We start from the raw sequence: 54,781 nt of genomic DNA, 5'->3' as shown, positions 1-54,781 counted from the left end.
TCAGGATCCGGTCGTTCTCCGTGACATTGCGGGCCGGGGATGTCAGCGTCTCGCCGTTGACGCTCACGCGTCCGGCCAGGATCATCGTCTCGGCGTCGCGCCGCGAGGCGACGCCGGCCCGTGCCATCGCCTTCGCGATGCGCTCGCCGGGCGGCGTCTCGATCAGGGCTTCGGCGTCCGCGGACGCTTCGGGACCTGGCTCCGGCTGCGGCTCTGGCAGAGGCTCCGCCTGCGGGGCGGGCTGCGGCTTGGCCTTCCGCGCCGTCTTCTTCGCGGCAGAACTGGCAGGCCGCTCGGTGTCGGCATCGGCACGGCCCGCATCGGTGGGCGGTGCCCAGCTCTCGGTGCGCGCTGACTCGGGGGCCGGACGGGCGGTCCCCTCCGGCTTATCGTCGTTCGGCAAGTCGCTCATGCCTGCCGCTTATCAGAGCCGGTTCCGACAGGCGAGACGGGTTGTGCACCGGTGCGAGTCGCCTCAACGCGAAGAGGCGGCCCGTCGGGACCGCCTCGAAGACTTGGATGGCGGGTCGAAGACCCGCATTCGTCAGAGTCTCGGCGAGCGCCCGCGCATCACGCCGAACACGGCGGAGATCAGGAACAGCGCGATCGCCACGAAGAAGACGATCTTGGCCGCCTCCATCGCCGTGCCGGCGATGCCGCCGAAACCGAGGAGCGCCGCCACGAGAGCGACGACGAGAAACGTGACAGCCCAGCCGATCATGGCATCCTCGCGTTATTCGGGTCGGTTCAGTTCTGGAACCCGCCCGAGGCGGGTTCCGTTCCGGTCGCGCTCGACGATCAGAGCTTGTCGGTGGCGGACTTCACCGCGCTCTTGGCGTCGCCGACGGTGCCCTGGGCCTTGCCCTTGAGTTCCTGGGCGGCACCTTCGGCCTTGAGCTTGTCGTTACCGGTCACGTCGCCGATGCCCTGCTTGGCCTTGCCGACGGCCTCGTTGGCGACGCCCTTGATCTTGTCGGTGGTGCTGCTCATGGCGTTGTCCTCTTGTTCGATCTGCGGCGGCGCCGCACTGGTTCCTGAAACGGTCACGGTCGGCGGAATGTTCCAGGTCTTAACATTGACTTGGGTCAGGCAAGCCCGCCGCCCCGGGCCCGTCGCGTCAGTGGGATGAGAACAGCTTGGCTGCCGATCCGATCCATCCGGCACGGGCGGAAACGTCCGGACCGCTGACCGCGCTCGATCACGCTTTCGCGGCCGCCCGCGCCGCGGCCGCTGCCGGGGAGGTCCCGGTCGGCGCCGCGGTGGTCCGGGACGGGGTCATCCTGGCGGTGGCGCATAATCGGCCGCGCGAATTGCACGACCCGACGGCGCACGCGGAGATCCTGGCGATCCGCGCGGCCTGCGCGGCCCTCGGCACCGAGCGCCTCGTTGGCTGCGATCTCTACGTCACCCTGGAGCCGTGCCCGATGTGCGCGGGCGCGATATCCTTCGCGCGCATCCGGCGGCTCTACTACGGCGCGGCCGATCCGAAGGGGGGTGGGGTCGAGCACGGGCCGCGCGTCTTCGATCAGCCGACCTGCCACCACGTGCCGGAGGTCTACGGCGGGTTCCGCGAGCGCGAGGCGGCCGATCTGCTCCGGGCGTTCTTCGCGCAGCGCCGCGACTGACGCGGGCGGGCGTACAGGTTCCCATCGGCCCTGGGCGGGTCAGCAGAGGAGGAGAGGATGATCCCGACCTATTCCAGAGCCCTGATCGTCGGGGCGGGCTCCGGCCTCAGCGCATCGCTGGCGCGCCTGCTCGCCGCCGACGGCATGACGATCGGCCTCGCCGCCCGGAACGTCGACAAGCTCGCCGCACTGGCGGCGGAGACGGGCGCGGCGGTCCATGCCTGCGACGCCAGCCAGCCCGCTGAGGTCGAGGCGCTGTTCGCCCGCCTGGAGCCGGCGCTCGGCGGTCCGCCGGACGTCGTCGTCTACAACGCGAGCGGTCGTCTCCGCGGCCCGGTCGCCGATCTCGACCCGGACGCGGTCGCCCAGGCGCTGATGGTGTCCGCGTACGGTGGTTTCCTCGTGGCGCAGGCCGCGGCGCGCCGCATGCTGCCGCATCGCCACGGCGCGATCCTGCTCACCGGCGCCTCGGCGAGCGTGAAGGGCTTCGCGGGATCGGCCCCGTTCGCGATGGGGAAGTTCGCGCTGCGGGGACTGGGTCAGAGCCTCGCCCGGGAATTGCAGCCCCAGGGGATCCACGTCGCGCACATCGTGATCGACGGCGCCATCCGCAATCCGGCCCGCGGCGGCGAGCCGCCGGAGGCCCCCGACAGCCATCTCGATCCCGACGCCATCGCCAGGGCCTATCGCGACCTCCTGCGCCAGGATCGTAGCGCCTGGACCTCCGAACTAGAACTGCGTCCCTGGACGGAGCGGTTCTGAGGCCGCCTCAGGGATTCACGCGCAGGCCGAGCAGGAAGGTGTTCTCCCGGAAGCTGGACCCGGCGACCGTGCTGTCGAACTTCTGATAGATGTACGTGCCGCGCAGGGTCAGCCAGCGGGTGAAGTGGTAGTCGAGCCGCGCGGTCGCCGAGAACCCGTTCTCGCGGATGCTGCTGCTCTGGTAGTCGTTCCGGAGATACGATCCGCCGAGGACGATCGAGAGGTTGCGCAGCAGGTCGTGCTGCACCTCGAGCGTCGCGACCTCGGTGAGCACGCCGCTGGAGCCCGGGATCGTCGTCTCGGTGACGCCGGTCGCGGCAGTGAGACGGACGGTCGTGAGCGGACTCGCCGCCCAGACCAGGGCCGCGTTGAGCAACGGCGCGTTGATGTCGCGCAGGCTCGAATCGACGTAGGTCCGATGCTGGATGCCGGCGGAGATCTCGCCCGTCACCGAGCGCGCGAGGCCGATGCTCGTCCCGAAGGCGACCGCGATGCCGTCTGAGTCGCGCCGGACGCCCGTCGCGTCGAAGCGCCGGTCGTAGACGCGCGTGTCGCCGAGCAGGTCGATGAACGGGCTGAAATCCGGGTTGATCTCGTAGGCCGTGCGCAGCTGCAGGCTGTACTGGTTTAGGTTGCGGTCGGACTGATTGACGATCGTGCCGTCCGCCAAACGCGCATTGTCGAACTCGGAGCGGTCGACGGACCCGCGCAGGGTGACCGACAGGCGGTTGAACGTCTCCGTCGCCCCGAGCGAACCGCCGTAGACGGCCAGGAGCGGCCGTGTCGTGGCGGTGGCAGCCTGGAGGTTGGCGCTCGACGTGCGCTGCGTGTCCACCAGGAACCGCCCCTCCGCGTCGATGCGCAGGTCCCGGTTGGCGTCGATGCGCAGCCGGACCACGCCGTCTGCCGCGGGGCGGCTCGCGGCCTCGTTCTGCGGGGTCTCGAGGTACGAGCCCCGGAGCGAGCCCTGCAGCGAGCTGGAGGACCAGTTGCTCCGGAAGTCGACCGTGGCGTCGGTGCGCAGCGCGACCGAGCCCTTGGCGATCTGGCGGGTGGTCTGGTCCGGGTTCGAATCGTAGCCGACGCTCTGGGCGAAGGTGGGCAGGACCGTGAAGGTGCCGACCTGATAGCCGATCGGCGCGTAGGCCGGATCGGTGGGGATCGCGCGCGCTAGGTCGGTGCCGAGGATGAAGCCCGGGGTCAGGAGGCCGAGGGCCGGCGCGATCGACTGGAACGGGAGGATCGGCCGGATCGGCGTCACGACCTGCGGGTTCGGGACCCCGACGACCGCCTGCTGGACCACCGGCGTCAGCCGCAGCGCCGGCGGCGGTATCTGCGTGACGTCCTGAGTGACCCGCCGCGTCGCCGAGCCGATCCGCCGCGGCGGAGCGGCGCGCGTGCGCAGGAGGGTCGACGGCGCGAGATTGGCCGGTGCCGTCGAGGATCCGCCGGTGCGCCGTCCCCCTGTGGTGACGCGGGTGCTGAGCTGGGACACGCCGGGCTGACCCGGGATCTGCGTCTGCGCGGGGGGCGAGAGCGGCGACCGGAGGCTGTCACCGCCGGTCTGCTCGCCGCCCGCCGCGTCGCCGCCGAGCGCCCCGCGATTCTGGTCGCGGCTCAGGCCGTCCGGGATGGTGCGCTTGAGTGTGGGCAGGCCGTTCGGGCCCGTGTCCTGGCCGATGCCGGGATTGTCGGGCTGGCCGGTAACCGGGCTGGTCGCGTCGAACCGCTGGGCTGCCGCCGGTGCCGCGAGCGTGACGCCGAGCGCCGCGGCGGCGAGCCGCATCCTCCGCCGTTCCCACCGGTCAGCCGCCGTCCGCACCTGATCCCGGTCTCCGCCAAAGTCCCCGGCACCAGAGCGCGGAGATTACAGGTCACACCACCCCGGAACAGTGCCGGTATGGTTAACGAACCTAGCGTCGACGTGGTTAATGCCCCGTCAACGGCGGTGGGGCGGAAGGTTTGCGGCCCATCGATCCCGTCTCACCTGTCGATCACGAATACGTTTGAGCTATTTCGTGCACTATGCTACATAGGTGCAGACTTCGGTCGACTCCGAGAGGAATTGATCGGCCCGAATGAATGTAACTCCTGAGGTTTGCCGTGAGTGAGAACGCAGGCAGTGAGCACAGCACGGCGATCGGGCTCGCGGTCGATATCGTCGCCGCTTACGTGTCGAACAACTCCGTTCCGGTCTCCGAACTTCCCGGATTGATCGGCGGTATCCACGCGGCGCTGAACGGTTTGACAACTCAAGGTCGCGCCGCGAACTCGAGCGTCGAGAAGCTCAGTCCGTCGCAGATCCGCAAATCGGTCACGAATGATCACATCGTCAGCTTCGAGGACGGGAAGCCGTACAAGACGCTCCGGCGTCACCTGACGCTGCGCGGCCTGACGCCCGAGGCCTACCGGGAGAAGTGGGGCCTGCCCCGGGACTATCCGATGACCGCGGCGAGCTATTCGGCGCAGCGATCGGAGCTGGCACGCGCCCTCGGGCTCGGACAGCAGCGCCGGAAGACCCGCGGAGGGGCCGCGGCCGCCATCGAGGTGCCCCCTGCGCCGACTGCGAAGGCGCGGAGGCGTAAGAAGGTACCGGCTGAGTGAGAGGTCCGAGCGGGGGCTAAGCCGCGTCGTATCCGCGACGCGGCCCTTGCGCGCCGCGCAACTGTGCGCCGCGCCTCCGACGCTATCCATCGGTGACCGCGCTGCGATGCTGCTCTGCACCATCGAGCTCAGCCCGCGCCGAAGGACGTCCCCGTGCCGCCCCTGCCGATCCTCGCCCTCGCCGTCGCCTCGTTCGGGATCGGCACGACCGAATTCGTCATCATGGGCCTGCTCCCGGAGGTGGCGCAGAGCTTCGGCGTCACCATTCCCCAGGCCGGCTACCTCGTCTCGGGCTACGCCATGGGCGTGGTCGTGGGCGCGCCGATCGTGGCCATCGCGACTGCGGGCCTGCCGCGCAAGACCGCGCTGCTGGCGCTGATGGCGGTGTTCCTGGCCGGCAATCTCGGTTGCGCGCTGGCGCCGAGCTACGCCCTGCTCATGGCCGCCCGGATCCTCACGGCCTTCGCGCACGGCGCGTTCTTCGGTATCGGCGCCGTGGTGGCGCGGGATCTCGTGCCGCGGGAGAAGCGCACGCAGGCGGTCTCGCTGATGTTCGCGGGCCTCACCCTCGCCAACGTGCTCGGTGTGCCGCTGGGCACCGCCCTCGGGCAGGAGGCGGGCTGGCGCTCGACCTTCTGGGCGGTGGTCGTGATCGGGCTCGCGGCCGGGCTCGCGATCCAGCTCTGCGTGCCGGACGGGCTTCCCGGGACCCGCGGCCGGCTCGTCAGCGAGTTTCGCGCGCTCGGGCGCTGGCCGGTGCTGCGGCCGATGCTGATCTCGACGCTGTCCTCGGTGAGCTTCTTCACGGTGTTCACCTACATCACGCCGTTCCTGACCGGCGTGACCGGCTTCACGCCGCAGGGCGTGACCGGCGTGCTGTTCGCCGCCGGCACGGGCCTGACCGTCGGCAATCTCCTCGGGGGGCATCTGGCCGACCGGGGCCCGATGGCCACCATCGTCGGCAGCTTCCTGGGCATTGTCGCGACCCTGCTGGTGCTCGCCGCGGTCGCGCACCATCCGGCGCTCACGGTGGCGGTCGTGGTGCTCTGGTCGGGCCTGGTCTTCGCCCTGGTCTCGCCCCTCCAGATCTGGGTCGTGGAGGCGGCGAGCGACGCGCCGAACCTTGCCTCCACGCTGAACCAGGGCGCGTTCAACCTCGGCAACGCCACCGGCGCCTGGATCGGGGGCACGGCGCTGACCCTCGGGGCCGGCTACGGCCAGTTGCCGCTGATCGCCGCCGCGGTGTCACTCGCCGGGCTCGGACTGGTGCTCACCGCGGTCGGCCGCGGACGCCGGAGCGTCATACCGGCATCCGCGCCCGGGGCGTGATCGGTCAGTCGGCCCGGACGAGGTCGCCGAGCAGGCTCGCCGCCACCGTCGCCTTGGAGACCGTGAGGCCGGAGGCGCTGATCGCGTCCACGGCCTCGCGGATCCGGGCGAGCGAGGTGCCGCGCGCCCGGATCCAGGCCTCCACCGCGTCCGGCCCGGCGCCGAGATCCGCCACGACCTCGGCCGTCAGCTTGCGGTGCGCTGCGGCGATGCCGGCGCCCGCGCGCTCCAATGCCACGCGGTCGAATGTGTCGGCCACCGGGACGGTCCGCGCCGCGGCGGCGAGATCGTCCAGCCGGAAGGCGTGCTCCAGGGCGAAATGCGTGGCCGCGACCTCCTCGACTGGGCGCCCACTGGCCTCGGCGACCCGGACAATGTCGGGGGCGGAGACCAACGCGCTGAGCGAGGCGAGGCGCCGCGCCTGGGCCGGGGCCATGCCGTGCCCGGTCAGCTCCGCCGCGCGGGCGCCGATCGTCGCCAGCGCCTCGTCGCCGAGCACGTTGGGGAGGGCGGCCTCCACGGCGGCGATGCCGTCCCGGTAGCGGGCGACCACCGGGGCGAGACCGCCGCCCAGGTCGAGGTTGCGGATGAACCACACGATCCGGTTCGTCAGCAGATCCTGCACCTCCGCGTAGAGGTCGAGCTGGCCCTGGCCGGGAACCCGACCGGCGAGGCCGTCGATGGCAAGGTTCAGCTCCATCAGGCCGAAGGCGTCGCGGGTCACCGCGTAGGCCTTGGCAATGGTCGCGGCGTCCGCGCCGGTGCCGTCGACGAGGCGCGTCACCAGCGACGGGCCGCCGCGATTGACGATGATGTTGGCGAGCGCCGTGGCGATGATCTCGCGGCGCAGGCGGTGTCCCTTGACGGCGTCGGGGAAGCGTTCGCGCAGGGCCTTCGGGAAGTAGCGCTGCAGCTCCCGGTCGAAGTACGGGTCGTTCGGCACGGCGCTCTCGAGGATCGCGTCGTGCAGCGACAGCTTCGCGTAGGCGAGCAGCACGGCGTATTCCGGGCGGGTCAGCCCCTCGTTCCGCCGCATGCGCTCGGCGAGCGTACCGTCGTCCGGCAGGAACTCCACCGCCCGGTCGAGCCGGCCCTCCGCCTCCAGTGCCTGCATCGTCCGCATGGCGAAGCCGGTCTCCCCCACCCCCCCGCGCTGGGCAAGGGACAGGGCGAGCGTCTGCAACTCGTTGTTGCGCAGCACGAGGCGCCCGACCTCGTCGGTCATGTCGGCGAGCAGGGTGTTGCGCGCCTCGTAGCTGAGCCTGCCGTCCCGCTCCGGCGTCATCAGTGCGATCTTGATGTTGACCTCGACGTCCGACGTGTTCACGCCGGCCGAGTTGTCGATCGCGTCGGTGTTGAGGCGGACGCCCGCGCGCGCCGCCTCGATGCGCCCGCGCTGCGTCAGGCCGAGATTGGCGCCCTCGCCGACGACCTTCGCGCGCAGCTCCGGCCCAGTGATGCGCAGGGCGTCGTTGGCGCGGTCGCCGGCATCTTCGTCGGTCTCGGTGGTGGCCCGGACATAGGTGCCGATGCCGCCGAACCAGAGCAGGTCGGCCGGCGCCTTCAGGATCGCCTGCATCAGCTCGGTGGGCGTCGCCTCGGACCGGTCGAAGCCCAGCGCGGACCGGATCGCCTCCGAGAGCGGCACGGTCTTCAGGCTGCGCGGGAACACGCCGCCGCCTTCCGAGATCAGGCTCTTGTCGTAATCCGCCCAGGAGGACCGTCCCAGATCGAACAGGCGCCGCCGCTCGGTGAAGCTCGCCGCGGCGTCCGGGTTCGGGTCGAGGAAGATGTCGCGGTGGTCGAAGGCCGCGATCAGGCGGATGCTCTCGGAGAGGAGCATGCCGTTGCCGAAGACGTCGCCCGACATATCGCCGACGCCGACCGTGGTGATCGGGTCGGTCTGCACGTCCACGTCGATCTCGCGGAAATGCCGGCGCACCGCCTCCCAGGCGCCGCGGGCGGTGATGCCCATGCCCTTGTGATCGTAGCCCTGACTGCCGCCGGACGCGAAGGCGTCGCCGAGCCAGTGGCCCTTCTCCAGCGAGAGGGCGTTAGCGATGTCCGAGAAGGTGGCGGTGCCCTTGTCGGCGGCGACCACCAGGTAGGCGTCGTCGGGATCGTGCCGCACCGTGTCGGGCGGCGGCACGATGGCGTTGTCGACGATGTTGTCGGTCAGTTCGAGCAGCGTGCGGATGAAGATCCGGTAGCTCTCGGTCCCCTCCTGCATCCAGGCGGCGCGGTCGGAGGCCGGCGGCAGCCGCTTCGGGAAGAAGCCGCCCTTGGCGCCCACCGGCACGATCACGGCGTTCTTCACCTGCTGGGCCTTCACGAGGCCGAGGATCTCGGTGCGGAAATCCTCCGGCCGGTCGGACCAGCGCAGGCCGCCGCGGGCCACGTAGCCGAAGCGGAGGTGCACGCCTTCGACGCGGGGCGAGTAGACGAAGATCTCGAAGAACGGCCGCGGCAGCGGCATCGCCGTCACCTTGGCGCAGACGAACTTGAAGCTGATCGTCTCTCGCGGCTGCCCGTCGGCGCCTGTCTGGTAGAAGTTCGTCCGAACCGCCGCCTCGACGAGGTTGACGAACCGGCGGAGGATCCGGTCGTCGTCGAGGCTCGTGACCTCGGCGAGCGCCGTCTCGATCTCGGCGCGTACCTCGGCCTCCTGCGCGGTCCGGTCACCGATGAGCGCCGGGTCGAACCGGGCGCGGAACAGTGCCACGATCGCGCGCGCGATCCCGGCGTGGCGGCTCAGCGTGCCCGCGAGGTAGTCCTGCCCGTAGCGGATACGCAGCTGGCGCAGGTAGCGGCCCAGGGCCCGGAGCAGGGCCGCCTCCCGCCAGGGGAGAGCCGCCTCAAGGACGAGCCGATTGTACCCGTCGGACTCGGCGATACCGTCCGCGATGGCGAGCATCGCGGCCTCCAGCGGGCGTTCCAGCGCCGCGAGGTCGATCGGGGCGCCGGTGGCGCGCTCGATCAGCATGTCGTGCAGCCAGACCCGCGCGGCCTCGTCCGTCCCGGACGGCGCGATCTGGTACGTGCGCTCGTTGATGACGCGGAAGCCGAGATTCTCGAGCGCCGGGACCCGGTCGGACAGCGCGATCGCCGTGCCGCGCGAGAACGCCTTCAGGCGGACCTGCGCCGCGGGGTCGCTGGGCCGCCGACCGAGATGGACGGCCCGCGGCTGAGTCTCGCCGAGGCTGTCGAGGATCGTCACGTCGGCGACGGCGACCTCAGGCTGGAAATTGTCCCGATAGGCGGCCGAGAACGCGTCGCCGTAGCGGGCGGCGAGTTGCCGCGCGCGGTCGCCCCCCTGGGATTCGGCCAGCGCCGCCCGCAGCGCGTCGCCCCAGGTCCGGACCAGGGCGACGATCCCGGCCTCCAGGGAGGCGGGATCGTGCTCGGGGCTGCCCTGATCGGGCAGGCCGATGATGTAGTGGATCCGGGCGAGCGAGCCTTCCGGGTAGTCGGGGTAGGACGCGCTGAGCCGCCCGCCGTAGGTCTCGGCGAGGTAGCTGCCGATCCGTCCGCGGATCGCGGAATCGTAGCGGTCCTTCGGGACGTAGACGAGCAGCGACACGAAGCGGCCGAACCGGTCGGGCCGGGACAGCACGCGGACCCGCGGGCGGTCGGCCAGGGCGGCGATGGCCAGGGTGAAACGGTAGAGCCGCTCGCCGTCGATCTGGAAGAGCTCGTCCCGCGGGTAGCTTTCCAGCACGGCGAGGAGGCTGCGGCCGGCATGGCTCGTCGGGTCGAGGCCGGCGCGCTGGACGACGGCCTCCACCTTCCGGCGCAGGACCGGAACCTCGCGGGCCGGGCTCGTGTAGGCGGAGGCTGTGAACAGGCCGACGATCCGCACCTCGCCCGACAGCTTGCCGAGGCCGGAGAACAGCTTGACGCCGATATAGTCCAGGTAGGCCGAGCGGTGGACCCGGGACTTCACGCTGGCCTTGGTGATGATCAGCGGCTGCGGCTCTTCCAGGAAGGCGAGGATCTCCGGCGTGTAGTCCACCGGCGTCCGGCCGCGGCGCAGGGGCGTAGCGCCGGGATCGCGGAGCACGCCGAGGCTCGACCCCTCGACCAGCGGGTGGGCGTCGCCGGCGATGCCGTGCTCCTGCATGCCGAGGATGAGGAACTGGCCGTCGGTCAGCCATTCGAGAAAGGCGCGCGCCTCCTCGGTCTCCGGTTCCGGCGTCGGGGTCGGCCCGCGCCCGAGATCGGCGGCGAGGTCGGTGAGGCGCGCCAGCATGGCGTCGTGGTCGTCGCTCGCCAGGGCGACATCCCGGTAGACCGTCGCGAGGGCGTTCAGGAGCCGCTCGCCGGTCTCGGCCGCCACGGGGTCGAGGTGGATGTGGATGAAGCTCTCGCGCGCGAGACTGCCCTGCGCGTCCGCGGTCGTCTCCCCGACCACCCGGATGAGCCCGCCGGCACCGTCCCGCTTCACCCCGAGGATCGGGTGCGCCACGAGCTGCGGGGCGAGGCCCTGCTCGGTCAGTTCGGCCAGGGTCGAGTCCAGCAGGAAAGGCCGGTTGTCGTTGATGACCTCGAGGACCGTCATCTCGCGGGCACGGCCGTCGCGGACCAGCTCGCTGTCGCTCAGCCGCATCCGCGCCGGGTCGCCGGGCCTGCGGGGCTCGGACAGGAAGGCGCGGGCGCGGGCGGCGAGATCCGCCAGGACCGAGGCGTCGTAGGGGGCGAGATCCTCCGGTGTCACGCGGCCGAACAGGTCGCGGACGAAGCCGCCCGGTCCGCCCTGCTCGGTGACGAGGTCGGCGGCCGCCTCTATCAGCCCGGTGCGGGCCGTCTTCTGCTCCGAGGAGGACAACGCCGTCGCGGTCTCGAGTGTCATCGCGCTTCTCCCGAACCGGGTCACTCGCCCAAGCGATAGCAGCGTGACCGGCCGTGTCGATGACGGCGCCGGCCCGTTTCCGGGCCAACGGGTGTCGATCGCCGCGAACCGTCAGCTTCGGCTTGCGGGGACCGCGATACGTGCATATACACCTATGCCATGAGCGCCCCGTCGCCCGAGCCGTGCACCTGCTCCGCCCTGCGCCGCGCCACGCGCGCGCTGACGGCGAGCTACGACGCCGCCCTGAAGCCGACCGGGCTCCGGGTGACGCAGTTCGCGATCCTGCGCCATCTCGACCGGCTCGGGCCTGTCCCGGTCTCGCGCCTGGCCGCTGAGGCGGCGCTGGAGCGGACCACGATGGGCCGCAACCTCGACCCGCTCAAGCGCCGCGGGCTCGTCTCGGTCACACCCGGCGCGGTGGATCCGCGCGAGCGCCGCGTGTCCCTGACCGCCTCGGGCCGCGAGGCCCTCGCGGCCGCGACGCCCTACTGGCGCGAGGCGCAGAGCCGCATCAACGCCCGGGTCGATCCCGCGACCGTCTCCGCGGTCGCGGAGGCCCTGATCTCCGCCGCCTGACCGATCCGCCCCGCTTCCGGAGCCCGTCCATGACCGCCCTGACAGAGACGCGCCCCGGCTCGCGCCTGCACTACGCCTGGATCGTCGTCGCGGTGACCTTCCTGGTCCTGCTCGTCGGGGCCGGGGTCCGGGCGACCCCGAGCGTGCTGATCGTCCCCTGGGAGCGGGAATTCGGCTGGACCGCTGCCACGATCAGCGTCGGCATCGCGCTCAACATCTTCCTGTACGGAATGATCGGTCCGTTCGCGGTGGCGATCATCGAGCGGTTCGGCCTGCGGCGCTCGGTCTGCGGCGCGCTGCTGATCCTGGCGATCGGCACCGCCGCCACGAGCCTGATGACCGCGCCCTGGCAGATGGTCCTGCTCTGGGGCCTCGTCGTCGGATCCGGATCCGGGATGGTGGCCAACGTGCTGGGCGCCACCGTGGCGGGACGCTGGTTCGCCAAGCGCCGGGGGCTGGTGCTCGGCCTGCTGACGGCGAGCAGCGCCACGGGTCAGCTCGTCTTCCTGCCGATGCTGGCCTCGCTCGCGGTCGGGCAGGGCTGGCGCTCCGTCTCCCTGGTGGTCGCCGCCGCGACCCTGGCGCTGATCCCGCTGGCCGCGCTGTTCCTGCGCGACCGGCCGGCGGATCTCGGCCTGCCGCGCTACGGCGAGGACGCGGTGACGCCGACGCCGGTTCTGACCGAGAACCCGGCCGTGCGGGCGCTCCGCGGGCTGCGCATCGGCCTGCGCTCCCGGGACTTCTGGCTGCTCGCCGGGACGTTCTTCATCTGCGGCGCCTCGACGAACGGGCTGATCGGCACCCACCTGATCCCCGCCTGCATCGATCACGGCATCGCCGAGGTCACGGCCGCCGGCCTGCTGGCGCTGATGGGGATCTGCGACCTGATCGGCACCACGGCGTCGGGCTGGCTGACCGACCGGTTCGACTCGCGCAAGCTTCTCGCCTGGTACTACGGCCTGCGCGGCCTCTCGCTGATCTTCCTGCCCTACTCGTTCGACTACAGCTTCTACGGCCTGTCGCTGTTCGCGGTGTTCTACGGCCTCGACTGGATCGCCACGGTGCCACCCACGGTCCAGCTCGCGGGCAAATCCTTCGGGGAGGAGAACGCCGCGCTGATGTTCGGGTGGATCGCGGCCGCGCACCAGATCGGCGCGGCGTCCGCGGCGTGGCTCGCCGGCATGGTCCGGACCGAGAGCGGCACCTATCTCGGCGCCTTCGTGTCGGCCGGCCTGCTCTGCCTCGTCGCAGCCCTGATGGCCGCCTTCGTGGGCCGCAAGCCCGACGCGCCGGCCCTGCGCCCGCTGCCGGCCTGAACTGCGCGGCGCGGGCAGGGTTGTCACAACTGCGCCGTGAAGGACGAGCCCTGATCGGCCCGTTCCCGCGCACCCCGAGAGCCCGCCGTGACCATCGCGATTCGGCCCGTGCCGCCGGTCCAGGACGTCCGCGCCCCGCGGCCCTGGTCGGGGCCGGGCTTCGCCGAGTTCGTCGCCATCATCGCCCTGATGATGGCGGTGACGGCGATCTCCATCGACAACCTGCTGCCCGCCTTCCCGGCCATCGAGGCGCGGTTCGCGGTGGCCGACCCCAACCGGCTGCAGCTCCTCGTCTACGTCTACATGATCGGCTTCGGCTTCGCGCAGATCGTCTACGGGCCGGTCTCCGACGCCCTCGGGCGACGGCCGGTGCTGCTGGCGAGCCTCGCCGTCTACGTGATCGGCTGCTTCCTCGCCATGGTGGCGCCGAGCTTCGGCTGGCTGCTCGCCGCCCGGATCATCCAGGGCATCGGCGCCGCCGGTGGGCGGGTGCTGTCGGTGGCGATCGTGCGCGACCGGTTCGCCGGCCGCGAGATGGCGAGCGTTATGTCGCTCACCATGATGGTGTTCCTGATTGTCCCGATGATCGCGCCGGCGATCGGCGGCATGATGCTGGCGCTGGGCTCCTGGGTCTACGTCTTCGTCTCGATGCTGGTCCTCGCCTTCTGGCTGACGATCTGGTTCTCCCTGCGGATGCCCGAGACGCTGCACCCGGACTATCGCCGACCGCTCTCGCCGGCCGCGACCTGGGAGGCGATCCGCCTGACGCTGAAGACCCGCGTCGCCGTCGGTTACGCCACCGCGCTCGGGCTGATGACCGGCTGCATCATGGGCTACGTCGGCTCGGCCCAGCAGGTCTTCGATACCGGCCTGTACCACCTCGGCCCGCTCTTCCCGCTGGCCTTCGGGCTCGTGGCGGGTGCCATGGGGGCGGCGACGCTGATCAACGCCCGCGTGGTCCGGCGGCTCGGGATGCGGGCGATGTCGCACAGCGGCGTCATCGCCTTCACGCTCGTCGGCCTCGCGCAGGTCGGCGTCGGGCTGGCCTATCACGGCCACCCGCCGCTGGCCCTGTTCCTGTCGGTCCTCGCGGTGAATCAGTTCCTGATCAGCTTCGCGATGCCGAACTTCAACGCCCTCGCGCTGGAGCCCCTCGGCGCCATCGCCGGCACGGCCTCGTCGTTCCTCGGCTTCTACACGACGATCCTGGGCGCGTTCTGCGGCTTCCTGATCGGTCAGTCCTTCGACGGCACGGTGCTCCCGGTGGCGATCGGCTACGCGAGTCTCGGCGCCCTGGCGCTCCTCGTCGTCGCCTGGACCGAGCGTGGCCGCCTGTTCCGCGGCGGCGTCGGCGGTTGAGGCGTCGGCGGTTGAGGCGGCGTCCTTAACGGGGTCTTCAGCGGAAAGTTGCAACACTGCTGTCCTGATCCACCCGACCGGACACGCCGATGCTCGCCCGCGCCCAGGACGGAACCCTCCTCGTCGCGCGCCTGCTGCTGGCCGCCGCGCTCCTGCCGACCGGGATCGCCCGGGCGCTCAACGTGTCGGGGTTCGCGCTGACGCTCGCGGGGGCCGGGATGCCGTTTCCCAACGGCGTCGCCACCGCCGCCGTGGTGGTGCAGGTGTTCGGACCGCTCGCCCTGATCCTCGGCGTCCTGCCGGGGCTCACCGGGCTGGCGCTCGCGCTCTTCGCCGCCGTGACGGCCTTCGTGCTCCACCCGTTCTGGTACTATGTGGGACCCGCCGCGGTCGCCGAGCGCACGCTGATGCTGGCCGATCTCGGCCTCGCCGGCGGGTTCCTCATGTACGCCCTGAGCGGTCCGGGCGCGCTCAGCTGGCAGGGCTGGCGCGCCGGAACTCGCGCGGCGGCGCCCAGCGCGAAGCCCGCCTCCGCGAAGGCTTCCGGCAAGGGCAGCGCGCCGCGGAACGCCGGCAAGCGCGCTGCCGGCCGGCCGCCGGCCCGCGCCGCGGCCTGATCAGCCGTGCCGCGGCCTCATCTCGGTCGTCGGGGCGGGCGGCGCGGCAGCCATCTTCCGCCCGGAGATCTCCGCGCCGGCATCCGGCGACAGGTTGCGGAAGGCCAGTGCCGAGGCCGCCGAGATCACGGCGACGGCGAAGAAGGCCGGCCCGAAATCCGAGGCCTGGATCTCCGTTCGGCCGTGAAACCCGGCATACCCCTCGAGCGCGAGGGCGCCCAGCGTGACGCCGAGGCTCAGCGACAGCTGCTGGCAGACGCTGGCGAAGCTCGTGGCCGCGCTCATCTCCCTCGACTCGAGGTCGGCGTACGCGATGGCGTTGACGCAGGTGAACTGGATCGAGCGCGAGCAGCCGCCGACGAACAGCAGGATCACCATGATCCAGTGCGAGGTCTGCGCCGTGTAGAACCCGTTGACCGCCAGGAAGGCCGAGGCCAGCAGGGCGTTCCAGACCATCAGGGCGCGGAAGCCGGTGCGGCGCAGGATCCGCGGACCCAGGGTCTTCACGAACATCGCGCCGGCCGCCGCCGCGAAGGTGATCAGGCCGGACTGCAGCGCGTCGAGCCCGAAGCCGACCTGAAGCATCAGCGGCAGCAGGAACGGGATCGCCCCGGTGCCGATCCGGAACAGGCTGCCGCCGAGCACCGCGACCCGGAAGGTCGGCCGCCGCATCAGGTCGAGCCGGACGATCGGGTAGGGCACCCGCCGGGCATGCGCCCAGTAGAGGGGCAGGAGCACCGCGCCCGCGGCGAGGCAGCCCCACGAGACAGCTGCCGGCAGCAGGTGTCGGCCGAGGGAGGCGAGGCCGAGCATCAGGGCGGCGAGGCCGGTCCCGAGCAGCACGAAGCCGAGGAGATCGAGGGGCGGGCGCTCCGGCTCGCGCACATCCTCGAAGTACAGGCTCGCGAGGACGATCCCCGCGCAGCCGATCGGCAGGTTGATGAAGAAGATCCAGCGCCAGTCGAACCACGTGGTGATCAGGCCGCCGACCGGCGGACCCATCACCGGGCCGACGAGGGCCGGGAAGGTCAGGTAGGCGAGCGCCGTGACGAGCTGCGATTTCGGCACGCTGCGCAGCACCACGAGCCGCCCGACCGGCACCATCATGGCGCCGCCCATGCCCTGGAGGAACCGCGCGGCGACGAACCACGCGAGCCCGTTCGCGGCCGCGCAGGCGAGCGAGCCCGCCATGAAGACCACGAGGGCCGCCCGGAACACGGTCCGCGACCCGTACCGGTCGGCCATCCATCCGCTCACCGGGATGAAGATCGCCAAGCTGACCAGATAGGAGGTCAGCGCGAGCTTGAGGGCGATCGGGTCCTCGTGGAGGCTCGCCGCGATGCTGGGGAGCGCCGTGGCGATCACCGTGGAATCGGTGTTCTCCATGAACAGCGCGGTGGCGACCGTCAGGGGGACGATCCAGAGCGGTCTTTGGGTGGTCGCAGGCATCACACAGCAGACGCATGTCGCGCCGCCGCGGTTGCACGGCAGCGCGGCCACCTCGCACCCTCGTGTTTCGCGAATGTATCCATCGTGCAACAGAGGTTGAGCCGCGGTGCGGAGCCACCTTTTTCGCGGGTGCTCCAATGGCTAAGTTTCCATCACGCGTCCGTGAGGCCGCTCCAGCCGGCCCGGGGCCGGCGCGCGAGGATTTCGATGCAGCCCAGCCCCAGCAAGGTCCGCTCCGTGGCGCGGATCGCCGCCGGCGTCGCCCTTCTCTCGATGGTCGCCGCCTGCGGCACCGTCCTGCTCAACGATCGCGGCTCGCTGACGCGCTACGACCGGCTGAAGTCCAGCGATCAGGTCGCCTCGGCCTCGCGGATCTACGTCGACCGGCCGGCCCTGGCGAAGGCCCGCACCGTCCGCATCATCCCGACGGCGTTCCACGCCGACGTGTCCGGCGCCGCCCCGCTGACGGCCGCCGAGCGGCGGCTCATCGCCAACGCCGCCGACCGGGCGCTGTGCTACGACCTGTCGCTGAAGTACGACATCGTCACCAGCCGTGACGCCGACCTGACCGTGCGGGCGCAGGTCACCCGCGTCGATCCGACGGACCTTCTCGGTGCCGGCGCGACCATCGCGGGCTCGGCCGGCGTGACGGTCGCCTCACAGCTCGGCCTGAGCTTCGCCGAGGGTGTCGGGCGCGTGCCGATCCCGCGCGTGCCGATCGGGCTCGGGAGCCTGACGGTCGAGGCCGAGGCTCTGGACCGGCGCCGCGAGCAGCGGGCCGCCATGGTCTGGGGCGGAGCGGCCAACTCGTTCACCAGCCAGCCGCGCTTCTCCCGCGCCAGCGACGCCTACGACCTCGCAGGCGAGTTCGGCCAGGATTTCGGCTACATGCTTGCGACCGGCGACGACCCGTTCACCGCGCCCAACACGATCCCGACTTGGGACCGGATCCGCATCACCACCCTGGGCGAGGCGCCCCTCGACCCGGACTGCGAGGCCTTCGGCCGCGCGCCGGGCATCGACGGCATGCTCGGCGACTATATCGGCCTGCCGCCCGAATACACCGACAAGGGCCCGGCCACGCCGGCGATGCGCTGAGGCGCCCGCGCCAACTCCGCGTCTGACCGCAGACGTCCGTTCATGGCACTGACGCGCCCGTCGAGCGGGCGTGGATAAGCCTCGAGCCATGCGCGTTTTCGCGCTGCGACGCATCAACCGCGCATTGGCGCCTTCGCGGAGCCCGTGATACTGGCACTTGCCAACCCGATCCCGCAGCGCGGCCTCCATGCGCGCTGCCGTCCGAGGAAAGTTGGCACATGGCCCGAGTAGAAACCGCATCGATCATCGAGGGACTCACCTTCGACGACGTGCTCCTGCGGCCCGCCGCCTCCTCGGTGATGCCGACCGAGGTCAGCGTCGCCTCGCGGCTGACCCGCACGATTCCGCTGAACCTGCCGATCCTCGCCTCGGCGATGGACACGGTCACCGAAGCGCCGATGGCCATCGCCATGGCGGCCAACGGCGGCATGGGCGTCATCCACCGCAACCTCGAGCCGCCGGAGCAGGCCGAGCAGGTCCGCCTCGTCAAGAAGTACGAGTCCGGCATGGTGATGAACCCCATCACCATCCACCCCGACGAGACGCTCGCCGACGCCTTCCAGGTGATGAAGCTCAACCGGATCTCCGGCATCCCGGTGGTCGAGCGCGGCCCCAACGGCTCGCGGGGCAAGCTCGTCGGCATCCTGACCAACCGCGACGTCCGCTTCGCGACGAACTCCAACCAGCCGGTCGCCGAGCTGATGACCCGCGACCGCCTGATCACGGTCCGCGAGGGCGTGACCCAGGACGAGGCCAAGCGGCTGCTCCACCAGTTCCGGATCGAGAAGCTGCTGGTCGTCGACGACCATTACCGCTGCATCGGCCTGATCACCGTCAAGGACATCGAGAAGCGCGTCGCCTACCCGAACGCCGTCAAGGACGAGCAGGGCCGGCTGCGCGTCGCCGCCGCCACGACGACGGGCGACAGCGGCTTCGAGCGGGCCGAGCGCCTGATCGACGCCGGCTGCGACGTGATCGTGGTCGACACCGCACACGGCCACTCGATCAAGGTGCTCGATGCCGTCGCCCGCGTGAAGCAGCTCTCGAACGCCGTTCAGGTCATCGCCGGCAACGTCGCGACGCGGGACGGCGCCAGGGCGCTGATCGATGCCGGCGCCGACGCCATCAAGGTCGGCATCGGCCCGGGCTCGATCTGCACGACCCGCATCGTGGCGGGCGTCGGCGTGCCGCAGCTCACCGCGCTGATCGAGGCCGTCGAGGCGGCCGGCGAGGCCGACATCCCGGTCATCGCCGACGGCGGCATCAAGTATTCCGGCGACCTCGCCAAGGCGATCGCGGCCGGCGCCTCCGTGGCGATGCTCGGCTCGCTGCTCGCCGGCACCGACGAGGCCCCCGGCGAGGTGTTCCTCTACCAGGGCCGCTCCTACAAATCGTACCGCGGCATGGGCTCGGTGGGCGCCATGGCCCGCGGCTCGGCCGACCGCTACTTCCAGGCCGAGGTGAACGACACCCACAAACTCGTGCCGGAGGGTATCGAGGGGCAGGTCCCCTACAAGGGCCCGGTCGGCAACGTCCTGCACCAGCTCGCCGGCGGCCTGCGCGCCGCCATGGGCTACGTCGGCGGCGCCACGATCCCCGAGTTCCAGGAGCGGGCGCAGTTCATCCGCATCACCAATGCCGGCCTGCGCGAGAGCCACGTCCACGACGTGACGATCACCCGCGAGAGCCCGAACTACCCGTCGCGGACCTGAGGCATTGATGCGCACGCTGATCGTCGGGGCCGGCGCGACCGGCGGCTATTACGGGGCGCGCCTCGCCGAGGCGGGCGCCGACGTCACCTTCCTGGTCCGGCCGGCGCGGGCGGCGAAGCTGGCGGCGGACGGCCTGAACCTCCGCTCGCCGCTCGGCGACCTGCACCTGCCCGCTCCGCCCACCGTCACGGCCGATAAGCTGGCCGGGGCCGGGCGGTTCGACCTGATCCTGCTGTCGTGCAAGGCCTACGACCTCGACAGCGCCGTCGCGGACCTCGCGCCGGCCGTGGGCCCCGACACCGCGATCCTGCCCGTGCTCAACGGCATGTCGCATCTCGACGTGCTCGACGCCCGGTTCGGTACGGACCGCGTTCTCGGCGGTTCGTGCGCGATCGCCGCGACGCTCGCGCCGGACGGCGCGATCCGCCACATGAGCGAGCTGTGCAGCATCACCTACGGCGAGCGCGACGGGTCGCGTTCGGCGCGGATCGAGGCGGTCGACGCCCTGATGCGCGGCCTCAAGTTCCAGCCGCGCCTGAGCGACGTGATCCTCCAGGAGATGTGGGAGAAGTGGGTGTTCCTGGCGACGCTCGCCGGGGCGACCACGCTGATGCGCGCCGCGGTCGGCGACATCGTGGCGGCGCCCGAGGGCACCGCGCTGATCGCCGCGCTGCACGCCGAGTGTACGAGCGTCGCCGCGGCCAGCGGCTACGAGCCGCGCGCCGTCGTGGCCGAGCGGGCGCGGGCGCAGCTGACGGCGGCCGGGTCCACCTTCACGGCCTCGATGCTGCGCGACATCGAGAACAAGGGGCGGATCGAGGCGGACCACGTGATCGGCGACCTGATCGCCCGCGGCCAGCGGCTGGCGCCGGAGGTGCCGTTCCCGCTCCTGACCGCGGTCTATGCCGCCCTCAAGGCCTACGAGGCCCGGCGGGCGCGGGAGGCGGCCTGAGCCGCACCCCGCGCGGACGTCTCAGTAGCGGCCGGGCGGCGGCGGGGGCGGGTTACCGTATTCGAGCTGCGTCTTGGCATCGACCCGCGGACGCGGAACCGGCGTCAGCTCCGGCTGGGCGGCGGGCGCGCTCGCGCAGGCGGCGAGCGAGGCGGTGACCAGGGCCGCCAGGGCGACGCGAACGGTGGACGTCATGGGCTAGGGTACTCCCGGGATGCGCCCGGCGACGGACCGGTCTGGTCCGGGGCGGGCGGATGCCATACGACACGCGGCGGCCCGCACGGCGGACCGACCGCAGCACGGTCTGCGCCGCGAAGGTGCAGGAAGCTCGGCCGTAACGTGGCGGCATCGTGGGCCAAGCGTGGCCGTTTCGCGTCATCGTTCACGGCGTCGTTCATAGCGTCGCTGAGGCATTCCGAAGGATCCGAACCCTGACCCCCGCCGCTCGCTGCTCCGCCGCCATCGAAGTCCTGACCGATATCGCCGAGCGCCGCCGGCCGGCCGCCGACGCCCTCAAGGACTGGGGTCTCGCCCACCGCTTCGCCGGCTCGGGCGACCGCGCGGGCATCGCCAGCCTCGTCTACGACGCCCTGCGGCGGCGGGCGTCGGCGGCCTGGATCATGGGCGCGGACACGCCGCGGGCCGTCTTGATCGGCACGCTGCGCCTCCAGCAGGGGCTCGCGGCGGGTTCGGTCGCGACCCTGTTCACCGGCGAGCGCTTCGCGCCGGCTCCCCTCAGCGACGACGAGCGCGCGCGCCTCGACGGCGGGACGCTGCAGGACGCGCCGCCGGAGGTGGCGGGCGACACCCCGGCCTTCGTGCTCCCGGACCTCGCGGTCACGCTCGGCGACGACCTCGTCCCGGAGCTGAAGGCGCTGGCGCGGCGCGCGCCCCTCGATATCCGGGTGAACGCCCTGCGCGGCGACCGCGACGCGATCCTGCCGGCACTCGCGGCCTACGACGCGGCGCCGACCCCGCACGCGCCGACGGGCCTGCGGGTCCCGATCGGCGCCGACGGGCGCGGTCCGGCGCTCCACGTCGAGGCGGAGTTCCTGGACGGCTGGTACGAGATCCAGGACGAGGGCTCGCAGCTCGCCGCGCTCCTCGCCGCGCCGCTCGCCGGCGAGACCATCGTCGACCTCTGTGCGGGCGGCGGCGGCAAGACCCTGGCCCTCGCGGCGGAGACTGGCAACGGCGCCCGCCTGATCGCCACCGACGGCGATCCGCGCCGGCTCGCGCCGATCCACGAGCGCCTGCGCCGGTCCGGCGCGCTGGCCGAGGTGCGGACTCCGCGCAGCGGCAAGGCGCGGGCCGACGTGCTCGAGGACCTCGACGGCAAAGTCGACCGGGTCGTGGTCGACGCGCCCTGCACCGGGTCCGGCACGTGGCGTCGGAATCCGGACGCCAAGTGGCGCCTGCGGCCGGGGAGCCTCGCGCTGCGGACCGCCGAGCAGGCGCAGGTCCTCGATCGGGCGGCGCGACTCGTCAGGCCCGGCGGCCGGATCGTCTACATCACCTGCTCGCTGCTCTCGGCAGAGAACGACGCGGCCGTCTCCGGCCTCCTGTCGGGCTGGCGCGGCCGCTTCGACGTCGTCCCCGCGGACGAGGTGCTGGCAACGGGGCCGGATTCGCTCCGGTCAGCCGTGCGAAAGACGGCCCACGGGATCCAGATGAGCCCGCTGCGGACTGGGACCGACGGCTTCTACGTCGCGGTCATCGCACGGAAGGCCTGAGGCGCGCCGCCGCGACGGAACCCGCCTCGCGTCCTTGGGCGTTGCCCCCGCGCTCCCGCGGGAGCCGGGCTCGCCGGGGGGCGGTCCCGCGCGCGGCCTCACCCGGGAGATGCCTTTGCGCCTCGACCGCCGTCTCCTGCTCGCCGGTCTCGGAAGCGTCCTCGGGCTGCGCAACGCCCGGGCGGAAGGGCTGGCGCAGACGGCACCGCAGCCCGCGCCGCACGAGTCGATCCGGGCTCTGCCGCGCTCGCTGCCCGGCGCGGATCTGCAGGTGATCGAGCTGTGGCCCGGCGCGCCGCCGGGCGGCGGCGACGGGCCGAACCCGGACGGCTACCGCTACGTCGAGGGGACATTCGGCGACGTCACCCGGGTCGCGCGGCCCTGTCTGCTGGTCATGCGTCCCGCCAACCCGAACGGCGCCGCGATGATCGTCGCGGCAGGCGGCGGCTACGAGTTCATCGCCCTCGGCAACGAGGGCGTCCCGGTCGGCCGCGTCCTGAACGCCGCCGGCATCACGGTCTTCCTCCTCGTCTACCGCCTGCCCGCGGAGGGCTGGGGCTCGGGGCCGGACGCGCCGCGGCAGGACGCGCAGCGCGCCCTCCGGTTGGTCCAGGCGCGCGGCGCTGAGTTCGGCATCGATCCCGCGCGCGTCGGCGTCCTCGGCTTCTCGGCGGGCGGCCACCTGATGGGCGAGACCGCCGTCGGGAGCGCCCGGGACCTGTACGCGGGCGTCGACACCGCCGACGCTCAGCCGATCCGGCCCGCGCTGGCCGGTCTGATCTACCCCGTCATCACCATGCGCAAGCCGTTCGACCGGACCGCGACCCGCCGCATCCTGGTCGGCGACGAGGTCACCCCCGACGAGATGAAGACCTACTCGGTGGATCTGCAGGTCGGGCCGGAGACGCCGCCGACCTTCCTGGTCCAGGCGATCGACGACCCCGTCGCCGTGGCCGACCATCCGCTGCTGATGTTCTCGGCGCTGCGCAAGGCGCGGGTGCCGGCCGAGCTGCACCTGTTCGAGCGCGGCGGCCACGGCTTCGGGCTCGGCGCGCCCGGGACACCCGTGGCGGCCTGGCCGGGCCTGTTCCTGGCCTGGATCCGCCTGCACGGCTTCCTGCGTGCCTGACCGCTCACTCGCCCCGCGTCTGCAGGCGATGCAGCTTGGCGACCTTCGGCCGGCTGGTCCGGAACTGGCCGCGCTCCACCGCGACGAAGACCACGATCGCGATGGCGACCGTCGTGAGCCACCAGACGGCAGTCAGTCCGACGCTCAGGCAGGCCACCGTGAAGGCGGCGGCGAAGCAGCCCATCGCGCCGGGAACGAGGGCCGGGCCGTCCCGGCCGGCCCGCCGGATCGAGGCGTAGAGGGCGAAGGCGGCGGCGAGGGCGCCGACGATGCCGAGCTCGTACCAGAACTCGAAGAGCGCCGTGGTTGGTGCGTTGGCCGGCAGGAGGCCGACCAGGCGTCCGCGCAGGGCCGTCTCGAACCCGTGCCCTGTGATCAGCCGCACCGGATCGGAGGTGACGACCTTCTGCCAGCTCTTCAGCGACAGCACCGCGGGGGCGACCGGCCCCAGGAGCGCGGCTCCGACCGGCCGCGCCAGGAAGGGGAGCAACGGCGCCGCCGCCAGCAGGGCGGCCGAGAGGAGAGCGGTGAGCGTTACCCCGAGCCGCGGCCGGTAGCTCGTCACCGCGAAGGCGACGGCGCCGACCGACAGGGCGGCGATCTGCGTCCCGTCCGGCTGGACCGTGAGCGCCAGGGCGACGAGCAGCGCGAGGCCCAGTGCCTCCCGGTCGCGGCGGCGGGACCGCAGCCACGCGAGGGCCGGCCAGAGCAGCAGGATGAGCAGGACGAGGCCGCGATCGAGGGCCCCGTCATCCTCGACTCCGGGCGGCGCGATGTGGGCGCCGAACAGCCCGAGCATGATCGCCACGATCGCGCCCGCCACGACGCCGAGCGGCAGGAGGTAGAGGTTGGCCGAGCGCATCCTGTCGGGGAGGGCGAGGTAGCCCAGGAGGGCGAGGCCGATGGTTGCGCCGAGATTGGCCAGCCGCTCCAGCGCCGGCCCGAGGAAGGGCGTCCAGGTCAGCGAGAGCGCCGACCACAGCACGACCAGCATGCCCGCCAGGAAGGCCGGAGCCGTCAGGAGGCGATAGGTCGCCGGACGGACCGGACGCTGGCGCCGGTCGATGACGCTGGCAATGATCAGGAGGATCACGGCGATCGGCGCGAGGATCACCGAGGCGCGTCGTGCGACCTGCGCGAGGACGGGGAGAACCACGAAGAGGCCGAAGAAGCCGATACGCCGCAGCAGCGCGGCGGCGTCGAGCGCCGGATCGATGGTGGTGGAGTTCGACGCGCGCGGCATCTTGCGCCTTCTCCCGGACCGGGACGGCCGGATCCCTGCTCGATACGCAAGGCTCGCGCAAGCTGCTGTAGACGTTGCGCCACAGTCTGGCCCGCGCGAACGGCGCTCAGGCGACGGTCGCGGTCTCCCGCGGGCGCCGGCGTGCGGCCCGCCGGCCGACATCCGAGGCGACGCGCCAGCCGCCCCACGCGACGAAGAACCCGATCAGACCCGCGGCCAAGCCGTCGGCGCTCGTGGGCACGGCCGGGCTGAAGTCGTGATAGGCGGCCTCGGCCACCAACACGTCGGGATCGCGGAGCATCGCCACCACGCGCCCGAGTGGGCTCGTCGCCGCACTCAGGGCCTGCTGCTGGGCACTGAGGCGGGCGAGACGGGCGATGTCGGCCCGCGCGGCCTCGCCGCGGCGGGCGACGAGCTGGTCCGGGTTGGCGCGCAGCCGGTCGACGGCGCCCTCGCGCGTCGTCCCGGACGCCTGCGCGTCGGATTCGAGGACCGCCATCTGCCGACGGAGCTCGTCCGCGGCCCCCCCGAGGCGCTGCGCGTATTGCTGCGCGAATTCCGGGGCCTGCGCGGCGACCACGCCTCCGAGCAGGCCGAGGGCGAGGCCGAAGGTGCGGAACACGCGAAACATGCCTGGCCTCCGGCGGGGGAATCGACCCCCGACAAAGAGCATGCGCGGGGCGGTGGTTCCAGCCGCGGGTGCGAAGAACCCTGACCCGGCGTCTCAGCCCGGCAGCGTGAGGAGGCCGGCCTTGCCGTCGGCGCAGCCGAACAGCAGGCGGCCGCCGCGCGCGTCCCAGCCGAGCGCCGTGACGCCGCTCCCCTGGACGGCCGGTCGCACCAGCAACTCGGCCGCGTCGGTGAAGCGGACGAGCAGGATGCAGCCGTCCTCGTAGCCCATGGCCAGGACCGGCGCCTTCGGGTGGAACGCCACGCGGGAGACCCGGGCCGGGCGGACGCCGCATTCCCGCGGGGCCTTGCCGGTCGGACCTTCCTTGGAATCGAAGGGCCACACGATCGCCGCCTCGGCCCCGCTGGTGGCGAGCCAGTTCCCGTCGAACGACCACGACATCGAGCGGACCTTGCCGGGATAGCCCGACATCCGCATGTGCCCGCGATCCGGCTGGAGGCGCCAGCCGTGCAGGCTGTTCTCCTGCATGGTCGACACCACGAAGCGCCCGTCCGGCGACCACGTGACGTCGATATGCGAGCCCTTCCAGGTGATCACCTCGGCCGGCGTCTCCAGATTGGGGTACCAGAGGCTCACGCCGTTGTAGTGGGCGACGCCGAGCCGGTAGCCTTTGGGCGCGAAGACGAGGCCGCGGGCGGAGGACGGCGCCTCGAAGGTCTTCTCGCGGCCCTTCGCGTCGCGGGCCACGACGGTCCGGCCGGCCGACCACGCCACCGCGCCGTCGGGATGGGCGGCGAGTGCGTCGATCCAGGCGCCGCCCTTGGCGAGGCCGAGCTGCTCCATCGCGCCGTCGGCGCGGATCTCCACCACGCGGCCGTCGTCGCCCCCGGTGAGCAGCCGGTCGACGCCGCCGGCCGCGACGAGGATCCCGCTGTCGGGATGGGCGGCGACGCGGGTGATCCCGTCCTCCCGCACCAGCGCGACCGTGCCGTCGCTGAGCGCCAGGACCGGCACGTCCTTCAGGAAATGCGCGGCGAGCACGTGCTCGCCGGGCTCCAGCGCGGCGACGTGACTGGTGAGGGACGGGTTGCTGACGGGGCTGCTCATGTCGGGGGGACATTTGCGGCCGGCGGCGCGGTGCGCAAGACCAGGAAGGCGGTAATCAACGCCAGGCCACCCGAGATCGCCGCCGGGGCGATCAGCGCGTAGAGACCGAATTGCTGGTAGGCCCGCGCGCCCAGGTAGGCGCCGAACAGCAGCGAGATCCAGACGGAGGCGTCGCCGAGCCAGCCGAGCGGATCTCCGGTGCGGGTCAGGGCCTGCGCGATCTTCTGGCCCAGGCTGAACAGCGCGCCGGTGACGAAGGTGGTGCCGGCCCGGAAGCCCTTCACCTGCGCCAGGACCGCGTTCTGGGATCCCATCGCCAAGGCGACGAAGAAGGCCGCGACGCCGAGTTCGGGCGACTGCAGTCCGAGCCCCAGACCGGCGAGGATCAGGAGCGACTCGTAGGCGAGGACCGCCGGCGTCGCCCAGCGCGGCGGCACCAGGATCGCCAGCCCGCTCCCGAGGACCGATCCCGTCAGGAACGCCAGGATCAGGATCGCCGGGAGGATCATGTGGTGCAGCTCGACCTGGGCGCCGAGAACGGCGAGCTGCGTGGTGTTGCCGCTCATGAAGGATGTGTAGAGGCCGCCGAGCCGTACGAAGCCGAGGGCGTCGACGTAGCCGGCCATACCGGTGAGGAGCAGGCCGACACCCAACTGAGCCGGGCGGTTCACGGTTCGGCCCCGCGGTCGCAGACCGGTAATGCTCTGTTAACCATTCCGACGCCTTCGTTCAGGGGTGACGGGCCGCGGTTAACGCGTCGCTCACCAAACCCGAGCAATTCGATGCAAACACGGTGAACGCCGCGTCGGAAGGGGTCGTTGCCCCAGCGATCCGGCTCGGGAACACCGTGCCCCCGCCGGGTGAGTGGGAGTTGCGTCATGGTTCCGTTCGCCGCCGCGTTCGTCTGCCCGACCCTGCCCGTCCCGGACCGGGGCGCCGCCACGATCCTGGTCGTCGAGGATGAGCCGACCGTGTGCGAGCTGGCCGCCGAGGCGCTCCTCGAAGAGGGGTACCGGGTGCTCACCGCCGCGGATGCCTGGGAAGCCGAGGCGATCCTGGCCCGGGAGAGCGTCGACCTGCTCTTCACCGATATCGATCTGGCCCGTAACACGGACGGCCTGTCGCTCGCCCGGTGCGCCCGCCGGCTCTCGCCCGACCTCCCGGTCGTCTACACCTCCGGGGGCCGGGCTTCCCTGGCGGGCTGCGAGGCCGTTCCGGGCTCGGTCTTCGTGCCGAAGCCCTACCGTCCGAGCCAACTCGTGGCGCTGACGCAGGATGTCCTGCGCGCCGCGCCCCTGCACACCCTCTGAACTGGATCTTCGAGGATCACCGCCATGTGGCGCTCTCTTCCCGCACTCGGTCTCGCACTCGCCGCCGCGCTCGCCGCATCGCCGGCCGGGGCCGCCTGCGACGTGAAGGGCGCGCAGATCGAGGAGGCGATCGCCAAGAAGAGCGAGCTGCGCGAGGACGCCAACGCCCAGCTGGTGCGCGATCTGCGGACCCTGCGCGACGCCGCGATCGTCCTCGAGAGCTACAAGTTCCCCGGCGAGTGCGAGGTCCTGCTGGGGATCGTGCGCTCCCTGCTGGCCAATCCGGGCAAGACCATCGAGCAGAGCGGCGACACCGACGAGGAGAAAGCCGAGGACCTGATCGAGGCGCGCGAGCCCAAGGCCGCGGCGGGCGAGCCCAAGAACGCGCCGGGCGAGCCGAAGGCGAAATAGCGCCTCGCCGTCCAGGCTGCCGCGCCCTCTCAGCGCTCCTCGCCGGCACTGGCCCCGATCTTGGCGCGTGCCAGGGCGCGGCTGAGCTTGGCGGCGATCTGCGCGCGCAGCATCTCCGCCATCTCGATATCCACGAGACGCCAGCTCAGGCCGCGGAGGCGCAGCCGGATCCGCGTGCGCTCGGCGCGAGACCCTTCCGGCGGGATCGGGATCACGACCGCGCGGAAGCCGCGCATCTCCAGGGCCGCGTAGTACGGCATGAGCCGCCCGAGGCCGCGGATGACCAGCCCCTCCGGCCGTGTGCCGGCCGGGCGCTCGAGGTCGAGCTTGTCGGGCCAGCCATTGGCCAACAGGTCCATCACCGTCTCCGGCGTCACCATCGTCTCGGCGAGCGCCAGGGCGAGGCCGTAGGCGGCGTCGTTGAGACGCTGGCGGTCGCGGGGCTCGAGGTCAGGATCGGTCTCGGACGCCGCGCGCATCGCGGCGGTGATCTGCCGGACGAGCGACAGGCGCAGCGTCCGGAAGTTCACGTGGCTCTCGACATAGGCGGCATCGTGCCGGCGCACCGCCTGCGCCAGGTCGTAGAGCGACCAGAGCGGGCTCATCGTGAAGGCGAGCCACGCCAGGGCGAGGGCGACCGGGACCGCGAGCCAGCGCACGGCCTCAGCGCCCCGTCCGCGCGGTCATGACCGCGCCGCCCATCGATCGAGGCCGGCGAAGGCGGCCACGACGCGCTCGTAGACCGGCCGCTTGAAGGGAACGATCAGGTCCGGAAGCTCGGAAAATCGCGCCCACCGCCAGGCGTCGAACTCCGCCTTGTGGGCGCCGCCGCCGGGCCGGAGCACGTCGATCAGATCCTCGCTGCCGACGAAGCCGTAGGCGAACCATTTCTGCGTCTGTCCGCGGTAGCGGCCCTTCCAAGCCTGCTTCATCACCGCCGGCGGCAGATCGTAGGGGAGCCAGTCCGGAATCTCGGCCAGGAGCTTCACGGCCTCGGGCGGAACGTTGGTTTCCTCGTAGAGCTCGCGGCGGGCGGCGGCCTCCGCGTCTTCGCCGGGATCGATGCCGCCCTGCGGCATCTGCCACATGTGCGGACCGTCGACGTGCTCGGGACCGGCATCCTTGCTGCGACGCCCGACGAAGACGCCGCCGGACGGCGCGATCAGGGCGATGCCCACGCAGGGGCGGTAGGGCAGGGCGATGCCCGGGTCGGAATCCGTTACCATCGCGGCGACCATAGGTCAGGGGGAGGCGAGGCGGCAACGTCGACCAAGTCTTCACCGGCCCGGAAGGCGCCGGATCTACTTGCGCTGACTTTGGACACGGACACGCTCAATCGGCAGTCGAGACCCGCTTGTCGCGGGCGCCCCGCAGCGCCACGCTCGCCGGCACGAGGCGCAGCCCACGCGAGTCGATCTCCTTCGCCCAGCGGGCGATCCGATCGATGCTCAGCGGTGTCCCGGTCGCCGAGACCAGGGCGAAGCCGTTGGCGCGGGCCCGGGCTTCGGCCTGGGCGAGCGCGGCGTCGATCGCGTCGGCGCGCGGCGTGGCGTCGAGGACGATCTCGGCACGGGCCACCGGCGTCTTGCCCTTGTTGGCGGGCGCCGCCGCGGGTTTCGGGGCCGTGCCGTCATCGAGGAACCCGAGACCGCGGGCGCCGATCTCGCGCAGGACAGGCTCGAAAGCCGCGTCGGCCATCAGCTTGGAGCCCATGAAGTTCACCGCGCCGACGTAGCCCGGGAAGCGGCTCATCGCCCAGGCGAGGCGGTCCGCGTTCTCCGGTCCCCGCAGCGCGGTCAGCAGCGTCTGCGGACCCGGATCGCTGTCGGGATAGTCGAAGGGTTCCATCGGGAGTTGCAGGAAGATCTCGTGGCCGGCGTCCCGCGCGCGCGCTGCGGCGCGCTCGGCCTCGCCCCCGTAGGGTAGGAAGGCGAGGCTCACGGCGGCGGGCAGGCGCGCGGTGGCGCCCGCGGTCGCGGCCTGACCGACGCCGAGACCGGTCACCACGATCGCGATGCGCGGCCCGCTGCCGGCCTCCTCGGTCCGGGCGTAAACGTCGAGGGCGCGGATGCGGCCTTCGCCGAGCTTCGGCATGAGACCGTGGCGGCCCGCCTCGCTGATCCGCGGGTCGGGGGCCTGGGCGAGACGGGGGGCGCTCGGCGGCGGCACGCGGATCACCACCGCCTCGCTAGGCCCGCTGCCGGCCGGGCGCACGACCGTCACCCCGGACGCGGTCTCGACCTCCTCGGCGCTGTGCTGGAGGGGCGCCGTTCCCGGCGCCGTCGTGATGACCTGGGGCTGCTGGGCGACCGGGGCCTGTGCGGCCGGACGGGCCGCGGGTTCGCGCATCGCGATCGCCACCTGCACGCGGGGCTCACCGCCCTGGGGGTCGCCCAGCGCGAGCACGAGGCCGGCCGCCACCGCGAAGCCGGCCGCGAGCGCCGCGGCCGCGACCCGGGGCCTGTGGACAGCCACGATCAGCCGTCCGATCCGGCCTGCGGGCTGCTCCGGCGCCGCCTCCGGCACCCCGAGGGGGCGCGTGAGGATATCGTCGGTGGACTCGGTCAAGCGGCTCTCGATACGGGATCGCGGTTCCTGCGCCGGTCGGCGCGGTCCCAACCCTCGCATCCATTGCGGCCGGGTATGGTTAACGTTCCGCTAACGCCCGGTCCCAGAACGGGAAATCCCGCCCGGCGGGTGGCCGGACGGGATCGGGTCAGAGCGGCGCGGGGTTACCGCGCGATCAGTTCGGCAGGCTCGGCTTCTGCTGCTGCTGCGCGGGCGTGCCGTTGGCGGCGCCCTTCTGGATGCCGTGGAGGAAGTCGACGGCCGAGATCAACTGCTTGTCCTTGGCCGGATCCGGCGGGACGTAGGCGGAGGATCCGCCGCGCTCGTCGGTGTCCTTCTGCTTCAGGTGGCCCTTCAGCCCGGCCTCACCCTTGGTCTCGTCCTTGCCCTTGAGCTCGTCCGGCACGTCCTGCGTGACCTCGACGTCCGGCTCGATGCCCTTGGCCTGGATCGAGCGGCCCGACGGCGTGTAGTAGCGCGCCGTGGTGAGCCGGAGGGCGCCGGAGCCGCCGAGCGGGATGATCGACTGGACCGAGCCCTTGCCGAAGGAGCGTGTGCCCATGATGGTCGCGCGCTTGTGATCCTGAAGGGCGCCGGCCACGATCTCGGAGGCCGAGGCGGAACCGCCGTTGACCAGCACCACGATGGGCTTGCCCTTGGTCAGGTCGCCGGCCTTGGCCGAGAACCGCTGCGTTTCGTCCGGGTTGCGGCCGCGGGTCGAGACGATCTCGCCGCGATCGAGGAAGGCGTCGGAGACCATCACGGCCTGATCGAGCAGCCCGCCCGGGTTGTTGCGCAGGTCGACGATGTAGCCCTTGATCTTGTCGGCACCGATCTCGCCCGTGAGCTTGTCGATGGCGGCGCGCATCCCGTCGAAGGTCTGCTCGTTGAACTGGGTCAGGCGGATGTAGGCGACGTCGCCGCCCTCGATCTTCGAGCGCACCGGCTTGATCTTGATCACGTCGCGGGTGAGCGTGACGTCGATCGGGTCCTTCGACTCCTTGCGGCTGATCTTGAGCTTGACGCTCGAGTTGACCGGGCCGCGCATCTTGTCGACCGCCTGGTTCAGGGTGAGGCCCTGGACCTGGTCGTCATCGATCTGCGTGATGATGTCGTTCGCGAGCAGGCCCGCCTTCGCCGCCGGGGTGTCGTCGATCGGCGTGACGACCTTGATCAGGCCGTCCTCCATCGTGACCTCGATGCCGAGCCCGCCGAACTCGCCGCGGGTGGTGGTCTGCATGTCGCGGAACGCCTTGGCGTCCATGTAGCTCGAGTGCGGGTCGAGCGACGTCAGCATGCCGTTGACGGCCGCCTCGATCATCTTCGACTCGTCCGGCTTCTCGACGTAGTCGGTGCGGACCTTCTCGAAGACGTCGCCGAACAGGCTGAGCTGGCGGTAGGTCTCGGCCGACGCGGCCACGGCCCGCGGACCCGACAGGAAGTCGGTCTGGGTCGCCACCATGGACGTTCCGGCACCGAGAAAGGCGCCGAGCATGATCAGGGAAGTCTTGCGCATCAGCCGCGAACCTTCTCGCCAAGTACCGTATTATTCGGGCTCTTCGCCCACCACGGCTCCGGATCGATGGAGCCGCCGTCCTTCTTGAACTCGACGTAGAGCGTGGGATCACCCTCGGACCCGCCGGGACCCGCACCCCTGTCGCCCATGCTGCCGACCGGTTCGCCCGCGAGCACGAACTGACCGACCTCGACGCTGATCTGGTCCATTCCCGCGAGCAGAAGATAGTAGCCGTCGCCCGCGTTGATGATCAAGAGTTGGCCATAGGACCGAAACGGCCCAGCGAACTGCACCCACCCGTCGGCCGGGGACGAGACCGACGCCTTCGGGCGGGTCGTGAACGACACGCCGCGGGACGTCCCGCCGTTGCCGTCGGGCTGGTTGAAGCCGCGTGCGACGCGTCCGCTCACCGGCCGCGGCACTTCGCCCCGCGCCTCGGCGAAATGCACCTTGGGCGCGAGCCGCGCCGGATCGCGGAAGCCGGCCGCGGCGAACCGCTCCTGCGTGATGCGCACCTCGCGCTCCGCGGCGGCCTTGGCCTCCTCGGCGGAGCGCTTCGCCGCGGCGACCTCCGCCTCTGTGCGGTCGAGCAGGTCCTTCAGGTTCTTGGCCTGCGCGCCGAGCTCGGTGGCGCGGCGCCGCTCGGCCGTGAGGCCGCTCTCCACCTCCGCCTGCCGCGCGCGCCGGGCGGCGACCAGGGCCTGCAGGCGCTGCTGCTCGCGCGCCCAACCGGCGAGGTCGTTCGAGAGGCCTTCCTTGTCCTGCGCGATCAAACCGCGCAGCCTGATCATTTCCGCGAGATCGGCCGCGAGCGTGTCCACCTCGCCGCGCAGTTCCGGCACCACGGCACCGAGCAGCATCGAGGTCCGGATCGCGGCCAGCACGTCCTCGGGGCTCACCAGCACCGCCGGCGGCGGGCGGCGGCCCATCCGCTGGAGCGCCGCCAGGATCTCGGCGACGATGCCGCGCCGACCCTGCAGCGAGTGCCGGATCGCGGCCTCGCTCTCGCTCATCGCCTTCAGGCGCTCCTCCAGGCGGCTGAGGCGGTCTTCCGTTGCCTGCGCCTGTCGATTCGCGTCGAGGAGGGCGGTGTCGAGCTTCGCGCGGTCGGACCCGATCGCCGCGATCTCGGATTCGAACTGCGCACGCTGTCCGGCGCTGGCGGCGAGGGCGTCCTGCACGCGCTTCAGGTTCTCGGCCCGGCGCTCCCGCTCCTCGTTGGCCCGCTGGATCGCCTCGGGATCCGTGGGCTTCGGGGTCTCGGCGCGCGCGGCGACAGTGATCGACAGCGCGGCCAGCAGGCCGAGTGCCGCGCGCGCGCGACGCGACCCAGGCTTCGACTCGGGCTCGGACATCCTCACAGCCGCTCAGCCCGCCTCACCGCGATGGTACGGGTGACCGGCCAGGATGGTGAGGCTGCGATAGAGTTGTTCGAGGGCGAGCACGCGAACGAGTCCGTGGGGCAGGGTGGCGGCCCCGAACGACAGGATCAGCTCCGCGCGCGTCCGAATTGAGGCGTCCAGCCCGTCCGGGCCGCCGATCACCACGACCAGGGCCGGCCGGGCCGCGTCGCGCCAGGCGGCGACGCGCTCGGCCATAGCCTCGCTGGCGAGATCGGCCCGACCGCGCTCGTCATAGGCGACGAGGACACCGCCCGCGGGCAGATGGGTCGAGAGCGCCGCCGCCTCCTCGACGCACCGGCCCGGGGCCCGACGGGCGCGGGATTCCGGGATCTCGACGCTGTCGCAGGACGGGAAGCCGAGGCCGCGTCCGAGTTGCGCGGCGCGGTCGCGATATCGTGACGCGAGTTCGCGCTCCGGCCCGGCCTTCAGCCGTCCGACCGCGGCCAGGATCAGGCGCACGGATTCGGATCCGGCCTAGCCGGCCGCGATCCCGACGGGGCGGTCGGCGCCCCACATCTTCTCGAGGTTGTAGAAGCCGCGGACCTCGGGGCGGAAGATGTGCACCAGCACGTCGCCGGCGTCGATCAGCACCCAGTCGCAGGCCGGCATGCCCTCGACCCGGGCGTTCCCGTAGCCGCGATTCTTCATCTCCTGGATGATCTTGTCGGCGATCGAGCCGACGTGACGCTGCGAGCGACCCGACGTGATGATCATCGTGTCGGCGAGCGAGGTCTTGCCGGCCAGATCGATCGCGATCGTCTCCTCGGCCTTCATGTCGTCGAGGCATTCGAGGGCGAGCGCCTTCAGGTCGTCCGAGCGCGCCTGACCGGCTTCGACCGGGGCCTGGACGGGGGTGCGGATCGTCTCCGTGTGACTGGTTTCGGGCAGAGTCCTGGTTCCTCGTTCTGCCGCACGGCGACGTCGGGCCTTGCGGGATCAGGTGAAATTGGCGGTATCGGGCCGCGATTGCAACCGCGCAGGCTTCGGCGGCGCCGTCCCCCGACCCGTGCGCGCGCGGATCTGCGTGGACGACAGGGTCGAGCGCGGCCCGTGCAGGAACATCCAGGCCGGCGGCGACCGCAGCGCGAGCGTCGACGCCGCCGCTTCGGGGACCCGGGCGCCGGCGAGGCGCCGGGCGGCCCGGGCACTGAGCGGCGTCATGGTGAAGCCGGGCCGGTCGATGACGGCGATCGGCACGAGGCGGGCGATCTCGGCGAAGCCCTTCCAGCGATGGAAGGTCCCGAGGGAATCGGCTCCCATGACCCAGACGAAGTGAACGCCCGGACACCGGCGCGTGAGGAAGCGCAGCGTCTGCACCGTGAAGCGAACGCCGAGCACGGCCTCGATCCCGGTCACGGCGATCCGCGGGTGTCGGGCGATCTGGCGCGCCTGATCGCACCGCGCCGCGACGGAGGGGAGGGCGCTCCGGCTCTTGAGCGGGTTCCCCGGGCTCACCAGCCACCAGACCCGGTCGAGCCCGAGCCGACGCAGCGCCGAGAGCGTCACGTGCCGGTGGCCCAGATGGGCGGGATTGAAGGATCCGCCGTAGAGGCCGATCCGCATGCCGGGAGCGCTCGGCGGCAGGGTCAGCCGCACGCCGAACCGTCAGTGCGCGTCACGGACGGATCTGGCCGCTGCCGTGGACCCGGTACTTGAACGTGGTCAGCTGCTCGACGCCCACCGGCCCGCGCGCGTGCATACGCCCGGTGGCGATGCCGATCTCGGCCCCGAAGCCGAACTCGCCGCCGTCGGCGAACTGCGTGGAGGCGTTGTGCGTGACGATCGCAGAGTCGACCTCGGCTAGGAAGCGCGTCGCCTCGGCGGCGTCGTCGGTGATGATCGCGTCGGTGTGATGCGAGCCGTAGGTCTCGATGTGCTCAATGGCGGCCTCGATCCCGTCGACCACCCGCACCGCGATGATCGCGTCGAGGTACTCGGTGTGCCAGTCCTCCTCGGAGGCGGCCGTCACGCGCGGATCGACCGCGCGCGTCGTGGCATCGCCCCGGACGGCGCAGCCGGCGTCGAGCAGGGCCTGGACCAGCGGCGCGAGGTGCGTCGCCGCGCAGGCGCGGTCGACCAGCAGGGTCTCGGCTGCGCCGCAGACGCTGGTGCGGCGCATCTTGCTGTTGAGCAGCACGCTGCGGGCCATGTCGAGATCCGCCGCCGCGGCGACGTAGACGTGGTTGATGCCGTCGAGATGGGCGAAGACCGGCACGCGCGCCTCGGCCTGGACGCGCTCCACGAGGCCGCGGCCGCCGCGCGGGACGATCACGTCGACGCAGCCGTCGAGGCCGGCGAGCATCAGCCCGACCGCGGCGCGGTCGCGGGTGGGCACGAGCTGGATCGCGTCCTCCGGCAGGCCCGCATCGGCGAGCCCGCGGCTCATCGCCTTCGCGATCGCCATCGCGCTGCGATGGCTGTCCGAGCCGGCCCGGAGGATCGCGGCGTTGCCGGCCTTGAGGCAGAGCGCGCCGGCATCCGCCGTCACGTTGGGGCGCGCCTCGAAGATGACGCCGACGACGCCGAGAGGCACCGCGATGCGCTCGATCAGGAGGCCGTTCGGCCGCTCGATCGCGGCGAGCTGGCGCCCGACCGGGTCGGCGAGCGATCCGACCTTCTCGACGGCGTCCGCGATGGCCGCGAGACGCCCGGGGTCGAGCGTCAGACGGTCGATCAGCGCGGCGGTCTGGCCCGCGCTCCGGGCGGCGGCCACGTCCCGGGCGTTCTCGCCCAGGATCTCGTCGCGGCTCGCGCGGATCCGCTCGGCGATCAGCTTGAGCGCGACGTCCTTCGTCCGCGCCGAGGCCAGCGCCATGCGCCGCGCTGCCGCCCGGGCGCGGCGGCCGATCGCCGCCATCTGCTCCGGAAGGGCGTCGGCCTCGGCGAAGTCCGATCTCAGGTTCAGGACGGGCACGCTGGCGTCCTCGGTTGTCGACGGCCGCGCGCGCGGCCCGGACGGGGAGAGAGCGCCGTATTTGCACATCGAACGCCGTCCCGACAAGAGTGCCGGGCCGGGAATGGTGGCGATCATTGAGACAAAAATTGTAAATAGATTAGCTTGTGTCGACGATTTCTAGAATAGTGCCAAGTCATCGCGGTGCACCATCCAGGCACGACCGGGATAATTGAGCAGTTCCGGAATGCGCGCGCTCGGATGACCGATGATCAGCGCGGCCTCGGCGCTGTCATAGGCCACGAGACCGCGGCCGAGGAGCCGGCCCTCCGGATCGCGGATCATCACGGCGTCGCCGCGGGAGAAGCTGCCCTCGATCGCCCGCACGCCCACGGGAAGCAGGCTGGCCCCGCTCCGGAGCGCCTGCTCGGCGCCCGCGTCGATCGTCAGGGTGCCGCGCGGCTCCAGCGAGCCGGCGATCCAGGTCTTCCGGGCGGCCGTGGGCGTGGACCCCGAGAGGAACCACGTGCAGCGCGCCCCGTCCCGCACGGCCTTCAGCGGGTTCTTCCCGCGCCCGTCCGCGATGACCAGGTGCGTGCCGCCCGAGGCCGCGATCTTGGCGGCCTCGACCTTGGTGCGCATGCCGCCCCGCGACAGCTCGGAGGCCGGGCCGCCGGCCATCGCCTCGATCTCGGGAGTGATCCGGTCGACCACGGCGAGGTGGCGGGCCTCCGGATCGCTCTGGGGCGGCGCCGTGTAGAGGCCGTCGATGTCCGAGAACAGCACCAGCACGTCGGCGTCGATCATGGTGGCGACCCGGGCGGCGAGCCGGTCGTTGTCGCCGTAGCGGATCTCCGAGGTCGCCACCGTGTCGTTCTCGTTCACGACCGGCACCGCGCGCATCTCCAGGAGTTTCAGCACAGTGGCGCGGGCGTTGAGGTAGCGGCGGCGCTCCTCGGTATCCTGCGGCGTCACGAGAATCTGGCCGGCGACGATGCCGTGATGGCCCAGCGCCTCGGCCCAGTGGCGCGCCAGCGTGATCTGCCCCACCGAGGCCGCGCCCTGGCTCTCCTCCAGGCGCAGGACGCCGGGCGGCAGGCCCAGCACCGTCCGGCCGAGGGCGATGCTGCCCGAGGACACGACCAGGACGTCGACGCCGCGCCCGTGCAGCTCCGCGATGTCCTCGGCCAGCGCGGCGAGCCAAGCGTGGCGCAGGCGGCCGGCACTGCGGTCGACCAGCAGGGCCGAGCCGACCTTGATGACCACGCGGCGGAATTCTTCGAGGGCAGGGATCATGATTCTTGCGGGACGGCGCGTTCGGGGGGGTGTGAACCAAGACCCGCCCTTTGAACAGTCGGTCGAGGGCTACGGCTGCCAGGCGGCCGCCGGCTTCCGCTCGGCTTCGGCGCTGGCATCGATCTCGGCCTGAAGCGCGCGCAGCGCCTCGGGAACGCCCTTGCGGCTCGCCGAGGACAGGACCAGCGGCGCGCGCCCGGCGGCGCGCTTCAGCTTGGCCACCTGGCTCTTGAGCGTGTCGGCGTCGAGCGCGTCGGCCTTCGAGAGTGCCACGACTTCGGGCTTCTCCGCGAGGCCGTTGCCGTAGGCCTCGATCTCGCCGCGAACCAGCTTGTAGGTCTTGCCCGCATGCTCGCTCGTGCCGTCCACGAGGTGCAGCAGCACCCGGCAGCGCTCGACGTGGGCGAGGAACCTGTCGCCGAGGCCGACGCCCTCGTGGGCGCCCTCGATCAGGCCCGGGATGTCGGCGAGCACGAACTCGCGCCCGTCCGAGCGGACCACGCCGAGGCCGGGATGCAGGGTCGTGAACGGGTAGTCGGCGATCTTCGGCTTCGCCGCGGTGACGCTCGCCAGGAAGGTCGACTTGCCGGCATTCGGGAGGCCGACGAGGCCGGCATCGGCGATCAGCTTGAGCCGTAGCCAGATCCACATCTCCTGGCCTTCCAGGCCGGGATTGGCGTGTTTCGGGGCCCGGTTCGTGGAGGTCGTGAAGTAGGCGTTGCCGAAGCCGCCGTTGCCGCCCTTGGCGAGGCGGATCTTCTGGCCGACCTCGGTCAGGTCGGCGAGCAGCGTCTCGCCGTCCTCGGAGAAGATCTGCGTGCCGGCCGGGACCTTCAGGACCGTGTCGGCGCCGTTGGCGCCGTGGCAGTTCGAGCCCATGCCGTGCTCGCCCTTCTTGGCCTTGAAGTGCTGCTGGTAGCGGTAGTCGATCAGGGTGTTGAGACCCTCGACGCACTCGACCCAGACGTCGCCGCCGCGGCCGCCGTCACCGCCGTTCGGTCCGCCAAACTCGATGAATTTCTCCCGCCGGAACGAGACGCAGCCGGGACCGCCATCACCGGAGCGGACATAGACCTTGGCTTCGTCGAGGAACTTCACGACCTGAATCCTTTGTCGGGTGCGGATTCGCGACCCGCACCATCACCCTGTCGGCGGCCGCCGGCCAGTCCGGCGCCGCGGGGCCGCCTCAGGCGGCCCGCGTCATCGCCGGCTCGGACGGCGGAGTCTGCCAGCGCTGCCGGTCGAGGCTGAAGAGATCGACCGGAAGGTCCGCGCCGCGCGCCGGAAAGGGCCGGATCGCGCTGCCGGCCTGCGCGAAGCCGCAGGTTTCCAGCACACGCCGGGACGCCGGATTGACCGTGCGGGCCGAGGCGGCGAGTTCCGTCCCGCCCGTATAGGCGAAGAACGCGTGGCACAGGGCCGTCACGGCCTCGGCCATCAGGCCGCTGCCCCAGTAGGGCTGCCCGAGCCAGTAGCCGAGTTCCGGCGACCCGTCGGTCCGCCCCTCGATGCTGATCACACCGACGAGGCTGCCGGGCGCCGCCCGCGGCGCGAGGGCGAGCGTGAGCGCCGAACCGGCGGCGTTTCGCGAGCGCGCCTGCAGCAGGAACGCGTCCACCTCCGGGGCCGGGAGCGGGTGCGGCACCCGCGCCAGCATCGCGGCGACCGACGGGTCGCCGGCCAGCTTCAGGATCGCGTCCCTGTCCTTGGCGGTCGGCCAGCGCAGCCACAGCCGCCGCGTCTCGATCCGGAAAACGTCATCACGGGTCAGATCGGGGAACATCGTGCCCTCGCAGGGCGGCGCTCCCGGCTCCGGGGCACCGCCTCAAGACGACGAAGGGGAGGATGGCGTCCCATCCTCCCCGGTGTTCCGTCCGACCTGGCCCGTCAGGGGCTCGGCAACGACGTCTCCGGTCCGGTGTGGGACACCGGGCGGGACGCCAGCTTCGCCACTCAGGGCGCCCGCCTCTTATTCCGCGGCCTCGGCCAGCGGGGTAACACCTACGAAGGCGCGCCCGCGGCGCGTCTCGAAGCGGACATGGCCCGGTACCAGCGCGAAGATCGTGTGGTCCTTACCCATGCCGACATTGGCGCCGGGATGCCATTTGGTGCCGCGCTGACGCACGATGATGTTGCCCGGAATGACGGCCTCCGAGCCGAACTTCTTGACGCCGAGGCGCCGGCCTTCCGAGTCGCGACCGTTGCGGGACGAGCCGCCAGCCTTCTTGTGTGCCATGGGATGAGCTCCGAATTCTGAGTGGCGTGGATGCGGTCGCGGATCGGTCCCTCAGGACCGTACGCGCCCAGCGTCTGGCGTGCGTCAGGCCGAAATGCCGGTGATGCGCACGACCGTGTGGTCCTGGCGATGGCCGCGCTTGCGGCGGGAGTTCTGCCGGCGGCGCTTCTTGAAGGCGATGACCTTCTTGTCGCGGCCGTGGCGCACGATCTCGCCCGTGACACTGATGCCCGACAGGGTCGGGGCGCCGACCTGGGTCGCGCCCGCGCCGTCGGCGAACAGGAGGACCTCGCCGAAGGTCACGGCCTCGCCGGCCTCGCCCGCCAGGGAGGCGATGGTGATGGTGTCGTTGGCGGCGACGCGGTACTGCTTACCGCCCGTCTTGATGACTGCGAACATCGTTCTCTCGTGTTCTCGAACGGCCTCCGGGGCGGCTGCCCCTGGACCGGCTTCTTGTTTGAAGTCATTGAACGGGCGTTCGGCCCGGACAACGCGAAACGCGCGGACCCCAGCTGAGGCCGCGCGCCATGCGGGCTCAGTACGGGCGCGGCGGCGCGGTGTCAATCCGCGGCGGCCTGCCGGGCGGTGTCACCGGATCGGCGCGCCGGTCGCCAGGATGCCCTTCGCGACGCTGCCCGCCGGGCCGAAGGCGGCGAGGGTCTGCGCGCACCACGTCTCCCGGCCGTCGGCGGCGAGCTGCTGGCGCACCTGCGTGGCGCGGGTGCGCAGCTTCTCCTCCAGGATCGCCTCCTGCCCGGCATTGACGCGTGCCGCGAGGCGGAGCGTCGTCAGCTGGCCGGCCCGGACCTGCACGCCCGGGCAGGCCTGCTCGGCGATGATGGTCGTGGCCGCCGCCGAGGCGTAATTGTCGAGGGCCGAGGCCGGCGCGGCCGGATTGGCCGGCGCGGCGGGCACCTGCGCGGCGGCCGTCCCCGCGAGATTCAGCGTCAGGGCTAGCGTCAGGGCAAGGGTGGGGACACCGACACGCCGCACGGCTGAGACCTCCAGGGTAAGCATCGATCGGCGCGGTGGCGCGCCCGCACCTTCGCGACGATGCCGGGCGCCGACCGGGAGACGCGCGTTCCCTTGGGCGCGCCCCTCGCCGCGACGCCGCGACGGCGGCTGACTACACGTCCGGCGACGGGGCGTCACCCGCCGCGTCGGCGCGCGGTCGGCGCGCGGTCGGCGGACGGACCGGCCGTCAGGGCGCGGCCTTGAACTCGCCCTCGATGCGCAGGCTCACCTCGTCGCCGAGCTGCGGCAGGTAGGCGTTGATGCCGAAATCCGAGCGCTTGACGACCGCGCGCCCGTCGAAGCCTACGGTGTAGCGCTGGTCCACAGGGTGGATGCCGGCCTGGTTGAAGGTGGCGTCGATCGCGAACGGCCGGACCGTCCCCCGCAGGTTGAGGTTGCCGGTGATCCGCGCGGTGGTCGGGCTGGTGGGCTCGACCTTGGTGGCGGTGAAGGTGGCGCTCGGGAACTTGGCCGTGTCGAAGAAATCCGGGGCCGCGAGGTGCTCGTTCAGCCGGGTGCTGCCGGTGATGACGCCGCCGAGCGGCACGGTCACCTCGAGGCGGCTCTTCTCGGGCGCCTTCGGGTCGAGCTGGAGCGTGCCGCTCAGGCCGGTGAACTGGCCGTAATAGGTCGAGTAGCCGAGATGCGAGACCGACCACGTGACCTTGCCGTGATCCGGATCGAGGACGTAGCTGCCGGGCCGGACCTGCGTCGGATCCGCGCTCGGCGCGACCGGCGCGGGCGGGGCCGCCGGGTTGTCCGCCGCCCGGGCCGGGCCGGCGCAGAGCAAGCCGATCAGGACAAGAAGTGGCGCGCGCATGTCATCCCCCCGTGACCGGCCAAGCTCGGCCGGCGCGGGCCCGTGATTTCATGATCTCCCTGCGCGCTCAAGCACGTCTGGCGAAGGCCGCCGCGGTTCTGTAGGCAAGCCGAGGTAGCGGCAGGCGTGGCATGATCGGCAAGCTCAAGGGCGTCGTGGACTCGTTCGGCGAGGATTTCGTGATCCTCGACGTGTCGGGGGTCGGCTACATCGTTCACTGCTCGGCGCGGACCCTGCAGCGCATGCCCAAGGTCGGCGAGCCCGCGGCGCTGTCGATCGAGACCCACGTCCGCGAGGACATGATCCGCCTCTACGGCTTCCGCTCGGACGCCGAGCGCGAGTGGTTCCGCCTGCTCCAGACCGTCCAGGGGGTCGGCGCGCGGGTGGCGCTCGGCGTTCTGTCCGTGCTGGAGCCCGAGGCGCTGGCGAGCGCCATCGCCACCGGCGACAAGGGCTCGATCAGCCGGGCCCCGGGCGTCGGGCCGCGCCTCGCCGCCCGGCTCGCCGCCGAGCTCAAGGACAAGGCCCCGGCCTTCGCGCCCGTCGATCCCGCGCTGGTCGCCCTTGCGGGGGCCGTCGAGGAGGGCGCCGCCCCGCAGCCGGTGGCGGACGCCGTCTCGGCCCTGGTCAATCTCGGCTACCCGCAGGTCCAGGCCGCCGCCGCCATCGCGGCCGCGCTCAAGGGTGCGGGGGAGGGCGCCGAGGCCAAGGTGCTCATCCGGCTCGGCCTGCGCGAACTCGCCCGCTGACGGCCCGATCTGACAGTTGGGGCGCACTTAGATCGCACGCCCTTGACCCGCGCGGGCGGCGGTGCCATGTCGACCGCGACCAATAAGGTATTGAAAAGCAAGCTACTTTTCAATTCTTCTAAACTGGCGCGGGTGCCCCGGACGGTCGTCGACGACCGCGGCGGGCACGGGGATGACGGGATTTGCGGCGCGCATGATCGTCTGTTCTTGTAACGTCTTATCGGACGGCGCCGTGCGCGGCTGCCTCGCCCCCGGACCCGGCTGCCCGCGCACGCCCGCGCAGGTCTACGCCTGCCTTGGCTGCAGCCCGAAATGCGGGCGCTGCGCCCGCACGATCCGCGCGATCATGCAGACCGCGCTGGGCGAGGCCGCGGCGGCAGAGAGCAGCCATGCTTGCACGACGGCTTGCGCGAACGCCTGTAGTTTGGTGAAATTCCAAACTGCGGATGAGGGAGTCGCGGCCTGATGCTTCTACCCCCCGCCTGAGAGCACGGTAAGGAGTACGGGGGCATGAAGGGCGACACCAAGGTCATCGAGTATCTGAATCGCGGCCTGCGCAGCGAGCTGACCGCCGTCAGCCAGTACTGGCTGCATTTCCGCATGCTCAATGACTGGGGCTACGTCGAGCTGGCGAAGTTCTGGCGCAAGGAATCGATCGAGGAGATGAACCACGCCGACCGGTTCATCGACCGGATCCTGTTCCTCGACGGGTTCCCGAACCTGCAGGAGCTCGACCCACTGCGGATCGGCCAGAACGTCCAGGAGATCCTGGAATCCGATCTCGCCGCCGAAAACGAGGCCCGCAGCCTCTACCTCGAGGCCGCGAAGTACTGCGATTCGATCAACGACCGCGTGTCGAAGCGCCTCTTCGAGGATCTGGCCGAGGACGAGGAGGGTCACATCGACTTCCTCGAGACCCAGCTCGAGCTGATCAAGCAGATCGGCCTGCCGCTCTACGCGCAGAAGCATATCGGCGGGCTCGAGCAGATCGCCCCCGAGAAGGAGTGAGAGCGCCCGGGCTCCCGCCGCCCGCGCGGCGGAGCGGAAGCCCGGACAGCGATGCGGGCAGGGGTGGGGCCGGCGCGGCCGCGTTCCTGCCCGCCTGAGACGGCAAGCTGGGGAACGGGATGCGGCTCGTGGTGGTCGGCGCCGACGGGCGCATGGGGCGGATGCTGATCCGCGCGGTGGCGCAGGCCGAGGGCTGCACGCTCTCAGCGGCGATCGAGCGCGACGGCTCGCCGGCGCTCGGCCAGGACGCCGGCGTCCTCGCCGGGCTGCCACCCCTCGACGTTCCCGTCACCGACGACGCCCTCACGGCCTTCGCGGGCGCCGACGGCGTCCTCGACTTCACCGCGCCGGCCGCCACGGTCGCCTTCGCCGAGCTCGCCGCCCAGGCGCGCATCGTCCACGTCGTCGGCACGACCGGCCTCTCGGAGGACGATTTCGCCAAGCTGAAGGCGGCTTCGTACCACGCCCGCATCGTGCAGTCGGGCAACATGTCGCTCGGCATCAACCTGATGGCCGCGCTGGTCCGGCGAGTCGCCAAGGCCCTCGGCGACGAGTTCGACATCGAGATCGCCGAGATGCACCACCGCATGAAGGTGGACGCCCCCTCCGGCACCGCGCTGATGCTCGGCGAGGCCGCCGCCGAGGGCCGCGGCGTCGACCTGAAGGCCGTCCGGGTCTCGACCCGGGACGGGCATACCGGCGCCCGCCGGCCCGGCGATATCGGCTTCGCCACCCTGCGGGGCGGCAGCGTCGTCGGCGACCACAGCGTGATCTTCGCCGGCACCGGCGAGAGCCTGACGATCAGCCACCACGCCGCCGACCGGGGCCTGTTCGCCACGGGCGCCGTCAAGGCCGCGCTCTGGGCGCATCCCAAGCCGCCGGGGCTCTACACCATGACCGACGTGCTCGGCCTGTGACCGGCGGCGCGACGGCGATGGAGCGGCTCCTCGTCCTCGTCCGGCACGGCCAGAGCGAGTGGAACCTGCAGAACCTGTTCACCGGCTGGCGCGACCCGGACCTCACCGAGCGCGGCGTCGCCGAGGCCCGGGCCGCCGGGCGCGGCCTCAAGAGGGACGGCTACGGGTTCGACGTGGCCTTCACCTCCGAGCTGGTCCGCGCGCAGCGGACCTGCGCGCTGATCCTCGAGGAGATGGGCCTCTCAGAGATCCCGGTCCTGCGCGCGCGCGCCCTCAACGAGCGCGATTACGGCGACCTCTCCGGCCTCAACAAGGACGAGGCCCGCGCCCGCTGGGGCGACGCGCAGGTCCACGCCTGGCGCCGGGGCTATGACGTGCGGCCGCCCGGCGGCGAGAGCCTGAAGGACACGGCCGCGCGGGTTCTGCCCTGCTACGTCGCGACAATCCTGCCGCGCGTGATGGCCGGGCAGCGGGTCCTTGTGGCGGCCCACGGGAACTCGCTCCGCGCCCTGGTGATGGTCCTCGACAGGCTGACCGAGGCGCAGGTGCCCGATCTCCAGATCCGGACCGGCGTGCCGCTGCTCTACCGCCTGAACGCCGACACCACGGTCGCCTCCAAGACCGTGCTGGAGCAGGTCGTCGACGCGGACCGCTGAGTGGCGACGGAACTCGCACCGGGCCTGATCCACCATCCGGGCTTCCTCGACGCGGCGGCCCGCGCGCGGCTCGCCGCGGAGATCGCCGCGGTTCTCGCCGAGGCGCCGCCCGTGACGCCGCGCATGCCCCGCACCGGCAAGCCGTTCTCGGTGCGGATGTCGAATGCCGGACCCCTCGGCTGGGTCTCCGACGTCGCGGGCTACCGCTACCAGCCGCACCATCCCGAGACCAGTCGACCCTGGCCGGCCCTGCCGCCGACCGCTTACGTGGCCTGGGAGACGCTGGCGGCCTATCCGGCCCCACCGGAAGCCTGCCTCATCAACATCTACGCGCCGGGGACCCGCATGGGCCTCCACCAGGACCGCGACGAGGCGGATCTCGCCGCGCCGGTCGTGTCGCTGTCCCTCGGCGCGGCGGCCCTGTTCCGCTACGGCGGTCCGAGCCGGTCCGACCCGACCCGCTCGGTCCGGCTGCAGGCCGGCGACGCACTGGTGATGGGTGGCGCCTCGCGGCTCGTCTTCCACGGCATCGACCGGCTCTACCCGGACGGCGACCTGCTAAAAGCGGCGGACGGGCCCGGGTTCCTGCCGCCGGGCGGCCGCTGCAATCTCACCCTGCGACGCGTCACGGTGCCGGCCACGCCATGATGCGCGACACGCCATGACGCGCGAGCGGGACCCGGAGCCGGTGCCGACCGCGATGCCGCCGGCGATCCCGGGCGGGCGCGTCAGCGCGGCAGCGCAGTGGCCGGCGCTCGCCGGCTTCGTCGCGGCCGAGGCCCGCCTCCAGGAGGCGGTCCTGGCGCGCGGGCGCGTCACGGCCGGGCTCTACGAGTTCGTCCGGTTCGGGCTCAAGCAGGGCTGGGCCTGCCTGTTCGGCGGCCTGCTCCTGGCGCTCATGCTCGGCACCCGCCTCGTCTGGCCGGCCCACGCGCCCGTCGCCCGGTACGACGCGCTGTTCCTCGCCGCCCTCGTGCTCCAGGTCGCGATGCTGCGGCTGCGGATGGAGACATGGTCGGAGGCCCGGGTGATCCTGGTCTTCCACGTCATCGGCACGGCCATGGAGATCCACAAGACCGCGATCGGCAGCTGGGTCTACCCGGAGGCGAACCTGTTCCGGCTCGGCGGCGTCCCGCTGTTCACGGGCTTCATGTACGCCGCGGTCGGCAGCTACCTCGCCCGCGTCTGGCGCCTGTTCGATTTCCGGTTCACGCGGCACCCGAGCCTGCGCCTGCTCGCGGTCTTGTCGGTGGCGATCTACGTCAATTTCCTCATCGATCATCGCGGCATCGACCTGCGTGTCGGACTCATCGCGGTCGCGGTCGCGGCCTTCGCCCCCGCGACCGTGTACTTCAAGGTCTGGCGGGAGCACCGCACCATGCCGCTCCTGCTCGGCCTGCTGCTCGTCGCGCTGTTCATCTGGTTCGCCGAGAATCTCGGCACGCTGTCCGGCACGTGGCTCTACCCGAACCAGCGGCAGCACTGGTCCATCGTCCCGGTGGCCAAGCTCTCGTCCTGGTTCCTGCTGATGATCGTGTCCTACACGCTGGTCGCGCGGGTGAACGGCATCGCGACCTGGCCGGCCGTGCCGGCCGCGCCCGCGCGTCGGGAGCTGCCGATGGCCCGCGCGACCCATCTCGGCCTCGCGGCCGCGGTGATCGCCCTCGGCCTTCTGCTGCGCGTGCCGCACTGGGGCCTGCCGCTCGCGATCCACCATTACGGCGGCGGGATCCTGTGGGGGGCGATGCTGTTCCTTCTGGTCGCGGCCCTGCGACCCGGCAGCTGGGGCCTGCGCTCCTGCCTGATCGCCGCCTTCGCGGCCGCCGCGCTCATCGAGAGCAGCCGGCTCGTCCACACGCCGGCCCTCGACGCCTTCCGGACGACCCTGCCGGGTCAGCTCCTCCTCGGCTCCATCTTCTCGCCGTGGAATCTCCTCGCCTACGGCGTCGGGATCGCCGCCGCCGCCGCGCTCGCGCTTTCCCTTCATCGTGAACGCAGGCGCGCCGCGTTGCCGGCTTGACAGAACAGGTCGCCCGGCAGACCCATCGGGTGCGGACTAACCCAAAGTTGGGTCCACCAGGAGAACCGGTTTTCGATGCGGATGCGCAACCTGACGCTGCGTCTCGGACGGGTTCTGTGCGCAGCCGCGCTGGCGGCCAGCCTCGGCTCGGCCGCCCGGGCCGGCGATCCCGTCTATCCCGCGGGCTCGCGCTTCGGCTTCGACCCGCCCGCCGACATGTCGCTGTCGCGGCGCTTCTCGGGCTTCGAGCGGAAAGAGGGTGGCGCTACCGTGTCGGTCGTCGAATTGCCCGCGAACGCCTTCGCCGAGCTCGTCAGCGGCTTCACCGACGCCAACCTGCTCAGCCAGGGCTTCGCGGTCGAGAAGCGCGAGGAGGTCAAGATCGGCGACAACGAGGGCATGCTCTACACCGGTGAGCAGCCCGCCGATCCCGGCTCGTCCGCGCCGGCGATCCGGAAGTGGATCCTCGTCGTCGGAACGCCGACCGTGACCGGGCTGATCATCGCCCAGGCACTGCCCGACGCCGAGACCGAGGCCTCGATGCGCAAGATGGTGACCGGCGTCACCCTCCGGCCGGCCCTGTCGCTGACCCAGCAGGTCGACGCGCTGCCCTTCCACATCGCCGACATGGCGGGCTTCCGGCCCGTGCGGGTGATGGCCGGCAACTCGGTCCTCCTCACCAGCGGCCCGAAGGACCAGATGCAGAATCTGGAACAGCCGATCCTCGTCCTCGCGCAGGCCGTGCAGCAGCCGCCCGGGGCCGAGCAGCGGGACGGCTTCGCCCGCGCCGCCCTAGCGTCCAATCAGACCCTCAAGGACTTCGTCATCGAGCGGGCGCAGAGCTACCGCTCGAACGGCGTCGACTGGCACGAGATCGTGGCCCGCGCCCTCGATCAGCCGACCAACCAGCCCGTTGTGGTCATGCAGACCATCCGGTTCGCACCGGACGGCTACGTCCGCGCCCTCGGCGTCGTGCGGCAGGATCAGCGCGACGGCGTCCTCGCCAAGTTCCGCCAGGTGGTGGACAGCGTGCAGGTCAAGTAGCGCGTCACCAGACCACGGCCTGCCCGTCGCGGCGCGGGTCGCTCGCGGCCACGTAGCCCTCGACGGCGGGATCGCCCATCCGCCAGATGAACTGGCCGGCGCCGAAATCCTGGTAGCTGTCCTCGATCACCTCGAGTTCGTGGCCGAGGGCCTTCAGGCGCTCCAGGGTCGCGCGCGGCATCGCCGCCTCGACGTTGATGTCCAGGCCCTCGTTCACCCGCCACCGCGGCGCGTCGCAGGCCGCCTGCGGGTTCTGGCCGTGGTCGATCATCCGCACCAGCGTCTGGACGTGCCCCTGCGGCTGCATGTTGCCGCCCATCACGCCGAAGCTCATCACCGGGGCTCCGTCCTTCTTGAGGAAGCCCGGGATGATGGTGTGGAACGGGCGCTTGCCGGGCGCCACCACGTTGGGGCTCTCCGGATCGAGCACGAAGCCGTAGCCGCGATTCTGCAGGGAGATGCCCCAGCCCGGGACGACCACGCCGGAGCCGAAGCCCATGAAGTTCGACTGGATGAAGCTCACCATCATGCCGGACTCGTCGGCCGCGGTGAGGTAGATCGTGCCGCCCGCGGGCGGCTTGCCCGGCCCGAAGACCTGGGCGCGGTTCCGGTCGATCAGCTTGGCGCGCTCCGCGAGGTAAGCGGGGTCGAGCATGGCCTCCGGCGTCACCTCCATCCCGCGGGGGTCGGCGACGTACCGGTAGGTGTCGCTGAAGGCGAGCTTCATCGCCTCGATCTGCAGGTGCTGCGACTCCGGCCCATCGACCGGCAGGGCGCCGAGGTCGAACTGCTCGAGGAGGCCCAGCGCGATCTGCGCCGCGATACCCTGGCCGTTCGGCGGGATCTCGTGCAGCGTGTAGCCGTGATAGTCCTTCGCGGTCGGCGTGACCCATTCGGGGCGGAACGCCGCGAGGTCGGCGGCGGTCATCGCGCCGCCGTTGGCCCGCGCGTGCGCGGCGATCGCCTCGGCGATCTCGCCCCGGTAGAAGGCCTCGCCCTTGGTCTCGCCGATCAGCCGAAGGGTCTTCTCGGCGCCCGGGAAGGTCACCAGCTCGCCGACATCCGGCGCCCGGCCCCGCGGCAGGAAGAACTCCGAGAAGCCCGGCTGGCGGGTGATCGCCTCGATCCGGGCCGCGGCCGCCCATTTCTGCTGGACCACTACCGGCGCGAGGTAGCCCCGCTCGGCGATGCGGATCGCGGGCTGCATCAGGTCGGCGAAGGGGAGGCGGCCGAAGCGCTCGCTCAGCGCCGCCCAGGCGGCGACCGCGCCCGGCACGGTGACCGAGTCCCAGCCGCGCATCGGCGGCCGCTCGCCGGCGCCGTACTTCTTCAGGAAGTAGTCCCGGCTCCAGGCGGCCGGCGCCCCGCCGGAAGCGTTGAGGCCGTGCAGCGCCTTCCCGTCCCACAGGATGCAGAAGGCGTCGGAGCCGAGACCGTTGCTGCACGGCTCGGTGACGGTCTTGGCGGCCGCCGTGGCGATCGCGGCATCGACTGCGTTGCCGCCGGCCTGGAGCATCTGGATGCCGGCCTGCGCCGCCAGCGCGTGCGAGGTCGCCACGCAGTTGCGCCCGAACATCGGCATCCGCAGCGACGGATACCCGGTCACCCAGTCGAACGGCTTCATCGCTCAGTTCCCGGTCTCGGCAGCCCACGCGCTCCCGCGACACTTGGCATACAGGATATCCGGCCCCGGTGAAGGCGTGGCCGGGCATGCCCGCCAACGAAAAACGCGGGCCCGAGGACCCGCGCTTCGCGAACGTGATGCTGCCTTGTCGGGCCGCTCAGTAGGGGCGGCCGTAGAGCGGCGAGGTCGGGTCCAGCCGGTCGACGAAGGAGAGGTCGACGTTGCGGATCGCCGAGGAGCGGGCGCCGATGAACGGCCCATTGGTGATCGGATCCGGCAGGATGCCGCGGCCGAAGCGGTCCGTCGGGCCGTAGGGCGGGGTCAGCTGGTTGGACGCCGCGATCAGGTAGGGGTTCAGGGCCGGGTTGCGCGAGCCGCCGGCGCCCGGAACGTTCGAGGTCAGCGGCACGTTGCCGGCATCGAGCCAGCTGCGCGGGCGCACGCGGATCGGGAGTGGCCGGCTGACCCGGTAGATCGGGCCGGGGACGTAGCCATCCTGAGCCTGGGCCGGCGCGGAGGCCAGAGCGCCGAGGCCGGTGGCGGCGACGACGCCGAGAAGGGCGATCTTGAGCGAGCGCATGGCCAACCTTGTCCTTGAGTGCCATCAGTATGGCGACCGAAGCTTAACAGTTCGCCGCCTTTGACGATAAGACGCTTGGGCGAGGCTGTTGTTCCGCCCTTATGGCTGAGCTTGTGCGTTTTGCCACACTCCGGCCTCATTTTTTATTTTGCGGCCGCCGGATTAGCGATCCGACCCTCCCGGGTGGCTCTGTCACGGCCGATGCCGGGCACGCGCCCGCCGGATCGGGCGCGACCGAGAAGGCCGCCGTCGTGGCGGCATCGGCGAGGTCTACGAGGCTCAGCGCGTCGAGCATGCAGCCGAGGGACTGCGGCTCCGGCGGGCGCGCGAGGGGCGCGCAGAGCCATCCGTCGAGCTGGAAAGCCGTGTCGCGCGTGACGAAGCCGGTGCAGGTCCGCTGCGTGGGGCCCGCGAAGGTCACCTCCAGGGTCTCGACCGCACCGAACTTGGTGCGGATCTGATCGCGAGCGCCGGTCCGGGCCACCGCCAGGGCCGGCCGGTCGAGGGCCGGACCATTCGCGGCGCGCCGGGCCATGAGGACGAAGAGCGTCGGCGGTGCGCCCGAGCGGGGCCCGCGGGTGAGCTGGACCCGCAGGGCCGGCGCCTCGATCGCCGCGACGTCGCCCCGGATGAGGGTGTCCTCGCGCAGCCCGGTCCGCGGATCGACGCGGGCGGACACGCGCACCGGATCGAGCCCGGGTTCCGCGAGCCCGAACTGGGCGACCGAGGCCGCGGGCGGCGCCGGCGAGGCCTGGACCGACGGGACGAAGACGGTTTCCGCGGCCGGCGGCGGCGCGGGCGCGGAGGCCGGGGTCTCGCCGGGCCAGCGGGGGAGGGCCCACAGGACGGCGATCGTCGCCGCGGCGAGGGCGATGCGCAGGCCGAGAGATCCCGTGGAGACCGGGGCGTCCGGCGCGCGGGCGGCCCGGCCGCCCGGCACGCCGAGCCCGATCCCATCGACGAGGGGCGCTGTTCCGGTCAGGGGCGTGCTCCGTGGCGGCGGGAGGCCGCGGGGTGGACGCCAGCGTCGCGCCGAAGGATTGAATTCCCTCTGCCGGCCCGAGGCCGTCACCGGGTTTCCGGGGGCAGGGTGAATCGAGTGTTGCGCCGTCGGCGGCCTTGACAGCGCGCGCCCTTGCGCGCCTTGCTCGACCCGGCCGTCGCCCCCACCTCCGCGGAGGACGGGGTCTGCGGCCGCGCCCGTTTGGCGGGCGCGTCCGGCACGAACGATCCTTCGGCCGATTGTACTGGCACAGGCGCGGCACCCGGATCGGTCGGGGTTTTCCGCGCGGAGACGAGAGATGGGTTACAAGGTCGCCGTCGTCGGCGCCACGGGCAACGTGGGCCGCGAGATGCTCGATATCCTGGCCGAGCGGGCTTTCCCCGCCGACGAGGTCGTGGCGCTGGCCTCGCGCCGCAGCCAGGGTCAGGAAGTCTCCTACGGCGACAAGACGCTCAAGGTCAAAACGCTGGACACGTACGACTTCTCCGACACCGACATCTGCCTGATGTCGGCCGGCGGCGAGGCGTCGAAGGAGTGGTCGCCCCGCATCGGCCAGCAGGGCTGCGTGGTCATCGATAACTCGTCGGCGTTCCGCTACGACGCCGACGTGCCGCTGATCGTGCCCGAGGTGAACGCCGACGCGGTGGTGGGCTTCACCAAGCGCAACATCATCGCCAACCCGAACTGCTCGACCGCCCAGCTGGTCGTCGCGCTGAAGCCCCTCCACGAGGCGGCCACGATCAAGCGCGTCGTCGTGTCGACCTACCAGTCGGTCTCCGGCGCCGGCAAGGAGGCGATGGACGAGCTGTTCAATCAGACCCGCGCCGTGTTCACCGCCGGCGAGATCAAGCAGGGCGGCAAGTTCACGAAGCGCATCGCCTTCAACGTCATCCCCCACATCGACGTGTTCATGGAGGATGGCTACACGAAGGAAGAGTGGAAGATGGTCGCCGAGACCAAGAAGATGCTCGACCCGAAGATCAAGCTGACGGCGACCGCGGTCCGCGTGCCGGTCTTCATCGGTCACGCGGAATCGGTGAACGTCGAGTTCGAGCAGCCGCTCACGGCCGAGAAGGCGACCGAGATCCTGCGCGCCGCCCCCGGCGTGCTGGTGATCGATAAGCGCGAGAACGGCGGCTACATGACTCCCCACGAGGCGGCCGGCGAGGACGCGACCTACATCTCGCGCATCCGCGAGGACGCGACGGTGGAGAACGGCCTGAACTTCTGGTGTGTCTCGGACAACCTGCGCAAGGGCGCGGCCCTCAACGCGATCCAGATCGCCGAGGTGCTGGTCAATCGCAAGCTGCTGAACCGCGCCAAGCGCGCCGCCTGAGGCTGTTTCCTCTCCCTCGGGGGGAGGGGGCTCTGTCCGACGGATCCTCGGGACACGGTCCCGAGGATCCGTCACGCGCCTGTCACGGCTCGGGATCGTGACGCGGATCGGTCGCGCGGAGCTTCCGTCCGCGGCGTGTCCGCACTGCGTGCTCGGTCCGGCTCTTCATCGCCGTGAGGCTTCGCGGCAGCCCCTTGAGCGCCGCGACCATGCCGGCCATCGACGGCCCGAAACGGGCCGGGGGGCATCGACACCCGCTCGCTGTTGCCGACCGTCGCCTTGTCGGACATCGCCTTCCTGCTTCCGGCCCCCGCCGCTGTGCGGCTCCGTCGGATGCGGCAGGCGCGGACCGGGCGGCCTTCTCGCCGCCCGTTCCGGCTACGCCATGCCGAGGGCCTGCATGTAGAGCTCGAGGATCGCCTCCTGCTCCTGGCGCTCGCTGTGGTCCTGCTTGCGGATGCGCAGGATCGTCCGGACGGCCTTCGCGTCGAAGCCCCGACCCTTCAGCTCGGCGAACACCTCCTTGATGTCGCCCATGATGCCGGCCTTCTCCTCCTCGAGGCGCTCCAGGCGCTCGATGAACTGCTTCAGCTCGTCGGCGGCCACACCCTCGGCCGACGAGACGTCGCCGCCGGGCCGCTGCGCGGCGGTGGGCATCGAATGGGCGTTCATGGGGCTCTCCCGAATGCACGGCGCAATTGCGCCCTGGACCCGTGGTTAACGGGCGCGCCTTACCGGAAGCTTAGCCGATTCGCCGCCGTCCGGCCGCCGCATCAATGGTCCTTGGCCTGCGCGGCCGAGAAGCCCGCCTGCTGCTCCGCACTCGCCTCCGTCTGGAAGCGCGCCTTCCACTCAGCGTAGGGCATCCCGTAGACCGCCTCGCGGCTCTCGTCCTTGGTCAGCGCGACGCCCGTCTCGTCGGCGGCGTCCTTCAGCCAGTTCGACAGGCAGTTCCGGCAGAATCCCGCCAGGTTCATCAGGTCGATGTTCTGCACATCCGTCCGGTTGCGCAGATGCGCGACGAGGCGGCGGAAGACCGCGGCCTCGAGTTCCGTCTGGGTCCTGGGATCGATCTCGCTCATCGGTCACAACTCTCTTCGGGTCGGGCGGCCCACACCCGATTTCGGGGTCGGCCCGGCGGAGATCAAGCCGCGAGGAGCGGGCGCAGCACGCGGGCGAAGCGCGCCGCCCACTCCGCCTGGCCGTCCGCGCCGGCGATCAGGTCCTGGCGGATCTCCACCAGGGCGTTCGCGAGGCCCCGCGCGGTGGCGTGGCGGTCGATCGTGTCGCCCGGCAGGCCGCCGCCGTAGGGCGCGTTGTCGCCGACGGTGAGCCCGGCCGGATCGGCCTCCAGCGCGCGGATCAGCGGGCGGGCGAAGCGGTCGTCCCGGTCGTACAGGATCCCGACCTGCCAGGGCCGCGCGATCCCGCGCCAGTAGGGCGTGAAGCTGTGCATGGTCAGGAGCACGGGCGGCCGGCCCGCAGCCTGCGCGGCGGCGATCGCGTCGTCGATGGCCGCGTCGAACGGCGCGTAGAAGCGCGCGATCCGGGCCTGCTTCCCGGCCTCGTCGATCCGGGCATTGCCCGGCACGACGGCGCCGTCGGACAGGCGCATCACAAGCGTCGGATCGGCGCGCCCGCGATTCGGGTCGATGATGAGGCGGGAGAAGTTCGTCAGGATCGCCGGGGCGCCGAGCTGCGCCGCGAGGCTCCGCGTCACCGCCGCCGCGCCGATGTCGTAGGCGATGTGCCGGGCGTATTCCGACGCGGGCACGCCGAGCGCGATGTCCGGCGGCACGAAGTTCGAGGCGTGGTCGCAGGCGATGACGAGGCCGCAGGCGGGGTCGCCGGGAATGATCTCGCAGGGATGCGCGGGCGGGACGGCCGATTCTGTCTCCGGACGGGTCACGGGGCTCCGAGGTCTTCAGAGAGGTCTTCAGATCTGTGCGAGGGCACCGATGGCGCTTGCCGTCGCGCGGCCGCTCGGGCAGATCACCTATCAAGAATCGTGCGCTCACGGCAAGAAACGGGCCCGCCGCCCAGGGAAGAAACGGGCGGGGATCGCGCGACACAATGGAGAGAGGAGCCCGTTCGACGCCATGACCGACACCGTTCCGCCCGTCACCGACGCGGCCACCCGGGACCAGCGCGCGCTCCTCGATTCGATCCTCACGGCCGCGATCCGCGCCGCCCATCCGGATCTCTGCCTGCCGCCGCACCTGCCGGAGCCGAGCCCGGGCCGCCTGATCATCCTCGCCGCCGGCAAGGCCGCGGGCAGCATGAGCG

Annotated in this window: 58 protein-coding genes (2 of these 58 running past the window's edge); 25 read left to right on the top strand and 33 right to left on the bottom strand. The window is 71.7% G+C overall.

Annotated features, from left to right (window positions below; translation table 11 throughout):
* From ASG32_RS02105 to ASG32_RS02100, 3 genes are all read right to left on the bottom strand, one after another.
* Positions 1–412, bottom strand: the 5' end (the start) of a protein-coding gene (locus ASG32_RS02105; RefSeq protein ID WP_056521960.1) for a pseudouridine synthase. The gene continues 1,418 nt to the left of window position 1, outside the view; 412 of the gene's 1,830 nt are visible here — the first part of the coding sequence; the start codon lies at positions 410–412; the stop codon falls past the left edge of the window.
* 132 nt (positions 413–544) lie between these two features.
* Positions 545–721, bottom strand: a complete 177-nt coding sequence (locus ASG32_RS32070) for a DUF1328 domain-containing protein (RefSeq protein WP_012317097.1) — start codon at positions 719–721, stop codon at positions 545–547.
* 77 nt (positions 722–798) lie between these two features.
* Positions 799–990 (bottom strand): CsbD family protein, encoded by a 192-nt coding sequence (locus ASG32_RS02100; RefSeq protein ID WP_020091448.1) that lies wholly within the window; start codon positions 988–990, stop codon positions 799–801.
* 146 nt (positions 991–1,136) lie between these two features.
* Here ASG32_RS02100 and ASG32_RS02095 point away from each other — a divergent pair, with 146 nt between their 5' ends.
* Positions 1,137–1,625, top strand: coding sequence for a nucleoside deaminase (locus ASG32_RS02095; RefSeq protein WP_020091449.1), 489 nt, complete (start codon positions 1,137–1,139; stop codon positions 1,623–1,625).
* A 57-nt stretch (positions 1,626–1,682) separates the two neighbouring features.
* Positions 1,683–2,387, top strand: a complete 705-nt coding sequence (locus ASG32_RS02090; protein WP_056521958.1) for an SDR family oxidoreductase — start codon at positions 1,683–1,685, stop codon at positions 2,385–2,387.
* Between the two features lie 7 nt (positions 2,388–2,394).
* Here ASG32_RS02090 and ASG32_RS02085 read toward each other — a convergent pair whose 3' ends face one another.
* Entirely contained in the window at positions 2,395–4,173 is a 1,779-nt protein-coding gene (locus ASG32_RS02085) for an outer membrane beta-barrel protein (protein ID WP_056521955.1), read from the bottom strand.
* Positions 4,174–4,490: 317 nt separating this feature from the next.
* Between ASG32_RS02085 and ASG32_RS02080 the strand changes: the two genes are divergently transcribed.
* Positions 4,491–4,991, top strand: coding sequence for a MucR family transcriptional regulator (locus ASG32_RS02080; RefSeq protein ID WP_056521951.1), 501 nt, complete (start codon positions 4,491–4,493; stop codon positions 4,989–4,991).
* A 153-nt stretch (positions 4,992–5,144) separates the two neighbouring features.
* Positions 5,145–6,320: an MFS transporter gene (locus ASG32_RS02075; RefSeq protein WP_056521948.1), complete on the top strand. Its 1,176-nt coding sequence runs from the start codon at positions 5,145–5,147 to the stop codon at positions 6,318–6,320.
* Positions 6,321–6,324: 4 nt separating this feature from the next.
* Here ASG32_RS02075 and ASG32_RS02070 read toward each other — a convergent pair whose 3' ends face one another.
* Positions 6,325–11,169, bottom strand: coding sequence for an NAD-glutamate dehydrogenase (locus tag ASG32_RS02070; RefSeq protein ID WP_056521945.1), 4,845 nt, complete (start codon positions 11,167–11,169; stop codon positions 6,325–6,327).
* Positions 11,170–11,328: 159 nt separating this feature from the next.
* On the opposite strand from ASG32_RS02070, the gene ASG32_RS02065 reads away from it, so the two are divergent.
* The 4 genes from ASG32_RS02065 to ASG32_RS02050 all read left to right on the top strand — a co-directional run bounded on the left by ASG32_RS02065 (position 11,329) and on the right by ASG32_RS02050 (position 15,037).
* On the top strand, positions 11,329–11,745 hold the full coding sequence (locus ASG32_RS02065; protein ID WP_056521942.1) for a MarR family winged helix-turn-helix transcriptional regulator: 417 nt from the start codon (positions 11,329–11,331) through the stop codon (positions 11,743–11,745).
* 29 nt (positions 11,746–11,774) lie between these two features.
* A complete protein-coding gene (locus ASG32_RS02060) occupies positions 11,775–13,061 on the top strand; it encodes an MFS transporter (RefSeq protein ID WP_056521940.1) in 1,287 nt (428 codons plus the stop codon).
* A gap of 192 nt (positions 13,062–13,253) precedes the next feature.
* Positions 13,254–14,420, top strand: coding sequence for a multidrug effflux MFS transporter (locus ASG32_RS02055; RefSeq protein WP_056522280.1), 1,167 nt, complete (start codon positions 13,254–13,256; stop codon positions 14,418–14,420).
* Between the two features lie 89 nt (positions 14,421–14,509).
* Positions 14,510–15,037: a DoxX family protein gene (locus tag ASG32_RS02050; RefSeq protein WP_020091458.1), complete on the top strand. Its 528-nt coding sequence runs from the start codon at positions 14,510–14,512 to the stop codon at positions 15,035–15,037.
* Here ASG32_RS02050 and ASG32_RS02045 read toward each other — a convergent pair whose 3' ends face one another.
* Positions 15,038–16,486, bottom strand: coding sequence for an MFS transporter (locus ASG32_RS02045; protein ID WP_056522279.1), 1,449 nt, complete (start codon positions 16,484–16,486; stop codon positions 15,038–15,040). It abuts the gene before it with no gap.
* A 207-nt stretch (positions 16,487–16,693) separates the two neighbouring features.
* On the opposite strand from ASG32_RS02045, the gene ASG32_RS02040 reads away from it, so the two are divergent.
* From ASG32_RS02040 to panE, 3 genes are all read left to right on the top strand, one after another.
* Positions 16,694–17,584: a DUF3313 domain-containing protein gene (locus tag ASG32_RS02040; protein WP_020091460.1), complete on the top strand. Its 891-nt coding sequence runs from the start codon at positions 16,694–16,696 to the stop codon at positions 17,582–17,584.
* 218 nt (positions 17,585–17,802) lie between these two features.
* Positions 17,803–19,296, top strand: a complete 1,494-nt coding sequence (gene guaB / locus ASG32_RS02035; RefSeq protein WP_056521937.1) for an IMP dehydrogenase — start codon at positions 17,803–17,805, stop codon at positions 19,294–19,296.
* Between the two features lie 7 nt (positions 19,297–19,303).
* Complete coding sequence (gene panE, locus ASG32_RS02030; protein ID WP_056521934.1) at positions 19,304–20,248, top strand: 2-dehydropantoate 2-reductase; 945 nt, start codon at positions 19,304–19,306, stop codon at positions 20,246–20,248.
* Between the two features lie 21 nt (positions 20,249–20,269).
* Here panE and ASG32_RS34315 read toward each other — a convergent pair whose 3' ends face one another.
* Positions 20,270–20,443, bottom strand: a complete 174-nt coding sequence (locus ASG32_RS34315) for a hypothetical protein (protein WP_165923052.1) — start codon at positions 20,441–20,443, stop codon at positions 20,270–20,272.
* A gap of 155 nt (positions 20,444–20,598) precedes the next feature.
* Between ASG32_RS34315 and ASG32_RS02025 the strand changes: the two genes are divergently transcribed.
* A complete protein-coding gene (locus tag ASG32_RS02025) occupies positions 20,599–21,981 on the top strand; it encodes an RsmB/NOP family class I SAM-dependent RNA methyltransferase (RefSeq protein ID WP_244491767.1) in 1,383 nt (460 codons plus the stop codon).
* 115 nt (positions 21,982–22,096) lie between these two features.
* Positions 22,097–23,110: an alpha/beta hydrolase gene (locus tag ASG32_RS02020; RefSeq protein ID WP_056521931.1), complete on the top strand. Its 1,014-nt coding sequence runs from the start codon at positions 22,097–22,099 to the stop codon at positions 23,108–23,110.
* A 4-nt stretch (positions 23,111–23,114) separates the two neighbouring features.
* On the opposite strand, the gene ASG32_RS02015 is transcribed toward ASG32_RS02020, so the two are convergent.
* The 4 genes from ASG32_RS02015 to ASG32_RS02000 all read right to left on the bottom strand — a co-directional run bounded on the left by ASG32_RS02015 (position 23,115) and on the right by ASG32_RS02000 (position 26,762).
* Complete coding sequence (locus tag ASG32_RS02015; RefSeq protein WP_056521927.1) at positions 23,115–24,353, bottom strand: hypothetical protein; 1,239 nt, start codon at positions 24,351–24,353, stop codon at positions 23,115–23,117.
* A gap of 106 nt (positions 24,354–24,459) precedes the next feature.
* A complete protein-coding gene (locus ASG32_RS02010; RefSeq protein WP_056521923.1) occupies positions 24,460–24,984 on the bottom strand; it encodes a DUF2937 family protein in 525 nt (174 codons plus the stop codon).
* 93 nt (positions 24,985–25,077) lie between these two features.
* The gene (locus ASG32_RS02005; protein WP_056521921.1) at positions 25,078–26,091 is read right to left on the bottom strand and encodes a hypothetical protein; all 1,014 of its coding nucleotides are present in this window, start codon (positions 26,089–26,091) and stop codon (positions 25,078–25,080) included.
* On the bottom strand, positions 26,088–26,762 hold the full coding sequence (locus tag ASG32_RS02000) for a YoaK family protein (RefSeq protein WP_026604673.1): 675 nt from the start codon (positions 26,760–26,762) through the stop codon (positions 26,088–26,090). The genes ASG32_RS02005 and ASG32_RS02000 overlap by 4 nt, the downstream gene beginning before the upstream one ends.
* A gap of 207 nt (positions 26,763–26,969) precedes the next feature.
* On the opposite strand from ASG32_RS02000, the gene ASG32_RS01995 reads away from it, so the two are divergent.
* Together ASG32_RS01995 and ASG32_RS01990 are read left to right on the top strand one after the other, a co-directional pair.
* A complete protein-coding gene (locus ASG32_RS01995) occupies positions 26,970–27,401 on the top strand; it encodes a response regulator (protein WP_020091470.1) in 432 nt (143 codons plus the stop codon).
* A 24-nt stretch (positions 27,402–27,425) separates the two neighbouring features.
* Complete coding sequence (locus tag ASG32_RS01990; RefSeq protein ID WP_056521919.1) at positions 27,426–27,812, top strand: hypothetical protein; 387 nt, start codon at positions 27,426–27,428, stop codon at positions 27,810–27,812.
* A 29-nt stretch (positions 27,813–27,841) separates the two neighbouring features.
* Here ASG32_RS01990 and ASG32_RS01985 read toward each other — a convergent pair whose 3' ends face one another.
* The 16 genes from ASG32_RS01985 to ASG32_RS01910 form a co-directional block, all read right to left on the bottom strand.
* The gene (locus ASG32_RS01985) at positions 27,842–28,471 is read right to left on the bottom strand and encodes a DUF2939 domain-containing protein (protein WP_020091472.1); all 630 of its coding nucleotides are present in this window, start codon (positions 28,469–28,471) and stop codon (positions 27,842–27,844) included.
* Between the two features lie 24 nt (positions 28,472–28,495).
* On the bottom strand, positions 28,496–29,050 hold the full coding sequence (locus tag ASG32_RS01980) for an RNA pyrophosphohydrolase (protein ID WP_056521916.1): 555 nt from the start codon (positions 29,048–29,050) through the stop codon (positions 28,496–28,498).
* A 94-nt stretch (positions 29,051–29,144) separates the two neighbouring features.
* A complete protein-coding gene (locus ASG32_RS01975; RefSeq protein WP_056521913.1) occupies positions 29,145–30,380 on the bottom strand; it encodes a divergent polysaccharide deacetylase family protein in 1,236 nt (411 codons plus the stop codon).
* A gap of 175 nt (positions 30,381–30,555) precedes the next feature.
* On the bottom strand, positions 30,556–31,896 hold the full coding sequence (locus tag ASG32_RS01970; RefSeq protein WP_056521910.1) for a S41 family peptidase: 1,341 nt from the start codon (positions 31,894–31,896) through the stop codon (positions 30,556–30,558).
* Positions 31,896–33,251 (bottom strand): peptidoglycan DD-metalloendopeptidase family protein, encoded by a 1,356-nt coding sequence (locus tag ASG32_RS01965; protein WP_056521907.1) that lies wholly within the window; start codon positions 33,249–33,251, stop codon positions 31,896–31,898. The genes ASG32_RS01970 and ASG32_RS01965 overlap by 1 nt, the downstream gene beginning before the upstream one ends.
* 12 nt (positions 33,252–33,263) lie before the next feature.
* On the bottom strand, positions 33,264–33,758 hold the full coding sequence (gene rlmH, locus ASG32_RS01960; RefSeq protein ID WP_056521904.1) for a 23S rRNA (pseudouridine(1915)-N(3))-methyltransferase RlmH: 495 nt from the start codon (positions 33,756–33,758) through the stop codon (positions 33,264–33,266).
* A gap of 15 nt (positions 33,759–33,773) precedes the next feature.
* A complete protein-coding gene (gene rsfS / locus ASG32_RS01955) occupies positions 33,774–34,160 on the bottom strand; it encodes a ribosome silencing factor (protein WP_081636441.1) in 387 nt (128 codons plus the stop codon).
* Between the two features lie 75 nt (positions 34,161–34,235).
* Positions 34,236–34,895, bottom strand: coding sequence for a nicotinate-nucleotide adenylyltransferase (locus ASG32_RS01950; protein ID WP_082557717.1), 660 nt, complete (start codon positions 34,893–34,895; stop codon positions 34,236–34,238).
* 19 nt (positions 34,896–34,914) lie between these two features.
* Positions 34,915–36,213: a glutamate-5-semialdehyde dehydrogenase gene (locus ASG32_RS01945; RefSeq protein WP_056521898.1), complete on the bottom strand. Its 1,299-nt coding sequence runs from the start codon at positions 36,211–36,213 to the stop codon at positions 34,915–34,917.
* Between the two features lie 159 nt (positions 36,214–36,372).
* On the bottom strand, positions 36,373–37,488 hold the full coding sequence (proB, locus tag ASG32_RS01940; protein ID WP_056521894.1) for a glutamate 5-kinase: 1,116 nt from the start codon (positions 37,486–37,488) through the stop codon (positions 36,373–36,375).
* Between the two features lie 69 nt (positions 37,489–37,557).
* A complete protein-coding gene (gene obgE, locus ASG32_RS01935) occupies positions 37,558–38,586 on the bottom strand; it encodes a GTPase ObgE (protein ID WP_056521891.1) in 1,029 nt (342 codons plus the stop codon).
* Positions 38,587–38,674: 88 nt separating this feature from the next.
* On the bottom strand, positions 38,675–39,271 hold the full coding sequence (locus ASG32_RS01930; protein WP_056521888.1) for a GNAT family N-acetyltransferase: 597 nt from the start codon (positions 39,269–39,271) through the stop codon (positions 38,675–38,677).
* Between the two features lie 186 nt (positions 39,272–39,457).
* The gene (gene rpmA, locus ASG32_RS01925; protein WP_012317134.1) at positions 39,458–39,724 is read right to left on the bottom strand and encodes a 50S ribosomal protein L27; all 267 of its coding nucleotides are present in this window, start codon (positions 39,722–39,724) and stop codon (positions 39,458–39,460) included.
* Positions 39,725–39,808: 84 nt separating this feature from the next.
* Positions 39,809–40,123 (bottom strand): 50S ribosomal protein L21, encoded by a 315-nt coding sequence (rplU, locus tag ASG32_RS01920; RefSeq protein ID WP_010683509.1) that lies wholly within the window; start codon positions 40,121–40,123, stop codon positions 39,809–39,811.
* A gap of 189 nt (positions 40,124–40,312) precedes the next feature.
* Positions 40,313–40,717: a hypothetical protein gene (locus ASG32_RS01915; protein ID WP_244491766.1), complete on the bottom strand. Its 405-nt coding sequence runs from the start codon at positions 40,715–40,717 to the stop codon at positions 40,313–40,315.
* A 208-nt stretch (positions 40,718–40,925) separates the two neighbouring features.
* On the bottom strand, positions 40,926–41,558 hold the full coding sequence (locus ASG32_RS01910; RefSeq protein WP_056521882.1) for a YceI family protein: 633 nt from the start codon (positions 41,556–41,558) through the stop codon (positions 40,926–40,928).
* Positions 41,559–41,689: 131 nt separating this feature from the next.
* Here ASG32_RS01910 and ruvA point away from each other — a divergent pair, with 131 nt between their 5' ends.
* From ruvA to ASG32_RS01875, 8 genes are all read left to right on the top strand, one after another.
* Positions 41,690–42,307, top strand: coding sequence for a Holliday junction branch migration protein RuvA (gene ruvA / locus ASG32_RS01905; RefSeq protein ID WP_020091486.1), 618 nt, complete (start codon positions 41,690–41,692; stop codon positions 42,305–42,307).
* 193 nt (positions 42,308–42,500) lie between these two features.
* Positions 42,501–42,773 carry a (2Fe-2S)-binding protein gene (locus ASG32_RS34845; RefSeq protein ID WP_082557716.1) on the top strand — a complete coding sequence of 91 codons (273 nt, stop codon included), beginning with the start codon at positions 42,501–42,503 and terminating at the stop codon, positions 42,771–42,773.
* Between the two features lie 44 nt (positions 42,774–42,817).
* Entirely contained in the window at positions 42,818–43,315 is a 498-nt protein-coding gene (gene bfr / locus ASG32_RS01900) for a bacterioferritin (RefSeq protein ID WP_012317139.1), read from the top strand.
* 119 nt (positions 43,316–43,434) lie between these two features.
* Entirely contained in the window at positions 43,435–44,232 is a 798-nt protein-coding gene (dapB, locus tag ASG32_RS01895) for a 4-hydroxy-tetrahydrodipicolinate reductase (protein ID WP_056521879.1), read from the top strand.
* 17 nt (positions 44,233–44,249) lie between these two features.
* Positions 44,250–44,888 carry a 2,3-bisphosphoglycerate-dependent phosphoglycerate mutase gene (locus tag ASG32_RS01890; protein ID WP_056522273.1) on the top strand — a complete coding sequence of 213 codons (639 nt, stop codon included), beginning with the start codon at positions 44,250–44,252 and terminating at the stop codon, positions 44,886–44,888.
* Positions 44,889–45,536 (top strand): alpha-ketoglutarate-dependent dioxygenase AlkB, encoded by a 648-nt coding sequence (locus tag ASG32_RS01885; protein ID WP_056521876.1) that lies wholly within the window; start codon positions 44,889–44,891, stop codon positions 45,534–45,536. It begins immediately after the preceding gene.
* Positions 45,537–45,549: 13 nt separating this feature from the next.
* Positions 45,550–46,908, top strand: a complete 1,359-nt coding sequence (locus ASG32_RS35750) for a DUF817 family protein (protein WP_056521873.1) — start codon at positions 45,550–45,552, stop codon at positions 46,906–46,908.
* Between the two features lie 75 nt (positions 46,909–46,983).
* On the top strand, positions 46,984–47,952 hold the full coding sequence (locus ASG32_RS01875; RefSeq protein WP_056521871.1) for a hypothetical protein: 969 nt from the start codon (positions 46,984–46,986) through the stop codon (positions 47,950–47,952).
* A gap of 4 nt (positions 47,953–47,956) precedes the next feature.
* On the opposite strand, the gene ASG32_RS01870 is transcribed toward ASG32_RS01875, so the two are convergent.
* The 3 genes from ASG32_RS01870 to ASG32_RS01860 form a co-directional block, all read right to left on the bottom strand.
* Entirely contained in the window at positions 47,957–49,576 is a 1,620-nt protein-coding gene (locus ASG32_RS01870) for a gamma-glutamyltransferase family protein (protein WP_056521868.1), read from the bottom strand.
* A gap of 157 nt (positions 49,577–49,733) precedes the next feature.
* A complete protein-coding gene (locus ASG32_RS01865; RefSeq protein WP_020091493.1) occupies positions 49,734–50,156 on the bottom strand; it encodes a hypothetical protein in 423 nt (140 codons plus the stop codon).
* 136 nt (positions 50,157–50,292) lie between these two features.
* Entirely contained in the window at positions 50,293–51,096 is an 804-nt protein-coding gene (locus ASG32_RS01860) for a hypothetical protein (RefSeq protein ID WP_056521864.1), read from the bottom strand.
* Between the two features lie 361 nt (positions 51,097–51,457).
* Here ASG32_RS01860 and ASG32_RS01855 point away from each other — a divergent pair, with 361 nt between their 5' ends.
* A complete protein-coding gene (locus tag ASG32_RS01855; protein WP_020091495.1) occupies positions 51,458–52,495 on the top strand; it encodes an aspartate-semialdehyde dehydrogenase in 1,038 nt (345 codons plus the stop codon).
* Positions 52,496–52,873: 378 nt separating this feature from the next.
* Here ASG32_RS01855 and ASG32_RS01850 read toward each other — a convergent pair whose 3' ends face one another.
* The 3 genes from ASG32_RS01850 to ASG32_RS01840 form a co-directional block, all read right to left on the bottom strand.
* Positions 52,874–53,152, bottom strand: coding sequence for a DUF2312 domain-containing protein (locus tag ASG32_RS01850; RefSeq protein ID WP_026604676.1), 279 nt, complete (start codon positions 53,150–53,152; stop codon positions 52,874–52,876).
* 116 nt (positions 53,153–53,268) lie between these two features.
* On the bottom strand, positions 53,269–53,577 hold the full coding sequence (locus ASG32_RS01845) for a DUF1244 domain-containing protein (RefSeq protein ID WP_020091496.1): 309 nt from the start codon (positions 53,575–53,577) through the stop codon (positions 53,269–53,271).
* A 62-nt stretch (positions 53,578–53,639) separates the two neighbouring features.
* Complete coding sequence (locus ASG32_RS01840; protein ID WP_020091497.1) at positions 53,640–54,404, bottom strand: N-formylglutamate amidohydrolase; 765 nt, start codon at positions 54,402–54,404, stop codon at positions 53,640–53,642.
* 190 nt (positions 54,405–54,594) lie between these two features.
* On the opposite strand from ASG32_RS01840, the gene ASG32_RS01835 reads away from it, so the two are divergent.
* Positions 54,595–54,781: the start of a glycerate kinase gene (locus ASG32_RS01835; protein ID WP_056521861.1), read on the top strand. The gene runs 1,133 nt beyond the window's last position; the window shows 187 of its 1,320 coding nt (coding positions 1–187); the start codon lies at positions 54,595–54,597; the stop codon falls past the right edge of the window.

The organism is Methylobacterium sp. Leaf361 (genome assembly GCF_001424445.1).
GTDB lineage: Bacteria > Pseudomonadota > Alphaproteobacteria > Rhizobiales > Beijerinckiaceae > Methylobacterium.
The sequence above is the reverse complement of the archived record's forward strand: the minus strand, read 5'-3'. Positions and strand labels throughout refer to the sequence as shown.

What these genes read in the sequence shown, in the direction of transcription:
- ASG32_RS32070 (WP_012317097.1), bottom strand. Translation starts at nt 721, where the DNA reads ATGATCGGCTGGGCTGTCACGTTTCTCGTCGTCGCTCTCGTGGCGGCG.
- ASG32_RS02100 (WP_020091448.1), bottom strand. Translation starts at nt 990, where the DNA reads ATGAGCAGCACCACCGACAAGATCAAGGGCGTCGCCAACGAGGCCGTC.
- ASG32_RS02090 (WP_056521958.1), top strand. Translation starts at nt 1,683, where the DNA reads ATGATCCCGACCTATTCCAGAGCCCTGATCGTCGGGGCGGGCTCCGGC.
- ASG32_RS02085 (WP_056521955.1), bottom strand. Translation starts at nt 4,173, where the DNA reads ATGCGGCTCGCCGCCGCGGCGCTCGGCGTCACGCTCGCGGCACCGGCG.
- ASG32_RS02070 (WP_056521945.1), bottom strand. Translation starts at nt 11,169, where the DNA reads ATGACACTCGAGACCGCGACGGCGTTGTCCTCCTCGGAGCAGAAGACG.
- ASG32_RS02065 (WP_056521942.1), top strand. Translation starts at nt 11,329, where the DNA reads ATGAGCGCCCCGTCGCCCGAGCCGTGCACCTGCTCCGCCCTGCGCCGC.
- ASG32_RS02060 (WP_056521940.1), top strand. Translation starts at nt 11,775, where the DNA reads ATGACCGCCCTGACAGAGACGCGCCCCGGCTCGCGCCTGCACTACGCC.
- ASG32_RS02055 (WP_056522280.1), top strand. Translation starts at nt 13,254, where the DNA reads ATGGCGGTGACGGCGATCTCCATCGACAACCTGCTGCCCGCCTTCCCG.
- ASG32_RS02050 (WP_020091458.1), top strand. Translation starts at nt 14,510, where the DNA reads ATGCTCGCCCGCGCCCAGGACGGAACCCTCCTCGTCGCGCGCCTGCTG.
- ASG32_RS02045 (WP_056522279.1), bottom strand. Translation starts at nt 16,486, where the DNA reads ATGCCTGCGACCACCCAAAGACCGCTCTGGATCGTCCCCCTGACGGTC.
- ASG32_RS02040 (WP_020091460.1), top strand. Translation starts at nt 16,694, where the DNA reads ATGCAGCCCAGCCCCAGCAAGGTCCGCTCCGTGGCGCGGATCGCCGCC.
- guaB (WP_056521937.1), top strand. Translation starts at nt 17,803, where the DNA reads ATGGCCCGAGTAGAAACCGCATCGATCATCGAGGGACTCACCTTCGAC.
- panE (WP_056521934.1), top strand. Translation starts at nt 19,304, where the DNA reads ATGCGCACGCTGATCGTCGGGGCCGGCGCGACCGGCGGCTATTACGGG.
- ASG32_RS34315 (WP_165923052.1), bottom strand. Translation starts at nt 20,443, where the DNA reads ATGACGTCCACCGTTCGCGTCGCCCTGGCGGCCCTGGTCACCGCCTCG.
- ASG32_RS02015 (WP_056521927.1), bottom strand. Translation starts at nt 24,353, where the DNA reads ATGCCGCGCGCGTCGAACTCCACCACCATCGATCCGGCGCTCGACGCC.
- ASG32_RS02010 (WP_056521923.1), bottom strand. Translation starts at nt 24,984, where the DNA reads ATGTTTCGCGTGTTCCGCACCTTCGGCCTCGCCCTCGGCCTGCTCGGA.
- ASG32_RS02005 (WP_056521921.1), bottom strand. Translation starts at nt 26,091, where the DNA reads ATGAGCAGCCCCGTCAGCAACCCGTCCCTCACCAGTCACGTCGCCGCG.
- ASG32_RS01995 (WP_020091470.1), top strand. Translation starts at nt 26,970, where the DNA reads ATGGTTCCGTTCGCCGCCGCGTTCGTCTGCCCGACCCTGCCCGTCCCG.
- ASG32_RS01990 (WP_056521919.1), top strand. Translation starts at nt 27,426, where the DNA reads ATGTGGCGCTCTCTTCCCGCACTCGGTCTCGCACTCGCCGCCGCGCTC.
- ASG32_RS01980 (WP_056521916.1), bottom strand. Translation starts at nt 29,050, where the DNA reads ATGGTCGCCGCGATGGTAACGGATTCCGACCCGGGCATCGCCCTGCCC.
- ASG32_RS01970 (WP_056521910.1), bottom strand. Translation starts at nt 31,896, where the DNA reads ATGCGCAAGACTTCCCTGATCATGCTCGGCGCCTTTCTCGGTGCCGGA.
- ASG32_RS01965 (WP_056521907.1), bottom strand. Translation starts at nt 33,251, where the DNA reads ATGTCCGAGCCCGAGTCGAAGCCTGGGTCGCGTCGCGCGCGCGCGGCA.
- proB (WP_056521894.1), bottom strand. Translation starts at nt 37,488, where the DNA reads ATGATCCCTGCCCTCGAAGAATTCCGCCGCGTGGTCATCAAGGTCGGC.
- ASG32_RS01930 (WP_056521888.1), bottom strand. Translation starts at nt 39,271, where the DNA reads ATGTTCCCCGATCTGACCCGTGATGACGTTTTCCGGATCGAGACGCGG.
- rpmA (WP_012317134.1), bottom strand. Translation starts at nt 39,724, where the DNA reads ATGGCACACAAGAAGGCTGGCGGCTCGTCCCGCAACGGTCGCGACTCG.
- rplU (WP_010683509.1), bottom strand. Translation starts at nt 40,123, where the DNA reads ATGTTCGCAGTCATCAAGACGGGCGGTAAGCAGTACCGCGTCGCCGCC.
- ASG32_RS01910 (WP_056521882.1), bottom strand. Translation starts at nt 41,558, where the DNA reads ATGCGCGCGCCACTTCTTGTCCTGATCGGCTTGCTCTGCGCCGGCCCG.
- ruvA (WP_020091486.1), top strand. Translation starts at nt 41,690, where the DNA reads ATGATCGGCAAGCTCAAGGGCGTCGTGGACTCGTTCGGCGAGGATTTC.
- ASG32_RS34845 (WP_082557716.1), top strand. Translation starts at nt 42,501, where the DNA reads ATGATCGTCTGTTCTTGTAACGTCTTATCGGACGGCGCCGTGCGCGGC.
- bfr (WP_012317139.1), top strand. Translation starts at nt 42,818, where the DNA reads ATGAAGGGCGACACCAAGGTCATCGAGTATCTGAATCGCGGCCTGCGC.
- dapB (WP_056521879.1), top strand. Translation starts at nt 43,435, where the DNA reads ATGCGGCTCGTGGTGGTCGGCGCCGACGGGCGCATGGGGCGGATGCTG.
- ASG32_RS01890 (WP_056522273.1), top strand. Translation starts at nt 44,250, where the DNA reads ATGGAGCGGCTCCTCGTCCTCGTCCGGCACGGCCAGAGCGAGTGGAAC.
- ASG32_RS35750 (WP_056521873.1), top strand. Translation starts at nt 45,550, where the DNA reads ATGACGCGCGAGCGGGACCCGGAGCCGGTGCCGACCGCGATGCCGCCG.
- ASG32_RS01875 (WP_056521871.1), top strand. Translation starts at nt 46,984, where the DNA reads ATGCGGATGCGCAACCTGACGCTGCGTCTCGGACGGGTTCTGTGCGCA.
- ASG32_RS01870 (WP_056521868.1), bottom strand. Translation starts at nt 49,576, where the DNA reads ATGAAGCCGTTCGACTGGGTGACCGGGTATCCGTCGCTGCGGATGCCG.
- ASG32_RS01865 (WP_020091493.1), bottom strand. Translation starts at nt 50,156, where the DNA reads ATGCGCTCGCTCAAGATCGCCCTTCTCGGCGTCGTCGCCGCCACCGGC.
- ASG32_RS01855 (WP_020091495.1), top strand. Translation starts at nt 51,458, where the DNA reads ATGGGTTACAAGGTCGCCGTCGTCGGCGCCACGGGCAACGTGGGCCGC.
- ASG32_RS01850 (WP_026604676.1), bottom strand. Translation starts at nt 53,152, where the DNA reads ATGCCCACCGCCGCGCAGCGGCCCGGCGGCGACGTCTCGTCGGCCGAG.
- ASG32_RS01845 (WP_020091496.1), bottom strand. Translation starts at nt 53,577, where the DNA reads ATGAGCGAGATCGATCCCAGGACCCAGACGGAACTCGAGGCCGCGGTC.